This is a genomic window from Salipiger aestuarii, from assembly GCF_003259905.1.
Classification (GTDB): Bacteria; Pseudomonadota; Alphaproteobacteria; order Rhodobacterales; family Rhodobacteraceae; genus Salipiger; species Salipiger aestuarii.
On the sequence record NZ_QLMG01000003.1, the window covers coordinates 114168 to 169416 of the forward strand.

A 55249-nucleotide genomic window follows, 5' to 3' on the forward strand; every position below is an offset into this window, starting at 1 on the left:
CGGAAGATGTCGCCCATGTAAACGAATTCCAGCACCCTGGCCTTGAGCGTATGGGCCGTGTCGCCCAGCTCGGGGTTCACCTCGACACGCTCGGGGCGGATCGAGACCCGCGTCCGTTCGCCCGGTTGCGTCACGTTGACGGGCTTGGCGTCGATCACCTCGCCATTGGCAAGCTGTACGGTGCAGCGGTCGCCCTGGATTTGCTGGACGGTGCCTTCCAGCGTGTTGTTCTCGCCGATGAACTGGGCGACAAAGCTGTTCTGCGGCGCCTCGTACAGCTCATCGGGCGGCGCAAGCTGCTGGATGCGGCCGTCGTTGAACACCGCGACCCGGTCGGACATGGTCAGCGCCTCGGTCTGGTCGTGCGTGACATAGACCGTTGTGATGCCAAGGCTGTGCGCCAGGTTGGTGATCTCGAACTGCATCTTTTCGCGCAACTGCTTGTCGAGCGCGCCAAGCGGTTCGTCCATCAGCACCAGTTCGGGTTCGAACACCAGCGCGCGCGCCAGCGCGATCCGCTGCTGCTGCCCCCCTGAAAGCTGGCCGGGACGGCGTCCGCCGAAATCGCCCATCTCGACCATGTCGAGCGCGCGCTTCACCTTGGCCTCGCGGTCGGACTTGCCGATCTTTCGGACCTCAAGCGGAAAGGCAAGGTTTTCGGCCACGGTCATGTGGGGGAAAAGCGCATAGTTCTGAAAAACCATGCCGATGCCGCGCTTGTGGGGCGGAATGTTGTTGATGCTGACGCCATCCAGCTTGATTTCGCCGTGGGTGGCGGTTTCGAACCCCGCGAGCATCATCAGACAGGTGGTCTTGCCCGACCCGGACGGCCCGAGCATCGTGAGAAACTCGCCCTTGGGCAGGCTGAGATTCAGGTCCTTGACCACAAGGCTTTCGCCGTCATAGCTTTTCTGAACCCGTTCGAATGCGACGAAAGCGTCGCTTGCTCCGGTGTCTGGCAAATCCGGCTCCCCGTTGATGTCTCGCGAATTTTCTTCGCTGTCTTATTGCCAAACTAAACCGCTTTGGCCCCCGTGTTGCAACCGCATAGACGCGTCGCCGCCCGGCTTGGGCGAAACACGGGAAGTTCCCTGTCGAAAGCGACGCTTTACAGGCGAATACGCCATGAAATCCCCGTCATTCAGGCCATTCGACCAGCGGTGCCGTGCCCCCGGCGGGACCTGCACACAGCATCCACCGGCGCCTCAAGGCGCAGAATCGTTCGAATCCTTGCATTCGAAGGGCGCCGGGCGCACAATTTGTCAGCAGGTGAGACCTATTTGGACAGCCGGCCCCGCCTGCGCCCCTCAGCGACCCCCCATGTCGCTTTCAGACAGACCATATGGCTGGAAATTCGATAGCCCCCATCACAGCCCCCGACAATTGGCGCCTTGCCCGAGTCGCCCGCGCCCGTTTCGCCCGCATCACAGGACCCGCCATGCTAGACAAGACCGAGGCCATTCTCGCCGATCTGATCGCTTTTCCGACCGTGTCGACCGACAGCAATCTCGACATGATGCACTGGATGGCAGAGCGGCTGGAACATCTTGGTGCCAAGGTCGAACTGTTTGCCGACGACACCGGTGCCAAGGCCAACATGTTCGCGACGATCGGGCCGGACGTGCCCGGTGGCGTGGTGCTGTCGGGGCATTCCGACGTGGTGCCGGTGACTGACCAGGTCTGGCATTCCAACCCGTTCCAGATGACCGAAAAGAACGATCTGCTGCATGGCCGCGGCAGCTGCGACATGAAGGGGTTCATCGCGGCGACGCTCGCCATGGCCGAGCCGCTGTCGCAGGCCACGCTGAAGCGTCCGGTGCACCTGTGCTTTACCCATGACGAGGAAATCGGCTGCATGGGCGCGCGCGCGCTGGTGCCCGAGCTCAAACGCCTGGGCAAGGTCCCCCGCATGGCCATCGTCGGCGAGCCGACCGAGATGCGCATCATCGAGGGCCACAAGGGCTGTTGCGAATACACCTGCCGCTTTCACGGGCTGGAAGGGCACGGATCCGCTCCCGATCTTGGCGTCAACGCGGTGGAATACGCCGTACGCTACGTCACGCGCCTGATGGCTCTCGCCGAGGCGCTGAAATCCCGCGCGCCGGCGGGGTCGCGGTTCGATCCGGCCTGGACCACCGTCAACCTCGGGCGGCTCTACGGCGGTGTGGCGCATAACGTCATTCCGGGCTTTGCCGAGGTCGACTGGGAAATGCGCCCCGTGCAGCCGGGCGACGCGGAATTCGTCAAGGACGCGCTGAGCGCCTATGTCGAAACCGACCTGCTGCCGGCAATGCGACGGGTTTACCCGGACGCCCGCATCGACACCCAGGTCATTGGCGAGGTCGCCGGGCTGGAACCCCTTGCCGACAACGCCGCGCGCGATCTGGTGGCGCAGCTGACCGGCAACAACGCCTGCGACGTGGTGCCCTTTGGCACCGAAGCGGGGCTGTTTCAGGAAATGGGCATGTCGGTGGTGGTCTGCGGCCCCGGCTCGATCGCGCAGGCACACAAGCCTAACGAATTCGTCGCCCGCAGCGAGCTTGCCGCCTGCCTCGATATGCTGACCGGCATCGCCCGCAGCGTCGCGGCGTAGTCGCCGCGCCATACGATGCGGCGTAGTCGCCGCGCCATACGATGCGGCGCGGTCGCTGCGTCAGCCGCCGACCGCAAGCACCGTCCCGGGTACGGCCAGCGCCGCCACGGCGCGCAGGTGGTCACGGCGAAACGCGATGCAGCCCTCGGTCGGATAGCCGGGCCGCCGCCACTGGTGCAGAAAGATCGCGGACCCGCGCCCCGGCGTCGCCTCGGGCCAGTTCCAATCGGTCAGAAGCACGATGTCATACAGCGCATCCGCCCGGCGCATCGTCTCGTGACTGTGCGCATGAGGCGCCCGCACCAGGGTGTTGTAGGCCACATCGCGCTCATCGTCGGACCACAGATCGCCCGGCCGGATTGGCCGCGCCCAGGGCGCGGGCGGCGCCACCCGGTCGGGGCGGTACAAGGTGGCGACGATGCGGTGCACACCAGCCGGCGTCGCACCATCACCCTCGCGCTTGTCACCTCGCACGCCACCACGCCCGATCGAACACGGCCAAAGCCGTCCGGCAAACCGCACCCCCATCGGCGTCAGAACCATCACAGCAGATGCCCCGATTTGGCGGCCTTGGTGGCAAGATAGGCCTCGTTGAACGGGTTTTCCCCGACCCTCAGCGGCACACGTTCGGCCACCGAAATGCCACAGCGTTCCATCATCGCGATCTTGGCAGGGTTGTTGGTCAGCAGGCGCACCCCGCCAAAGCCCATCCTGCGCAGGATCTCGGCGCCCAGCCGGAAATCGCGCTCGTCATCCTCGAACCCCAGGCGGTGGTTGGCCTCGACCGTGTCGAACCCCTGATCCTGCAAGGCATAGGCCCGCATCTTGTTGGCAAGCCCGATGCCACGCCCCTCCTGGTTGAGATACAGCAGCACGCCGCTGCCCTCCTGCCCCATCTTCGCCAGCGCGGCGTTCAGCTGCGGGCCGCAATCGCATTTCAACGACCCCAGAAGATCGCCGGTGAAACAGGCCGAATGCAGCCGCGCCAGCACCGGCGCGCTACGGTCGGGGCGACCGATCTCGATGGCGTAATGCTCATCCGACCCGTCTTCGGGTCGAAAGATATGCAACCGGGCGTTTTCGGCGGCGCGCAGCGGCACACGGGCCGACACCACATGATCCAGCCGGGCCAGCGTCAGCAGGTAAGGCGCCGCCTCGATAGCGTCGATCCGCGTCAGCACCGACCGAAGCGCCACTCCGCGCGGATCGCTCACCGGCACCACCAGCGCGGCGGGCAGCAGCCGCGCCGATTTCGTCAGGGTGATGGCCAGCCGGTGCAACGTGGCATTGCCCTCGCGCCGCGTCGTCAAAGGCCCCTTCATCGGCTTTGTCAGGTCGTCCTTGGGATCGGCAAGCCCCTGTACCGCCGCCATGTCCGCACGCCTGGGCAGCACCACGCGCGCCACATCGCCATCGTAGGCCCGTGCCTTGAGCGTCTCGGCCCGACGCGCGGTCAGCACCAGATCGACCTCGCCTTCCCGGCGGAACCGTTGCAGCCGCGCCTGCGACCCCGTCTCGGCAGCCATCACCAGCACACCCTCGTCCCCGCCGGTCAGAACCACCGGCACCCCCATGCGCAGATCGGCGCGGGCGCGGGCAAGAAGTTCCATAAGGCTCGGGGCAAGGGACATGACGGATCTTTCGAGGCGGATCATTCGGGCGACCGTTTCGGGCCGACACTGAAACAAAGCAGCCCCGAACCTGTAACAAAAGCCCAACGGCAACACGAGGGCGTGAGTCAGGTGCAGCAAAACTTGCCCACACGCAACGGTGTTTCCATGTGAAGGTCAAACGAGACAAGGACACGACACATGCCCCAGATCAAAAACATCCTGCTGGTCGACGATGACGACGACCTGCGCGAGGCGCTCGCCGAGCAACTGATCATGACCGAAGATTTCGAGGTGTTCGAAGCCGAGAACGGCACCGCCGCCATGTCTCGCGTCAAGGAACAGAATTACGAACTGATCATCCTTGATGTCGGCCTGCCCGACACCGACGGGCGCGAGCTGTGCAAGCTGATGCGCAAGCAGGGCGTCAAGGCTCCGATCATCATGCTCACCGGCCACGACACCGATGCCGACACCATCCTTGGCCTCGATGCAGGCGCGAACGACTACGTCACCAAGCCGTTCAAATTCCCGGTCCTGCTGGCCCGAATCCGCGCCCAGCTGCGCCAGCACGAACAATCCGAAGATGCGGTGTTCACCGTCGGGCCCTACAGCTTCAAACCGGCGATGAAGCTTTTGATCACCGAGGACGACCGCAAGATCCGCCTGACGGAAAAGGAGACGAGCATCCTCAAGTTCCTGTACCGCTCGACCGAAGGCGTGGTGCCCCGCGACATCCTGCTGCACGAGGTCTGGGGCTATAACGCCGGCGTCACGACCCATACACTGGAAACCCACATCTATCGCCTGCGGCAAAAGATCGAACCCGATCCATCGAATGCGCGTATTCTGGTGACGGAATCCGGAGGGTACCGGTTGGTCTCCTGACCCGGAACGACCACCTGGCCGGTCGGTCCGGCCTGCCTCCGGCGGGAGTTTGGCGGGAGTTTAAGGGCAAGATGAAGACGCGGTGCGGCGCCCTGGCTTCATCTTGCCGGTTAAACTCCGGGGGGCCCGAAGGGCGGGGGCAGCGCCCCCTCCGGCACCAATCGAGAAAAGCAGCGCCTGGGCAAGAGCGCCCTTCATCGGTACCGCCCGGACACATGGCGGCGCGGCGCCGATCGGCCTGGCACCGAACCGCCCGTCCATTGAATCTGGCCGGGCCTGGGGGGAAACGGCCGCTTGCGGACTGCGCTTCAGACGTCAGGCGAGGAACAGATCAGTCGCGACCATGGCGCCCCCAGGCCATGGAAATATGCCCCAGCCCCGCGCGCCACCCCGGGTTCGGGACCGGGGCCAAAAACGTTTGGCGGCAGGCGGCGGCCCCGCGCGATCATCCGCCCGCGGGCGGCAAGCATTTATAGTGTCTGGTATATCGGACGGCATGGGTCGGAACGGATACGCGCGGCCCGGGGCATTCCCCCACGCCGACAGCATAGCCTTTGCGGTGAGACCCGATGCGCTGGCGGTCTTGGCCGTGTTCCCTTTCGTTACAGACACGAAACATATCCGTGGAATCAGCGACCGGCGAACTTCCGCTTCGAGCGAAATCACAAACGGATTGCAATGACGAGCATGGGGCTTAGATACGGGGTATCCCGTTGCATGTGCGGGTCCTCACATGCACCTCCCTGTTGGACCTGGCCGGGCTTCACGCCCGGCCTTTTTTGTCTCGGACAACCGACCTGCACCCGACCGCTCAAACCGGCGCCTACGGGGCATGGGCAGAGACCATCCCGAAAGCCGAAAAACAGGTCGGGCCCCGGAATCCCCCCGAGGCCCGTTGGCGGCGTTGGTCCGTGAGCGGCGCCGCCGTGTCACGTTTCATCAAAAATGTCATGGAAATGTTAAGAAATTGCAAACTTTAGAGATACCGTCCGCTTTTTTGGACTATCCAACGCCTGTGCCAAACCACACACGGGCTCGAAAAACACCGCATTTGCCACCGCTACGCTCACCGTTCATGACCGTAGATGACCGCGCTGACAACGGAGGAAGAGCGTCACGCGTTCCATCGCTGGCCGCTCCGCCGTCCTGAGTTCGAGGCTGCGGCAGATGGTATTGCGCACAGCTGCTGGCGGCGGGGTCCGGTACACCATCGCCGTGCCCGCGCCGGGGACGGCCGTGCCGAGCAGGCCCACCTACCCCCGGCGCGGGCTTCGGGGGGCGGCGGAGCCGAGGAACCGCGGCCGCACATGGCTGGCCGCCGGTCATTCGGGCCGCCGAAGTGCGACCCTCAAGCGCCTTCGGACGATGCCACCGTCGAAAACGCAAACACCTGTGCCGTCAGATCCGCGCCGCAGCCATGAACGCGCCGCCCCCGCGCGGGGGCGCCAGAGGCTGATCGTCTGCGGGTATGCCCCGGTGTCGCCCACGTCCGCCGAAGATCGCGAAGCGTGGACAGCCCCCGGCCATCGCGATTTGCGCTCTCCCCCCGGGCGGCACCATTGCAAAATCACGTCACCCTCACGCAACGAAAAACGCCCCGGCGTTGCGGCCGGGGCGTTCCATGTCCTCAAAACCCTTGGGTTTACTCGGCGTCTTCGGTCTTGCGCGCCTCGGGCGCGATCTCTTCGCCGGTTTCCTGATCGACCATCTTCATCGCCAGACGCACCTTGCCGCGATCATCGAAGCCAAGCAGCTTGACGTAGACTTCCTGGCCTTCCTTCAACACGTCCGACGGATGGTTCAGGCGGCGGTTTTCGATCTGGCTGACATGCACAAGGCCGTCACGCTTGCCGAAAAAGTTGACGAAGGCGCCGAAATCGACGATCTTCACGACCTTGCCCTTGTAGACCTTGTTTTCCTCGGGCTCGGCCACGATCGAATAGATCATGTCGTACGCCTTCTGGATGGCCTCGCCGTTGGCGGAGGCGATCTTGATCACGCCATCGTCGTTGATGTCGACCTTGGCGCCGGACATCTCGACGATCTCGCGGATGACCTTGCCGCCCGAACCGATCACTTCACGGATCTTGTCGGTGGGGATCTGCATGGTCTCGATGCGCGGCGCGTGGACGCTGAATTCGCCCGCTTCGGTCATCGCCTTGGACATTTCGGACAGGATGTGCAGCCGGCCAGCCTTGGCCTGCGACAACGCCTGCTTCATGATCTCGGGGGTGATGCCCGCGACCTTGATGTCCATCTGCAACGAAGTGATGCCGTTTTCGGTACCCGCAACCTTGAAGTCCATGTCGCCGAGGTGATCCTCGTCGCCAAGGATGTCGGTCAGAACGGCGTATTCGCCATCATCTTCCAGCACGAGGCCCATGGCCACACCGGCCACCGGCGCCTTGAGCGGAACGCCCGCGTCCATCATCGACAGCGAGCCGCCGCAGACCGACGCCATCGAGGACGAGCCGTTGGATTCGGTGATCTCGGACACGATGCGGATGGTGTAGGGGAAATCGGTCGGGGCCGGCAGAACCGCCTGAAGCGCGCGCCACGCCAGCTTGCCGTGGCCGATTTCGCGGCGACCGGGGCTGCCCACGCGGCCCACTTCGCCGACCGAATAGGGCGGGAAGTTATAATGCAGCATGAAGTTGGATTTGAAGTTGCCGTGCAGCGCGTCGATGAACTGTTCGTCGTCGCCGGTGCCCAACGTGGTCACGACCAGCGCCTGGGTTTCGCCACGGGTGAACAGCGACGACCCATGCGTGCGCGGCAGAACCTTGGTTTCCGACACGATGGGGCGCACCTGATCCAGCGCACGCCCGTCGATGCGGCGCTTGTTGCGGACCACATCGGCGCGCAGAACTGTCGATTCCAGCTTTTTCAGCGCCGAACCGAGGTTGGCATCGGCCAGCTGCTCTTCGGACAGCTGCGTCTTGATCTCGTCCTTGGCGGCCGACACGGCGGCTACGCGCGCCTGCTTGTCGGTGATCGCGTAGGCGGCGCGCATCTTGTCTTCGCCAATGCCTTTCACCACGCCGAACAGTTCGGAATAGTCGGGCGCCTGGAAGTTGAACGGCTCTTTCGCGGCGTCTTCGGCAAGGCTGATAATCAGGTCGATAACCGGCTGGATCTGCTCATGCGCGAATACGACGGCGCCGAGCATTTCCTCTTCGGTCAGCTCATAGGCTTCGGATTCGACCATCATCACGGCGTCCTTGGTGCCCGCGACAACCAGATCGAGACGCTGTTCGGGGTTGTTGCGCAGCCCCTGCATGTCGTCGACGGTCGGGTTCAGGATGTAATCGCCATCCTCGAAACCGACGCGGCAACCCGCGATCGGGCCCATGAAGGGCACGCCCGAAATGGTCAGTGCGGCCGAGGCGGCGATCATCGCGACGATATCGGGGTCGTTGACCAGATCGTGGCTCAGCACGGTGCACATCACCAGCACCTCGTGCTTGAAACCCGACACGAACAACGGGCGGATCGGACGGTCGATCAGGCGGGCGGTCAGCGTTTCCTTTTCGGTCGGCCGCGCCTCGCGCTTGAAAAAGCCGCCCGGCACTTTACCGGCGGCGTAATATTTTTCCTGATAATGGACGGTCAGCGGAAAGAAATCCTGACCCGGCTTGGGCTCCTTGGCAAAGGTCACGTTGGCCATGACCGAGGTTTCGCCCAAAGTGGCGATCACGGTGCCGTCGGCCTGACGGGCAACCTTGCCGGTTTCCAGAGTGAGGGTTTCTTCGCCCCACTGCATGGTTTTCTTGGAGATGTTGAACATTTTCGTATCCTGTAAGGGAGCACTCGCGGGCCTTCCCGCGTCTCCCGTTTTCATGGCGGCCCCATTGCCGCCTCCCCCTGATCCTCTTGCACGCGCCCGGGGGCTGGAAGCGTCACGTCTCAGATGTGGGGGCCATACAGCGTTTCGCGCTGGAAGAAAAGAAAAACCCTCGTGTTTCATGGCCCCGAACCCCCTGCGCCCGATCCCAAAGACCGGACTGACGCGGCGCGCGCCATCTGTCACGATAGCCGACGGAAAAGCTGCCCGCCGATGTTGCCGCGCCCGGGCTTGCCCTTTTCGCCCCGGCTGCCATGTGGAAACCCTGTACCCTCACCATGTCGGGATGTCACATGACCGTCTTTCAGATCGCTTCGCTGCTGATCGTCCTTGCGGGGGCCTTTGGCGCCATCAACCATTTCGTGTTTCGCCTGCCGTCGTCGATCGGCATCCTGCTGGTGTCGCTGTGCGCGTCCTTCGTGCTGCTGATCGTCGACCGGCTGTTCGCACTGGACCTGGCAGACCTGATCCGCAGCCAACTGCTGGAGATCGACTTTTCCGACACCCTGCTGGAAGGCGTGCTGGGGCTGCTGCTGTTTGCCGGGGCGCTGCACATCAAGCTGTCCGATCTGCGTACGGTCTGGGTGCCGGTGCTGCTGATGGCGACGCTGGGCGTGGTGCTGTCCACGGCGATCGTCGGGGTCGGGTTTTCCTGGCTGACGGGGGCACCGCTGGGAATCGCGCTGGTGTTCGGTGCGCTGATCTCGCCCACCGATCCGGTGGCGGTGCTGGGGGTGCTGGGCGGCTCGGGGCTGGACAAGACGCTGGAAACCCAGATCGCCGGGGAAAGCCTGTTCAACGATGGCGTCGGCTATGTCGTTTACCTGATTCTGGTGGGGCTGGCGTGGCCCGCCACGGCGCATGGCACCGGGGATACCGGGGTGATCGCCGCGCTGGAACTGTTCGTGCAGGAAGCTCTGGGAGGAGCGCTTCTGGGCGTCGTGCTGGGCTGGCTGGTGTTTCGCGTCATGCGCCACATCGACGATTATCCGCTGGAGGTTCTGCTGACGCTGGGGCTTGCCTTTGGCGGCTATGAACTGGCGCAGGCGCTGCATGTGTCAGGCCCCATCATGGCCGTGTGCGCCGGGCTGCTGATCGGCGATGTCGGCGCCCGCTACGGCATGAGCGAGGAAACCCGCAGATACGTCGATGCCTTCTGGGTGCTGGTGGATGAAATCCTGAACGCGCTGCTGTTCATGATGATCGGCTTCGAAGTGTTTGCCGTCACGCTGGAGACAGACGTGCTGCTGGCGGGGGCGGCGTCGGTGGCGCTGGCGCTGGGGGCGCGGCTGATCGCCGTGGCGCTTCCGGTGCTCGCGCTGCGCCCTTTTCGCAGCCAGGTCAGGGGCGTGATCCCGATCATGACATGGGGCGGGCTCAAGGGCGGGATTTCGGTGGCGCTGGCTCTCGCCCTGCCCGCTGGCGAGTGGAAGCCGGTGATCCTGACGGCGACCTATGTGATCGTGGTGTTTTCCATCGTCGTGCAGGGGCTGAGCGTCGGCAAACTGGCCCGCGCCTTCGCGCATAAGGGCTGAAACGCGAAACGCCCGCTTCGGAAAAGCGGGCGTTTGCGTAACCGGGTGTGGCGATGCGCCCCGGACGTTCAGCGGCGGATGCCGAGACGCTTGATCAGATCCTGATACCGGGCTTCTTCCTTGCCCTTGAGATAGTCCAGCAGCTTGCGGCGCTGTGCCACCATCATCAGAAGGCCACGACGCGAGTGGTTGTCCTTCTTGTGGGTCTTGAAGTGTTCGGTCAGCGTGGTGATACGGCTGGTAAGGATGGCCACCTGAACTTCGGGCGAGCCGGTGTCGCCTTCCTTGGTGGCGTATTCCTTCATCAGGCGGTTCTTTTCTTCGACGGTGATCGACATCGGGGTCTCCTTATGGGTTTGTGTGAATGGCGCAAGCCGGGATGTCGTCCAGCAGGGCCCGTGGAGAGATCCGTCACGGCATGCCGCAGCGAATGCGCGCGTATAGGGCGATTCCGCGCGGTTGGCAAAGGGAAACCGCCGGTCAGGCGGCCAGCGCAGATGCCGTGCTTTCGCGCAGCAAGGCGATGTGATCCAGCGACGGCACAGTGTCGTCGGGCAAAGTGGCGACAGGCACACCGTCCAGCAGGATGTCGGTCATCCCCGGCCTGTCCGAAAGGCGCAGGCCAAGCATCGGCGGCGCCCCCCTGTCGCTGTCGTCCCAGACCACGACAAGCCGGTCCCGTGCGGGATCAAACCCCGCCGCCCGGATCGGTTCCGGATCCGGCACGGCCGCATCTCCGCCCGGGGGCCGGTCCGGGCGCCCGTCAGAGGACCCGTCAGCGGCCCGGTCAGCGTGCCAATTCGGGGGCCAATTCGGGGGCAAGGCGGGCGCCGCAGACGCGCGCGGGCCGTTGGGATGGCCCAAGGCGAAAGGACCTCGCCCATCGCCGGCATTTCCCGCGCCCCGCATCCCGATCACTGCGACCGATCCCAGCACCATCATTCCCATCAGCCCGGCCAGCCAAAGCATGAGTTCCCCCGATACGCCACTGTCACGCCCCGACTCTGACACCCAAAGGTAAACATGCCCGCAACGGATCAGGGTGCTCTCCTGTGCCAGAGCGTAGGATCGACGTCATAGGCCACATAAAGGGGGTGTCGCGGGTGGCCGCCGCGTGTCAGCCCCAGCATGTGCACCGGCGCCGCAAGGTCGCCAGCGAGGCGTGGCCCCCGCCCCATGAACGCGCCGTGCACGCCCCATCCGGCAACTGTCATGGCGGCCTCCTCGTGCCACTGGTGCACCAGCGCGTCATTCTCTGCGCCGATCGGGGCGTCGGCGCGCCGCAGATCGGCGGGACGCGTCGCGCGAAAGGCGAACAGGTTGGCGATGCGCATCGCCCCGAACCCCATGCGCCGTGCGCGCCGCTGGCACCGCTCGATCGTCGGATCGTTGCGCCGTTCGTCCGCAGTCGACGGGTTGAGCATGATCCACAGCAGCGTCCCGCCCGTTCCCCAGCGCCGTTCCAGCCCGAAGCGATAGCGCTCGCAGGGGGAATAGAGCGCGCGCGAAGTGACGCCCGCCTCGGTGTGATGTCTTTCGATCATGGTGCCGCCTCATGCCTGTGCGCGCTGCCGGGCGCAACCGATTGACACCCCCCCGAGGTGGGCGCAGGTTCCGCCGACCCCATCACAAAGGACTCCGCGCCATGGATATTGCCCGCATCGAAGCCGCCGCACAGCGTCTCGCCGGTCACGCCCGCCGGACGCCGCTGCTTGGCTCGCCGTTTCTCGACGAAATCGCCAGACGGCGGGTGCTGGTCAAGGCGGAATGCCTGCAACATACCGGCAGTTTCAAGTTTCGCGGCGCCTGGTCGGCGATTTCGGCCTTGCCGCCCGAGACCCGGGCCCGTGGCATCATCGCGTTTTCATCCGGCAACCATGCGCAAGGCATTGCGGCGGCGGCAAAACTGCACGGCGTGCCTGCGGTGATCATCATGCCGTCCGACGCTCCGGCCGCCAAGGTGACAGGAACGCGGGGCCTTGGGGCCGAGGTTGTGCCCTATGACCGCGCCACCGAAGACCGCGACGCGCTGGGGGCGCGACTGGCACAGGAACGCGGCCTGGCGCTGGTGAAACCCTTCGATGACCCCGAGGTGATCGCGGGACAGGGAAGCTGCGGGCTGGAGATCGCCGAACAGGCCGCCGAGGCGGGAGTCACGCGCGCCGACGTGCTGGTGTGCTGCGGCGGCGGAGGGCTGACCTCGGGCATCGCGCTGGCGCTTGAGGCGCGCGCACCGGGGCTGCGCGTGCGCCCTGCGGAACCCGAAGGGTTCGACGACGTGCGCCGCTCGCTGGCGTCGGGCCGGATCGAACGCAACGCGGCGCTGTCGGGCAATATCTGCGACGCCATCGTCACGCCGCAACCGGGCAACCTGACCTTTCCGATCATGAAGCGTCTGTGCGGACCGGGCCTTGCAGTCACCGAAGACGAGGCATTGAGCGCCATGGCCCTTGCGTTCCGCCACCTGAAAATTGTCGCCGAACCGGGCGGCGCGGTGGCGCTGGCGGCGGCGCTGTTCCGGGGCGATGAACTGGAAGGCGATGCCGTGATCTGTACCGTGTCGGGCGGCAATGTCGATGCGGGCGTGTTCGCGCGCGCGCTCGTCCTTTTGTAGGCGGCGCATCAGACGTCGGTGTCGATCCAGATCGTCACCGGCCCGTCGTTGACCAGCGATACCTGCATGTCGGCACCGAACCGCCCCGTGGCGACCGGAACCCCCAGCCCTTGCAGATGGGCGGCGAACCGCTCGTAAAGCTGCTGGCCGTCTTCGGGCGCGGCGGCCGCGGAAAAGCCGGGACGATTGCCGCCGCGCGTGTCGGCGGCCAGCGTGAACTGGCTGACCACCAGCGCAGCCCCGCCCACATCCAGCAGCGACCGGTTCATCCGGTCCCGATCGTCGCGAAAAACCCGCAGCTTCGAAACCCTGGCGGCAAGTTTTTCAGCCTCGGTGCCGGTGTCCCCGCGCATGGCGCAGACAAGGATCATCAGACCCGGCCCGATGTCACCCAGCACGGCCCCGGCAACGCTGACCCGCGCCTGGGTGACGCGCTGAACAAGCGCTCTCATATGCCGTCGATCTCGGCATCCCAGGGCGGGTTGGCCCCGGCGCGCGACACGGTAACCGCCGCCGCCGCCGCCCCCAGCATCACCGCCGGGCCCAGATCGTCCAGCCTGGCCGCGCGCACTGCGGCGCGCGACAACAGCCCCGCCCGCCACAGCCCGGCAAGCAGCCCCGCGTTGAACGTGTCGCCCGCCCCAACGGTATCGACCACCTCGACCTTGCGCGCGGGAACCAGCAGTTCGCCCCGTGCCGAAACCGCCGAAATGCCTTCGGCCCCGCGCGTTTCCAGCACCAGCGCGGCGCCCGCGTCGATCAGCGCGGCGGGGGTGGTGCCCAGCCACTGCATGTCTTCGTCGGAAATCTTGACGATGTCGGCGCGTGCCAGCATGGCCCACAGGCGGGCGCGGTAGCGGGCCTCGTCCGTGACAAAGCCGGGGCGGATGTTGGGGTCGATCATCACAAGGCGCTCGCCCGCGTCGGCGCACAGCGATGCGTAGGTCTCGGCACCCGGTTCGGACACAAGGCTGATACCGCCGAAAAACAGCGCCGCCACGTCATCGGGAAGCACCGGCAGATCCGCCCCGGTCAGCATCCGACCGGCGGTGTTTTCATCGTAGAACGCATATTGCGCATGTCCGTCCGTGAGTGTCACGAAGGCCAGCGTCGTGGGGCGGTCGCTGCGCGGCGCCAGCGCGGCATCGACCCGGCTTGCCGTCAGCGCGCCGGACAACACCTGCCCGAACAGATCCGTGGACAGCCCGCCGAAATACCCCGCCGGCGCGCCAAGCCGGCCCAGCGCGATCGCGGTATTGAACACCGACCCGCCGGCCACGGGCACGAACGCCTGTTCGCCTGCGGTGGTGGCGCGCGGCAACATGTCGATCAGCGATTCTCCGCAACACAGGATCATGGCCGGACCTCCTTTGAATGTTAGCGCCGCAATCTGCCCCGATCGGGGGCGCAGGGCAAGCGCAGAAAACCGCCGCGGTCGCTTCGGACTTGAGCGAGATCATGGCGCGTTGCGCCGCGCCGGCCTAACATCGGGGCGTGAAAGGAGAGGTTGCGCAGGTACACCGGTACCGTGGCGCGCTTTGGCACTGGCAGGATACGCCGCTCTTCGGGGCCTTACGGTACGCGCAAGGTTCGCCCACCGGCGCCCACGACATGCGGCGGGTCGCACAGAGGGCTAGGCCACCCGCAAGACCGCTTCTTCACGCAGGAGGAGCGCGACGATCATCCTTCCGGGAACACCGGGGTCCGCATGAGAGGTGCCGCGCAAGCGCGCCCGAGGAGCAAGCGGACCCAAGGTTCACGGAGGCGGTGGGAAAGGGCAACGAAAGGCGATGATCCCCGTCTCGTCTTCCCCGCGTTCCTTTTCCGGGTCGTCGTGTATGGGGTGGGCAGCAATGCCCACCCCTGTCCGTTCCGGCGTACCGGCGCGTCCGCCTTACTGACTGATCGCAAACACATACCCAACCGCCCCCGCGACGATCAGCCCGGCAATCACCGCCAGCGTGATTTTCCACGCCGACCAGGGCCGTTCCCCCTGCACCCGCCCGGTGGTGCCGTTGACGACAAAGCGAAACGTCTCGCCCTTGTACTTGTAGGCGGCCAGCCACACCGGCAGCAGCACATGTTTGAAGGTCACGGCGGACACCTGCGTATCCAGCGCGCGGATGCGCTGCCGGTCGCCGCCGATGTCGAATTTCACGTCCCGTTCGATCTGACGATCCATGACGGCGCGCGCCTCGCGGTAGCCTTCGTCCAGATCGACCTGATAAACTTCGGCCCGGAAGCCGGCAAGAAATTCGGGGCGATAGGGTTCCATCCGCGTCAGGTCCCACGGCTGCAGCGCATCGGTGTATTTCTTCGGCAGGCTGCGCGAGGCCAGCACCAGCACATCGTCGAAAAACCGCGACACCCGCCCCGCCACCGACCGCCATCGCACCTTGGCGACGCTGATCGTCTGTGTCTTGCCGTTGCGCACCACTTGTCGACGTTCGTGATAGACCGTACCGCGTTCGCCCCGGTAGGCGGTGGTGGACTGCGCATCGAACGTCCAGAACGGCACATAGATGCCCTGCATCTTGCGGCCCTTGCGGGCGTAATCCTGCAAGCCACCGGGCGCGAACCACAACCCGCCCAGCCAGTCGGTCATCGCCTGACGCGCCGTCGCCTCGTCCAGCGCAAAGGGCAACAGCCCGCGCGGCTTGATCTGGCGATGGGTGCCCGTGTCCGCCACCACCGGCGTCGCGCAGAACGGGCATTCCGAGGCATGGGTGTCGTGGTCGAATTCCACCTCTGCGCCGCAGTTGGAACATTGCGTGACACGCAGATCCTCCATTTCCTGCAGGGGCAGAAGGTTGTCGAGCGCCGCACGGAAATCGAGTTCGCGGATCGACCCGCCCCAGGGGCCGGCGTCTTCGACCGGCTTGACGTGACCGCAGTGGTCGCAGTGCAGCTCGCCCCTGGCGGGATCGAAACGGTAATCCGCCCCGCATTGTTCGCAGGGAAAGCGGTGGTCGTTGTTCATGCTGGCCCCTTCCGGATGCTCGGCTGATCTGCGCGCGCGGTCTGAACGGCGCGAGCCTAGGCGCGATAAAGCGCCAAGGAAACCCGGTTTTCCTGCCCAGCGCCACGGGTTAGGCTAGGGATGACAACACAGGGAACCGGCGACGTGTCAAGATGGGCAGGCGCGGCAATCATCGCCGCAGTTTTTGCGTCGGGCATCCCGGCGGCAGCGACCGATGTGTCCTACAGCTTTGTCTGGCAGGGCGGGAACGGGCACGAAATGCGCGGGGCGATGTCCTTTGACAGCGCATTGATGACCGCCCCCGAAGTGTACGCCCGCGACCTGAGCTGTTTCGTCATCGAAGGCACACACAACGGAACGCCGATCGGACGCTGGGCGCTTGGGATGCTGAATGAACAGACCACATGGGCGCTGACGTTTCTGCCCCAGGATGCCGCGTTTGCGGTGTTCGGTCCCCGGCACATGATGCCACAGGCCTGGAACATGGATGGTTTCGGCACTGATTGCGGCGCAAGCGGTTTCGGATTCAACATCGGAAATGCGGCGCAGGATCTGTGCGTGGACGGACGGCTGGTCCTGGGTTCGCAAGTCGCCCCCGACCAACCCTTTCCGGCGACGCCCGACCCCTCGGTCCGGTTCCCCGCCGACGCCTGCCCGAGGCCGGACTTGATCGGGGCGCTGGATTTCAGGGCGCTCCGGGGGGCGGGGGCGGCATCACGGTGAAAAGCTGCGCCAGTTCGGCCACGTCTTCGGCCCGCTTCCAGCCGTCCTGACCCTGGGTCCACACGAAGGTGTCGCGCGACAGCCCGCCCTCGGACACCATGCGGCCCAGCCGCGCCTTGCTGAACGGGCCGGTGGTCTGACCGTTTGCGGCAAGATGCCAGACGTGTTCGACCGGCGGCGGCGGAGGGGGCGGCGGCGACGGGCGCGCGCCCCACGGCCCGGCCTGCGCCTGACCGGTCATCTGGGCGCCCATCGCCATGCCAAGTCCCGCCCCCAGGCCGGTGCCCATGGCGTTTCCGGCAGCGGACCCGACCTGCCCCAGCGCCTCGGCGGCCTGAAATTTCGTGTAGGCATCGAGATTGCCGATCACCCCCATCGAGGTCCGCCTGTCCATCGCCTTTTCCACCGCATCGGGCAGCGAGATGTTTTCGATGTACAATTCGGGCAGTTCCAACCCGTATTCCGCAATCGTCGACGAAATCCCCGTCGCCAGCATCTTGCCCAGATCCTGCGTGTTCGCGGCCATATCAAGCACCGGAATCCCCGACCCCGCGATCAGGCGCGAAAATTCCTGCACGATGATGTTGCGGATCTGAAAGCTGATCTCATCGCTGGTAAATTCACCGTCGGTGCCGACGATTTCCGACAAGAAGCGGGCCGGATCGGCCACCCGCACCGAATAGGTGCCAAAAGCCCGCAGCCGCACCGGCCCGAATTCCGGATCGCGGCACATGATCGGGTTCTTCGTGCCCCATTTCAAACCGGGCATGCGCGTCGTGTTGACGAAATACACCTCGGATTTGAAAGGCGAGCGGAAGCCGTGATCCCAGTGCTGCAGCGACGTCATCACCGGCATGTTGTTGGTTTCAAGCATGTAAAGGCCGGGGGTGAACACATCGGCAAGCTGGCCCTCGTGCACAAAGACCGCCGCCTGCCCTTCGCGTACGGTCAGCTTGGCGCCGTACTTGATTTCGTGCCCGTACCGCTCAAATCGCCAGACCATTGTGTCGCGGCTGTCATCCACCCAGTGGATCACGTCAATGAACTGGCCCGAAAGGAAATCAAGAATGCCCATTACGGCCCCCGGTCAAAAATGCTGTCAGCGACCAACTTAACCACGCGCCGGCCGGGTACAAGCATTGCGCGTGCCAAATGCACGCTATCGGGCCGCCGCAATCAGGCCGAGCGCGCCAGGGTCGCGGCGCGATCCCGCGCGCCAGAGACCATCAGGTCGCTGACGTAATCCAAAAGCTGGCCCCAGGCGTCGGCGTCCGCCACGTTCCAGTCGGCGACATGCTCTGCCAGCGTTTCGATCAGCGCGGCCTTGACCTGATCGTATTGCGCTTCGGTCACGCCGTATTCCGCATGCCGCGCGCCCATCACCTCGATTTCGGCCACGAGCATCTGCAAGTGGTCCAACGACTGGACAAGCACCAAAATCATGTCGAACAGCTTTTCCGACTGGCGCAGCATTCCGTCAGGTCCTTTGGGGAACATCCTGCGCGTTTCCGGCGCAAGCCGGAACAGGCGCGCATAGAAATCCATTGTCAGCCCGCTGTTCGCCATGCGCAGTCGCCCGACAGTGGACAGGATCTGCTGTTTTACCGCATCTTCGAACATACGCTTCCCTCCTGCCGCAACTCCCGACGGGGATAGCGGCAAAACATGAAAGTCGCTTTAATCCAGTCGGGTCATGTTCCGCCCAAAAGCTCGGCGGCGCGCTGGCGCACGATGGGGCGCACCTGGTCCGCAGTCATCCCGGCGACGACGGCAGGGTCGTAAAGCAGCCGCAGCAGCATCTCGTCCTGCGTGGTCAGCAGCGCGAATTCGTCGTCATCGTTGAAGATCGAGGGCCGCGCGTTGGGGGAATCGTTGCCCAGCCCCAGCCCCTGCGCGATTTCCTCATGAACGCAGGACTGGCGCAGAAGATCGGGATGCTCGGACCGGATCACGGCGATGGCATCGCCGTAGGCATAGCCGCCGCGCTGTTCGGAAAACGCGATGACCAGGCAGTGGATCGAGCGCGGCAGGTCGTCGAAAATCTCCAGCGCGGAGGGGTTCACATCCGGCACCAGCGCCCGGATCCGGGGAGCAAGCGTGTCCTTGTCGTCCTCGGACATGAACAGCACATGAAAATTGGCGCCCCCGCCGGTGACCGAAATCGGATGCCCCGTCACGCGCGCAAGCCGGTTGATATACTGTATCACCATGTTGCTGTCGGTGGTGCGCTGATCGTCGGGCACATGATCGCCGAATTCGATGGTCACGCGAACGGGCTGTTCCCATTTCTTGATCTTCCCCAGCTTGCCGTCGGACGGGCGCAGCCCGGCGCCGCGCTCATATTCCTCAGCCAGGGCGATGCGTTCGAAATTGCGCAGCAGCATGGTGTCGGTGAACGGCGTGTCGGGGCCGCCGCCATCGGTGCGCAACAACCCCTGCGCCAGCAGGTCGGCCTGCACCCGCGCATAATAGGTTTCAAGGTCGCGGCTGGCCAGCGACTGGCTGCGCGGCTCGGGGGCGGGGGCCGGCGGCTCGGGCTCGGTCGGGCCGGGCCGCGCATGTGGCGGCACGGTGGTTTCGCGCGGGGCAAGGCTGGAAGTCTCGCAGGCCGCAAGGCCCGCAAGCGCAAGCGCGCACAGCGCGATATGGCGCAGCCCCGCGCGCATGGGTCAGGCGGCTCCGGGCACGGCGGTGCCCGCAGTGTCGCCCACCCCGTCCTGCCGCGCCTTGGCCGAGGCGAGCGTATCGCGCAGATCGTGTTCCATCTTTTTCAGGTCATCTTCGGCCCTGGCACGGCGGGCCTTGCCCTCATCCGCGATGGCCAGGCTTTCCTGAATGGTGGCGATCAGGTCGGCATTGGCCTGTTTGACGGCCTCGATGTCGAACACGCCGCGTTCCATTTCGGTGCGGATCGCGGTGTTGCTTTCGCGCAGATTGGCTGCGTTGGACGTCAACAAATCGTTGGTCAGGTCGTTCGCCTCGCGCACCGCGGCAGCCGCTTCCGAGCTGCGCTGAACGGTGACAGCCTGGGCCAGTTGGGTTTCCCACAGCGGCACCGTGTTCACCAGGGTCGAGTTGATCTTGGTCACCAGCGACTTGTCGTTTTCCTGAACCAGCCGGATCGACGGCAGCGACTGCATTGTCACCTGCCGCGTCAGTTTCAGATCGTGCACCCGACGTTCCAGATCGTCGCGGGCGGCGCGCAGATCGCGCAGTTCCTGCGCCTTCATGACCTGGTCGTTTTCCGGCGCGGCATGCACCTCGGCGTCCTTTGCGGGAATGTCGACGGCATCCAGTTCGGCCAGCTTGGCCTCGCCCGCCGCGATATACAGCGCCAGTTCGTCGTAAAACGACAGCGTCTTGTCATACAGCATGTCGAGCGACCTGATGTCCTTGAGCAGCACATGTTCGTGCTTCAGCAGATTGTCGGTGATACGGTCGATCTGGCTCTGCACCTCTTCGTAGCGCGCGGTGAACCTGGCGAAGGGCGCGGCCTTGCCCAGCAGCTTTTCCCACCAGCTTCGCTTGCGCCGCACGTCCAGTTCGTTGACCGAAAAGCCCCGGATCGAGGTCACCATGTCGCGCAGGGAATCCCCCGCCGGGCCGACATCCTTGTTGCGCACGCCATCCAGCATCGCCTTCGAGATTTCCTGAAGCTCGGCCTGCGCGTGCGACCCGAAGGAGACGATGGAATTGGTGTCGTCCATGTCGATCTCGGCCATCCGCGACCGGATTTCCTCGCCCGCTTCGGGGCTGGCGTCGGCCAGCGGCACCACGGCCTGCGCATCGCCGGGTTCCGGCAGGATGACTGCGGTCACCTCATCGACCATCGCCACCGACTGCGCAGCGCTGGCCCTTACGTTCTCGGACATCCGTTTTTCTCCCGACTGTATCTCTGTGGGGCCTTCACGCCTAACGCGGGCGCAGACCGTCCCGTTGCAAGCGTTCCCGCAAAACGTCGATTTCGACCGTCAGATCGGCGTTGCTGTCCAGCAGGAGCTTTTCGTTCTTCTTCCCGAAGCTGTCTTCAAGATCGGTCAGCAGCGTCATGAAATCGCTCCGCGCGCCCCGATCCTGCGCGCGGCAGTAAAGATCGGCGAATTTAACGGCCGCGTCGCGCGCGCCCATCAGGTAGACCCCGAGATATTTGCGCGCCGCCGTCAGGTCGCGCGGATCTTCTTCGACGGTGCGGATCAGTTGCGACACCTTCAGGTGGAACCGTTCCACCCGCGCCTCGACCTCGCGATCCCCGGCGCGACCCACCGCGTCTTCCATTTCGGTCAGATAGGTTTCGGCCTCGTCCACGACGCGGGCCACGCGGTCCTGCTGGAATGCATCGACGCCTTCCATGCCCTTGCTTTTCATCGGGTCGATCCCGAAGGCGGCAAGGTGCAGCGCGGTCGCGCAGACCCCGTAAAGCGGGGCCGCCAGCAGGTTGCCGTCGCCGCGCAGCGCCGCCACCGTGACGCCGATGCCGGTGGCCACCGCCGCCAGAATCTTGCGCGGGATCGCGGGCTTGCGTGCCACACGGCGCTCATCGAACGCGGCGTGCGCGCGCAGCCCGTCGCGCAGCAGCCAGGCCCCCAGCAGCAGTATGCCCGCCCCGGCCAGCCCGGCGGCCAGCCCGATGGCACCGTCGTTCAGCGACGTCGCCGCCAGCACGATCGGCGGCGCGAACAGCACGTTGGACCGCGCGCCCACCGGATCGACCCGCGCCCCCTTGTAATGACCGGGGCGAATCGGATCGTTGGCGGTGGGTTCGGGCGCATCGGGGCTAAAGGCGCCCCCGTAGCGTTTCGCCATGGTCAGAGCCCCCCGAGCCAGCCCGAAGTCACCCCGAATAGCAGGACGATCAGCAGCACATAGGCCGCTTTTTGCAGGGCGCTGCCGGACATATGGCCTCCTGTCTTGCCGCTGTACACGGCAAACCTAGGCACAATCCGGGCAAGTTGCTAGGGGGGAATACCCGGCCGTTTCGCATCCGCAGAACCGCAGGTCAGGCCACCCGGTCGCGCGGCATCCGGTTCCACAGCACGTCGGCCTGCAATTCGAACGCATCGCGGCCGGTTTTCGCGCCGGATTTGCGCGCGCAGACCTCGAACGCCTCGCCGATGGCGGTCAGATGGGCCAGATACCGGCGCCGCGCCCGAAACCGGTCCCCGGTGCTCCACGCGACCTGCAACGAGGCGTTCTCGCGCCGGATCATCTCGACAAGGGTGGTGACGGGCTTGCGCAGGCGGCGCATTCCGGCACCGTCCTCGCCAAGCGCCCGGATAAGCCCCATGACGCCCATGTGCAGCGCCTCGAAACGGCGGGTGACCTCGGCATCCCCAAGGTTGGCAATTTCGGTGGCCAGCTCTTCGAATTTGGCATCAATCCGCATCAGCGTCTCGGAGGTGCTGGGCTGAAGCCGGTGCAGATCGACCGGATCGTCCGTCGCGCGCAGCGCCCCCGGCTCTCCCTTGTCCTTGCGCGGGTCCATACCGAAGGCGGCGATCCCCAGCGCGGTGGCCAGCAGGCCCAGCAACGCCGGCGCATACAGCGCATCGAAATGGTGCCCTGCCAGCAGCGCCACCATCAGCCCGATCAACGCCGCCCCCACAGCCTTGCGCGGCACCTTCGGGGCGCGCGCGGACCCGGCCCGATCATAGGCGTTGCAGATCTGCTGACCGCGATGGATCAGCCGAAGCGCCACGAGGAACAGCGCCAGAAGCAGGATCGCGGTAAAGACGGCGACTCCCCTGCCCTGAAACAGCAGCAGAAAGACCGGAAAGGAGGCAAGGAACAGAACGCCCAGCGCGGAATCCAGCGGGCCCAACGAGTCGTCGTTGGGCGCCATCCGTGCCCTGGACATACCTTTGGCCACATCCCACGCCATGTCTGTCGCAAGGCCGGTGGTCATACCCTTGCTCGACTTGTTCGCCGGGGTCTTCGTCATGCCCAGGTTTCCCTTACTTGCCGCGACACAGACAGGTCACAGGCGGGTCACAAGAAATAGCTCAACGCGAAGATCATCACCCACAGCGCCGCAAAGCACAGTGTCGCGGCGGGCTTGCCGGTGTGGCGCATGCGATTTGCCGCGCCATTCAGCGCGACATAGGTATCACGGGCAACCGTTCGCAGGCTCCCCAGGACAAGCGCCGTGGTGGCGGTCAGAATCGCAAAGGCCAGGATCGTCGTCATCATGCAACCGATGCTGAGGTCGAATCCGGGCGAAAAAGCGGCGCCGCCCGGGAAATTCCGCGAAATCTTCATCAAGGTTACCAAACCGTTAAGATCTACGGCTCAGCGTCACGGCGCTTTCGCGGGCGGCTTGCGGCGGCGCGTCGGGGTCGGACGGTCGGGCCTGGCGCCTTCCAGCCCAAGCTGGTCGCGCAGAACCTTGCCGCGGATTTCCTGCACCTCGCCTGCTTTCAACTGCCCCAGCTGGAATGGCCCGTAGGACACGCGGATCAGCCGGTTCACCGTCAGGCCGATGTCGGTCATGGCGCGGCGGATTTCGCGGTTCTTGCCCTCGCGCAGGCCGACGGTCAGCCAGGCATTCGCGCCCTGCTGGCGGTCGATCACCACCTGCATGGGCTGGAACGACTGCCCGTCCACGGTGATTCCGGCGCGCAGCGGGGCGAAGGTGTCGTCGGTGGGCCGGCCGTTGACGCGCACGCGATAGCGGCGCAGCCAGCCGGTCGAGGGCAGTTCGAGCCGCCGCTTGATGCCGCCGTCGTTGGTCAGCAGCAACAGCCCCTCGGAATTGAGGTCAAGCCGCCCGACGGTCACCACGCGGGGCAGATCTTCGGGAAGCCTGTCAAAGATCGTCTCGCGCCCCTGTTCGTCGCGGGTGGTCGTCACAAGGCCGACGGGCTTGTAATACAGCCACAGGCGGGCGTCTTCCGGGTCTGCCACGGGCTTGCCGTCGACGGTGATGTCATCGCTCGGCAGCACGTTCAGGGCTGCGCGCTCGATCTTGATCCCGTTCACGGTGACGCGCCCGTCTTCGATCATCTTTTCGGCGTCGCGGCGGCTGGCGATCCCGGCCCTCGCGAGCACCTTGGCGATGCGCTCGGGCACGGCGGGCGCATCGCTGCCGGGCTGTGAAGCGGGTTGTACGCCGGGCCGGGGTGCGGTTTTGGGGCCCGCCTTTGCGCCGGGCTTGAAGGCCGGTCTGGCACCTGCCTTTGCGCCGGTGTGACCGGGCTTCTGGCCGGACTTGAACCCTGGCTTGCCTCCTGGGCTGGCAGCCGGTTTCAGGCCGGATTTGGGACCGGATTTGGGGCCAGTCTTCGGGCCAGTCTTCGGGCCGAAGTTGCGGCCGCTTCCGACGCGGGCCGAGGGCGGGCCGGAGCGGCCGCTGCGAGGGGGCTTGGGTGTCATGATCGCCCCATACATCAAGCGCCCCGCGCTGGGAAGCGTCTCGCCAAGCGCGGCGCGCTCGGATATGCGAAAGGGCATGACTTTTCGCAGCCATATGGACGCGGCCCTTGAACAGGCCCGCGCCGCCGCCGCCCGCGGCGAGGTGCCGGTGGGGGCCGTGGTCGTCTCGCCCGGCGGGGCGATCATCGCCGCCGCGGGGAACCGCACCCGCGAGCTGAGCGACCCCACCGCCCACGCCGAAATCCTTGCGCTGCGCACCGCCTGTGCCGCTGCCGGGTCCGAACGGTTGCCCGGACACGCGCTGTATGTGACGCTCGAACCCTGCCCGATGTGCGCCGCGGCCATCTCTTTCGCCAGGATCGCGCGGCTTTGCTACGGCGCGGCAGATCCCAAATCGGGCGGTATCGCGCAGGGGCCGCGCGTTTTCAGCCATCCGCAATGCCATCACGTCCCAGACGTGTACGACGGCATCGGCGCCGCACCCGCCGAGGCGCTGTTGCGTGATTTCTTCAGGGACAGACGGACATGCTGATTCTGCTGAACAAACCTTTCGGCGTGCTGTCGCAGTTCACCGACAAGGGCAACGCGGGCAGCCCGCGCCCCACGCTGTCGGATCATGTGACTCTGCCGGGGGTCTATCCTGCCGGGCGGCTGGACCGGGACAGCGAGGGGCTGTTGCTGCTGACCGACGACGGGCGGCTTCAGGCCCGCATCGCCCATCCGAAATTCCGCAAACCCAAGACCTATCTCGTGCAGGTCGAGGGTGACCCGACGGAGGCGGATCTAAAGCCGCTGCGCGAGGGCGTCACCCTCAGGGACGGGCCGACGCGCCCCGCCACGCTGCGGCGCATCCCGACCCCCGATCTGTGGGCGCGCGTGCCCCCGGTGCGGTTTCGCAAATCCGTGCCCGATTGCTGGATCGAGATCACCCTCACCGAGGGGCGCAATCGGCAGGTGCGGCGCATGACGGCCCATATCGGGCTGCCCTGCCTGCGGCTGGTGCGCTGGTCGATCGGCGACTGGACGCTGGACGGGCTGGCGCCGGGGCGGTGGCGCGCGCTCTGATCCGACACCGGCGCCGGGTGGCACGGGCCGGCCTGCCTCCGGCGGGAGTTTGCCTGGCGAGATGAATGGGGGCGACGCGCCTAGGCCCGGTCGTCCTTGGGCGAGCCCATCACCACATAGGATGTGATGGCGTTCACCTGGGGCAGCGTGCCGAGCACTTCGGTGTGAAAGTGCTTGTAGGCGGCAAGATCCGCCGCTTCGATCCGCAGCAGGTATTCCACGTTGCCGGTGATGTTGTGACACTCGCGCACTTCGGGCGCGCGGGCGATGGCACGTTCAAACGCCTCTTGCGCGGTTTTGGTATGGGCCGACAGACCCACCGTCACATAGGCGACAAAGCCCACGCCGGTCTTTTCCGGCGACAGCACCGCGCGATAGCCCCGGATCACGCCCGATTTCTCAAGATTCGCCATGCGGCGCAGACAGGCCGAGGGGGACAGGCCCACCCGATCGGCCAGGGCAAGATTGCTGATGCGCCCCTCCCGCTGAAGGGTGCGCAATATCCTGCTGTCTGTTTCATCCAAGGCGCTCATAAATTGTGTAATAGCACAAATCCAGGCGCATTTCGCAAGGTTCATTCGAAAAATCCGAGGCATTAATTGCGCCATGACACCTGATCTTCTTGTTGGCCTTGCCGCCTTTACATTTGTCACCGTCATCACGCCGGGGCCAAACAACCTGATGCTGCTGGCGTCGGGAGCCAACTACGGCGTGCGGCGCAGCCTGCCCCACATGGCCGGGGTCGCGCTGGGCTTTCCGGGGATGGTTTTGCTGGTCGGTGTCGGCGTCAGCCGGGTCTTTGACCACTTTCCGCTGCTGGGGGACGTGCTGCTGGTGGTGTCCGGCGTCTATATGCTGTGGCTCGCCTGGAAGATCGCCCATGCCGCGCCGCCTGCGCGGAGCACGGAGTCCGCCGGGCGCCCGCTGACCTTTTTGCAGGCCGCCGCGTTCCAGTGGGTCAACCCCAAGGCGTGGTCGATGGCGCTTGCGTCCATCGCGTTATATGCCGCCAGCAGGGAGCTGCCTGCCATCCTGTGGATTGTCGCGGCCTATGTGCTTTCGGGGATCGTGTCGACCACCACATGGGCGGTGCTGGGGCGGCAGTTGCGCCGCTTTCTGTCCAACCCGCGGCGCTTGCGCGTGTTCAACTGGACCATGGCCGTGCTTCTTGTGGCGTCGCTCATCCCCGCGCTTGTCGCCTGAGCCGTGTTGCATCCCGCCCTGCCAGACGCCATATAGGCCGCGCGAAACAGGGGTTCCCACGGCATGACGCAATATCTCGACTTCGAAAAACCGCTCGCCGAAATCGAAGGCAAGGCGCAAGAGCTGCGCAACATGGCGCGCGCCAACGAAGAGATGCATATCGAGGATGAGGCCGCCGCGCTGGATCGCAAGGCACGGGATCTGCTCAAGGATCTGTACAAAAAGCTGTCGCCCTGGCGCAAATGCCAGGTGGCGCGGCACCCCGACCGGCCCCATTGCAAGGATTACATCGAGGCGCTGTTCACCGAATACACCCCCCTTGCCGGGGATCGCGGGTTTTCCGACGATCACGCGGTGATGGGCGGGCTGGCGCGGTTCAACGACCGCCCTGTCATGGTGATCGGCCACGAAAAGGGCAACAACACCCAGACCCGCATCGCGCGCAACTTCGGAATGGCGCGCCCCGAGGGGTATCGCAAGGCGATCCGCCTGATGGACATGGCGGACCGCTTTGGCCTGCCGGTGATCACGCTGGTGGACACGCCCGGCGCCTACCCCGGCAAAGGTGCCGAAGAGCGCGGCCAGTCCGAGGCGATTGCCCGTTCGACCGAGAAATGTCTGCAGATCGGCGTGCCTTTGGTGTCGGTCATCATCGGCGAGGGCGGATCGGGTGGCGCTGTTGCCTTCGCCACGGCCAACCGGCTCGCCATGCTGGAACATTCGGTCTATTCGGTGATCTCGCCCGAGGGCTGCGCGTCGATCCTGTGGAAGGATTCCGACAAGATGCGCGAAGCCGCCGAATCGCTGCGTCTGACGGCGCAGGATCTGCTCAAGCTGGGCGTGACGGACCGGGTGATCCCGGAACCGCTGGGCGGCGCGCACCGCGACCGCGCCACCACCATCGAGGCGGTGGGCAAGGCGATCACCGCGATGCTGACCGAGATGGACGACCTGAAGCCCAGGGCGCTGGTCAAGGCGCGGCGTGACAAGTTTCTGACCATCGGGGAAAAGGGGCTCGCGGCGTAACCCGCCCGGCCCTGTTTTTGGCCCGGTTCCGACCCCGATGTCAGCCCGGCTCGCGGGTCAGCGAATCTCGTCCGTCCAGACCACGAACTCCCTGAGCTCATTCGCTCCGAAGGAATGCAGCAAGGGCACATCCGCCGCATCGCGCCCCTGCGCGACCAGCACGCGCCCGATCCGGGGGGTATTGTTGCGTGCGTCAAACGTCCACCAGCGGTGCCCCAGCCAAACCTCCATCCAGGCCGCGAAATCCCCCGGCGGATAGGGCGGCGTCGTTCCGACATCGCCCAGATAGCCGGTGCAGTACCGCGCCGGAATATTCATGCAGCGGCACAGCGCGATGGCCAGATGGGCGAAATCGCGGCAAACGCCTTCGCCCGCGGCATGGGCGCCTGCGGCCCCGCGCGTCGCATCCGCCTTGAGATAGTCGAACCGGATGTGGTTGTGCACATAGTCGCAGATCGCCTGCACCCGCGCGGCCCCCGACGGCACGGAGCCGAACAACGACCAGGCGATGTCGGACAGCAGGTCGGTTTCGCAATAGCGGCTGCCCAGCAGGTACACCAGCGTGTTGTCGGGCAGGTATTCCACCGGCACCTGCGGCGCCTCGCCCGGATGCGCATCGACCGCGCCGCTGACGCGGATGATCGCGTCGGTGGACAGCGTCAGGTCTCCGGCGGGCGCGACGAAGCGCGTGCACCAGTTGCCGAACCCATCGCGATAGGCTGTCAGCGGCACGCCGGGCGCCGTTACCACATGGTCGGGCTTTTCCAGATCGCTGATTTGCGAAAAATGCACGTTGAGCAACGCGATCATGGGGGTCGGTTGGGGCAGTTCCAGGCGGAACCGGCAGCCGAGTCTCAGCCTGATGTCAGGGGGCGTCACGAAATACCTCGGGTCGGGGAATGGGATGCGGCGGGCCGGTTGGTCGGCAATCAGTCCTTGTCCTTGCGGGTGTGGCGGGACCACGGCTTGCGCGTCTCGGCGCCGACCGGCCCATAGGAATCGTCAAAGATCGACCGCTTGGCGCCGGGTTCACGGGACGACCCCGTCGGTTTCAGCTTGCTCTCTCGAACGGGGGCCTTGGCGGCATCTGTGGGGGTGTCGGGGGTGTCGGGGGTTTTCATCTTTCGTCTCCTGTTGGTGGTCGCCATGCGGTCGGGGTCACGCATGGGCTTTGCAAACGAAAGTCCCCGCAGCGGTCGGGAGCCCGGGTCGGACCGGGTGACGTGGCCGAGGTCTGGCCCTGTCTTCTGGCCTTTTCTTCTGGTCCTGTTTTCCGGTCCGGTATCTTGGCTGGCGCCATTCCGGTCACCCGGCGGGTCGCTACGGGCGGTGGACTGGAAAAACGAGCGTGCGCGCGGCAGGCCCCTTTCGGTGAACTGCGCAGACGATTGCGCGGATGGCTGCCGTGACCAGCCCCATCTATGCGCCCATTTGCCGTCAATAGCGAGTCCGCACGTCAAAGAAAGACCAGTGGTCGCTTCGCAGGCGCGTGGTTTGGCATCATGGTATCCCGCGCATTAAGCACAACGGATCCTTAATGACGATATGGCATCCCTTGACCATTCACAAGGGAGCCAGAATGGAACCGCAAAACAGAGTGGGCGTGGCCCAGTTGACGAACCTCGCGCTGCAAGGCGTGGATTTGAACCCGCTGCGATGCCAGTTGTTGCGCAAATGCATCGAAGGCGAAGACCACGCCGCCGCGCTGATGGATCTGTCGGTCATAGATCAGCTGTACGGAGACCTTGAAAGAGGTCTGGCCTGGCAGGCACGCGCGTTTGAAACCTGCACGCTGTTTCGCACGGATCGCGGCCGTACAGGGGTAAAGACGCTGCTTGTCTTCGCCCTGCCTGTCGACATCGGCAGCAACACGCCCATCGAGTTTCTTGTCACCAGTGACGAATTCGAGATCGTTACCTGCTATCTCAACCACGACTCCGCGGGCGGGGCGACGGCCGCGCTGCCCGATCATGACGTGGCCTTTTGCGCCGCCCCGGCCGATGCCGAAGACGCGCTGCGGTTCTCGCAGACCATCCGGCGGGCGCTGGCGGGCTCGGGCACCAAAGTGCTGAACCTTCATGACCCATCGGTCGACATCAGCAGGCTGTCATTGCAACATCAGCTGCCCCGGATGGACGGGCTTAGGCTGCCCGCGGCGGTATCATGCGATCGCCCGACGCTGACGCAGCTCGGCCCGCGACCGTGGCACGGTACACCCTTGCAGCCGCTTGGCGACTACCCTGTCGTCATCCGCCCGGTCGGATCGCACGCCGGGCGCGGCCTTGAAAAGCTCGACAACGCCGATGACATGGCGTCGTATCTGGCGCGGCAGGACGACGCAGAATTCCATCTGGGTCAGTTCATCGACTACGCGTCCCCCCATGATGGCCGGTTCCGCAAATGCAGAATCGCGTTCATCGACGGGGTTCCCTACCCTTGCCACCTGGCAATCGCCGAACGCTGGGACGTCTGGTACACCAACGCCCGCATGGAAGAGTCCGCCGAAAAACGGGCCGAGGAATCCGCCTTTCTCGATGCGTTCGACCATGATTTCGCACGGCGACACGCCGCCGGTCTGGATGCCATCGCCGACAGCATCGGGATGGATTACTTCGGCATCGACTGTGCCGAGGACAGGCATGGCAATCTCGTCGTGTTCGAGGCGGACAATTCGCTCATCGTGCACGACCTGGAATGCAAGACCACGTTTCCCTACAAGGGAAAACACATGCAGCGGGTTTTTTCCGCTTTCGAAGACATGCTGAGGCGGGCCTGCAAACCCAGCTGACGACGACGGGCCGGCATTCTCCGCAGCGCGAGCAACGCCGGCCCGACCCGCCGAAACGACCCGGTCTGCCCACTTGACCGTTCAGTGCCCGCGCGGTCGACGCGACGATCGGCTGCGCACCACGGCACGGGGCCAGCCGTCCGGGCGCAAAGGGCGCGGGCCGGCCGTCATGACCGGCTATACTGCGCCTGCACGCCCGGTCCCAAAGGTCGTGAGACGCGTCGTCATGGGCTCAGCCCCCTGATGCGTTCCGGCCGCGCCCGGCGTCGGCTCTGATCATCTGCCCGGTGATCCACGATGCCTTGCCCGACAGAAGGAACGCGGGCGAAATCGTCTGCCGTGACGTCGGCGACCGGGGCGCCGGCCCCCAAGTTCGACCCCCAGTTCCGCCCCCAGTTCCGCCAGCCGCGCGGCGTCGCGGCCCGCCGGATGCGGTGCGCCACCGTCGGCGTGCAAGGCGCAGACGGTGGCGGACCCGATACCTCCCCAGCTCGGAATCCTGGACCTGATAGTCACGGTGTCTTGGAAAAATCCCGGCGGGGGTGCAACTTTGGGCGCGCCGGGATCGTCTCTTGAGCAAACAGCGGAGACATCCCATGCAGCTTTTCACTCTTTATGCCGCCACGATCGTCATTTTTCTGGTGATCGATATGGTGGGCATCAGCACGATCATCAAACCGATCTTTCAGCGCCACGTCGGCGACATGATGGCCGACCCGCTGAGGCTCGGGCCTGCGGCGGCATTCTATCTGTTCTATGTCGTCGGACTGTTGTGGTTCGTCTCGGTGCCCGCCATGGCCGAAAACAAGCCGGTGCAGGCGCTGTTGGGCGGCGCGTTGCTGGGGTTGATGTGCTATGGCACCTATGAATTCACCAACCTTGCCACTCTGCGCGGCTGGTCGTGGAACCAGGTCATCGTCGACAGCCTCTGGGGGGCGGCGCTGACGGGTGGCTCGGCCTGGGCCGGGCTGATGGTGACGCGCTGGATTCATGGCTGAGGCGGGGGCAGGCGGGGGCGCGTTCGGGGACGCAGCAGGGGCACCGCCGCCAGCATCAAAAGCGCCGCGGCGCACAGCGCGATGACGGGGACGTTGGCGATGTCCAGATTGGCGATCAGCACCCCGGCATAGGCCCACCCGACCCCCAGACCGAACGCCGTCGCCCGGGGGCGGTACCACAGCACCGCCCCCGCGAGTCCCGCCAGAAACGTCAGAAGCAGCAGGGCCGCGCCTTGCGTGTTGATCACGCCGTAACCGCCAAGCACCACAGCCACAGCGATGCAGGCGACCGAGGTCACCCATCCCGCGTACAGCCCCACCGGCCACAGCGCGGCAGGCTGGCGTGGCGCGCGCAACAGCGCCTCGATGGCGGCGGCGGCCATGAAGACGATCATCACCGCGGCCATCAGCGGTTGCAGCCCTGCAACGGCGATCCACGGCGTACCGATACCGGCGCTTAGCATCAATGGCAGGCGCATCGGCTGCCAGAGCGGGTCATCCGCGGGGCGCAACACCCCCCGGATGGCGCTTGCGACCAGCAACGCGAACACCGGCCCCCAGATGGAAAACGCCCAGCCCACCGGCAGCACCGGCCAGCGCGATTGAACCAGCGGAAACTGCGTCGGAACGAACCCGGCAAAACCTCCGGTAAGGAGGGGCGAGGCCGCGAAACTGGTGCACAGCACCAGCGTCAGGGGCGCGCGCCAACCGGTCATGCCGCCAGGCGTTTCAGCAGCGGCAGCGACAGAGCGTAGGGCAGTTTGCGCAACAGCTTCAGCACCAGGGTCAGCCGGCGGGGAAAATGCACCTCGAACCGCGTGCCGTCCAGCCCCTTGACGATACGCGCCGCGGCGTCGGCCGGCTGCATCAGGCCGGGCATCCTGAAATCGTTCTTTTCGGTCAGGCGCGTGTCGACAAAGCCGGGGCTTATCATGCGCACGCGGATGCGCGGCGCCAGTTCGTTACGCAACGTCTCGCACAGGTTGATGACGCCTGCCTTGGATGCGGAATACATCTGCCCCTGAGGCAGGCCGACATACCCCGCCACGGATCCTGTCAACACGAGCTGTCCGCCGTCGCGCAACAGCGGCGCGGCGGCGCGCGCGAACAGGAAGCTGCCGGTCAGGTTCACCGTGACGAGGTGCGCCGCCGTGTCGGGGTCGATGTCCAGCACCTTGCCCGGATCGTAAAGCGCGGCAAGGCTGATGGCCCGGTCCAGCGGGCCACCGGCAGCGATCTGCTCGCTTGCGGCGTCAAGACTGGCCCGATCGGCGGTATCGACCGCGATCACCTCGGCCCCGCCGATTTCCGCCGCCAATTCGATCAGCGGCTGTTCCGAACGCGCCGAGAGCACAAGCCTCGCGCCGCGCCTGGCATAGGCGCGGGCCAGGTCGGCGCCGATGCCGGTCGATGCGCCGACGATCCAGATCCGTTCGCCCGGCGTCCCGTCAGACATGGGCAAGCCGGTACTGATATACATCCGTGCGGCCGACATCGAAGGCGGCGATGCAGGCGGCAAGATAGAACCGCCAGACCCGGATGAAGCTTTCGTCAAAGCCCAGCGCGCGCACGTCGCTCAGGCGCGATTCGAACCGGGTCAGCCAGACGCGCAGCGTTTCGGCGTAGTCCTGACCAAAGCGATGCGCGTCCTCGACCCGAAGCCCGGCGCGGTTGGCCTGCGCGCCAAATGCGGTATGCGTCGGCAGCATGCCGCCGGGAAAGATGAAGCTGCGGATCATGTCGCCCCCCTGACGGTAGCGATCGAAATGCGGCTCGCCCACGGTGATGGTCTGGATCATCGCGCGCCCCTTGTCCGACAGCACCTCGCGCAGCTTTCCGAAATAGGTCGGCCAGTAGCGCTCGCCCACCGCTTCGAACATCTCGATCGACACGACGCTGTCATAGCGGCCCTGTTCATCGCGATAATCCTGCAAGGCGATCTCGGCCCCCTGCCCCAGACGGGTGCGGGCGAATGCGGCCTGTTCGTGGCTGAGCGTCAGCCCCTTTGGCGCGAAATCTCCGCGGTCCAGCGCCCGCTCGGCGAAACCGCCCCAACCGCAGCCGATTTCCAGAACCCGGCCCGACCCAGCGCCCAGCCCATCCAGAATACGGTCGTATTTGCGTTGCTGCGCCGACACCAGCGGGTCTGCCGCCATGGCATCCTCGGGGGCGTAAAGCGCCGAGGAATAGGTCATCGTATCGTCCAGCCACAGCTGGTAGAATGCATTGCCCAGATCGTAATGCGCCTGGATGTTGCGGCGCGATCCCCGGCGGGTGTTGGCGTTGACCATGTAAAGCGCCCGGATCATCAGCGCCTGGACCGGATGACCGTAGAGAAACGGCTCGACGGCTTCTTCGTTGCGCAACCCGAAGGCGAGGAACGCGGCCAGGTCGCTGCTGTCGCACCACCCGTCGCGGTAGGCTTCGGTCAGGCCGATGTCGCCCCTGGCGGCCGTCGCCACCACGGCGCGCCAGTCGGTGACGGTCATGTCGGCGTCGGGGCCGGGCTGGGCGCCCTCAAAAACATGCGTCTTGCCGTCTGGCAACGTCAGCGTGATCCGGCCGTGGCTGATACGGTCCATGCAGCCCAGAAGCTTGCGTTCCATCTTGCGTTCAAACATCGCGTTCTACCCTGTCGGTGGCCTCGGAACTCCTTTGGTCCATCTGCCTGGGTCTGGATCTAAACTTCGCGCCGCGCAGGGCAAGTTTCGCGGCCTGCCAATGGATCAGTGCCATGATCTTTTGCGCCTGAAACGGGTGTTTTTGCGCGGCCCGCGACAACACGCGCGGTGTCAGACGCCGGGCCGGCCCCGCCAGAGAGGTCTGAAGCCCAGTCTGCCCGTCCGCGCCAACCCAGTCGACCCAGGCGCCGAACCGGCCCGGACCGGAATCGAAGCGAAACACATAATGTCCGTCGCGCGGCAGAAAGGGCGAGACGTGAAAGACCTTGCGCCCGGAGATCCGGTCGGAGCGGTCGATGGGGCGGTTGTCGGGATGGTGGCAGAGGTAAAAATGATGTTCGCCAAAGGTGCTGGACACCTCGGCCAACACCGCGCGCAGGCCGGACCCATCGCGCGCCAGCCAGAAGCTGACCGGGTTGAACCCGTAGAACGGGCTGCGCGGCATGGTGACCAGCGTGCCCTCGCAATGCGCCAGCCCCAGCGGCGCCAGCACCTTGCGCAGAAAGGCGCTGGGGGCGCTGCCGTCGCGGGCGCCGTGATCGCGCAGCCGCACGGACCAGATGCCCGCGCCGTCCGGCGTGATCGGCAGGTGGCCTTCTTCGAACCCGTTCAGAGGCAGCGCAAGGTAGCACGCGTCATAGCGAAACTGCCGTCCGACGCGACCCGACCGGGCGTGCCAGACATGCGCGTCGATCAGCGCCCCGTGCCACAGACTGGTCATTCGGCGGCCTCGCGAAACGGGTCCATGCGTTCACTGGCCCAAGGGTCGGCACCAAGCGGCCAGTCGATGCCCATGGCCTGCGCCACGCGCAGGGCCGACAGCACGCCGTCTTCGTGAAAGCCATAGCGTGTCCAGGCTCCGGCGAAATACACACCCCCGCGCCCCTGAATGCTTCCCAGCCGGGACTGGGCGCGAACGGCGGCCGCGTCGAACTGCGGGTGGTGCAGGGTCGCCTCGTCATGGATCTGATCCGGCTCGTGTTCGGGGTTGAGCGTCACGATCAGCGGCCTGTCGGTGCCCAGCGGTTGCAGCCGGTTCATCCAGTAGCTCAGGCTGATCGGCGCTTCCTTCAGCATCTGATCGTGCCGGGTGACATAGTTCCACGATGACCAGATCGACCGGGTGCGCGGCAGGAACGAGACATCCGAATGCAGCACCATCCGGTTGGGTTCGGCGCGAAAGGCCGACAGGATGCCGCTCTCTTCGGCGTCCGCGTCGCGCAGCAGGGCCAGCGCCTGGGGCGCATGGGTGGCCAGCACGACGCGGTCAAAGCAATCATCCCCCGCGCCGCTGGTCACGACGATGCCGTCCAGACCGCGTTTCACGGCAAGCACCGGGCTGTTCAGCTTCACCTCGGCCCGCGTGGCGTCCAGAAGCGCCGCCACATAGCGCGCCGAACCGCCGCGCACCGTCATCCACTCGGGCTGATCGTCAACCGTCAGAAGCCCGTGGTTTTCGAAGAACCGCACAAAGGCCGTGGCGGGAAAATCCAGCATGTCGCGCGTCGGCATCGACCAGATCGCCCCCGAGATCGGCATCAGGAACCGATCGCGGAAATCCGCGCCCAGCCCGAGGCGCGACAGCATATCCCCGATGCTTTCGCCGTCGCGCACCTGGGATGTCGCCTGTCGGAAGAACCGCAGCGTGTCGCGGATCATCCGCCAATGCGACAGATCCAGCAGTCGCCGCTTCTGGGCGAACATGTCCAGCGGGCCGGTGGTGCCGTATTCCAGCGCGCCATCATCGAAACTGGCCGCAAAGCTCATGTCGCTGGGCGCAAGATCGACCCCGAGATGCTCCAGCAGCGGAATGAACAGCGGATAGGTACGCCGGTTGCAGACGATGAACCCGGTGTCCACGGCCACGCCATCCACCTGCCGCGTGCGGGCATGACCGCCGGGCATGGACGCGGCCTCGAACACGGTCACATCCTGATGCGGCGCCAGCAGCCAGGCGCTCGCCAGCCCCGAAATACCGCTTCCGATCACGGCCGTCCTGATACGCTTGGTTGTCACCCTTGCCTCGCTCTGCCAATGTCATGATGAAAGAGACGAGAGCCGCGCGGATAAAGTTTCAGCTTTTTCGCAATCGCGACGCAAACCGACAGGCAGAGAGCGCCGACCCGTGCCCGAAATCCCCACCGAAGACCTGTCGAATCTGCTGGCCCGGATCGCCCTGCGCGACCGGGCGGCGTTCAGGGCGCTTTACGATGCCACCGCGCCGAAACTGTTCGCCATCTGTCTGCGCCTGCTGCGCGACCGGCGCGAGGCCGAAGACGCCCTTCAGGAGGTGTTCGTCAAGATCTGGCACCGGGCAGACCGGTTCGCATCCGGCGTGTCGCGACCGTCCGCCTGGCTGAACGCCGTGGCGCGCAACCACGCCATCGACCGGCTGCGCCAGATCCGCTCGCCCCATACGGATCTCGACATCGCTCATGGCTTCGCCGATCCGTCTTCCGGCCCCGAAGCGCTGGCGATCAACAGCGACGACGGGCGGCGCATCGACGATTGCATGGGCCGTCTTGCGCCCGAACGGGCCGAGGCGATCCGCCTTGCCTATGTCGAGGGCGAAAGCTATCTGGACCTGTCCGAACGCTATCAGGTTCCGCTGAACACGCTGCGCACCTGGCTCCGGCGGGGCCTCTTGCAATTGCGCGACTGCCTCGGGCCAGCGTCGTGATGCCGGTGTCCGACGACGACAGCGCCCTTGCGGCCGAATACGTTCTGGGCGCGCTCGATCGGTCCGAACGCCGCGACGCACAAAACCGTATCGCGACAGACCCCGCCTTTGCCGCCGAAGTCGCCGCGTGGGAAGCCCGGCTTGACCCGCTTCTGGATCGGGTCGCCCCGCAAACGCCCCCCGCCCATGGCTGGGCCGCGCTGGAAACCCGGCTGTTTGCCCCACCTGACGATCCGCGCCCGCGATCCGCCTGGGCATGGCTGGGCATCGCATCGGGGCTGTCGACCGCGCTGCTGGCGGCGGTGCTCTGGCTGGGCGAGCCGATGCAACGGGCGCAGGGGCCGCTGTGGATCTCGGATCTCGTATCCGACGACGGCAGCGTGCGGCTGGCGGCGCTGTACGATGCGGCACGGGGCGAGATGCGCGTCTCGGTCGGCGGCGACGCGCCCGCGCCGGACCGCGATTTCGAACTGTGGATGATCGCGGGGGGCGGCGCTCCGGTGTCGCTCGGGGTGATGCCGCACACGGGTTCTGCCGCCATGGCCATCCCCGAGGATCTGCGCGCCGAGATGGTCGGTGCCACCCTTGCGATCACCGAAGAACCCGCGGGCGGCGCCCCCGGCGGACAGGCCACCGGGCCGGTGGTCGCGACCGCCCTTTTGCGCCGGATCTGACGCACCCGCGCCCGTAGGCAATTTTACGCAGGCAATCACACGAATGTTTCTGGGGCCTGTCCTGTGCCATCCTTTCCATCGTTGCAGTGGACGATGCAAAGATGTCCCGTCATAGCGCCTTTCCCCGCAACACTGGTATTTTTGTCAGTAATTTCCTGGCGCTAGTGAGTGGGCGCCGATAGCTTTGAATTTTGAAACAAATGCCGGCGCCTGGTATCCCCACTCGGCGTCGGCTCTTTTTGTCCGGGGCGGCGCAGAACATCCGCGCTTTTGACCGGGCGATGCCCGAGGCCTCTGGTCATTCGCGGCAACCGGGGTCAAAGCTCGACCGATGGATTTGTGGATCGCCGTCACCCTCGCCGCTGCCTTGTTCCAGACCTTGCGCTTCATGCTGCACAAGGTGCTCAGCATGGGCACGCTGACCTCGACCGGGTCGACCTTTGCGCGATTCGCCTATGCCATGCCGCCCGCGCTTGCGTTCACCGCAACCTGGATGCTGGCCACTGGACAGCACTGGCCCGCGCTGAATGCCACCTTCTGGGCCTATGCGCTGGTCGGCGCGCTGGGGCAGATCCTTGCCACCATCTGCGTCGTCGCGCTGTTCCGGCAACGCAATTTCGCAGTCGGCATCACCTTCAAGAAGACCGAAGTCGTCCAGACCGCGATTCTGGGCCTGGTCTTGCTCGGCGAGACGATCACGCCGCCTGGCTGGGGCGCCATCCTGATCGGTCTGATGGGCGTGCTGCTGCTGTCCGACACGCCGGGCCTGACGGGATCGTTCCTGCGCCGCATCGCCGGCCGGGCGGTGGCGCTGGGGCTGGCCTCGGGACTGTTCTTTGCGGTTTCGGCAGTGGGCTACCGGGGCGCATCGTTGCAGATCGCCGCCGACGACCCGGTGATGCGCGCCGCCGTGACCTATACCTGCGTCGTCGTCAGCCAGGTCATCGCCATGGCCCTGTGGCTGCGCCTGCGCGAGCCGAGACAGATCGCGGCCGTATGGTCCGCGCGCCGGGTCGCGGTCTGGCTTGGGCTGACCTCGATGCTGGGCAGCTTGTCGTGGTTCACCGCCTTCACGCTGCAAACCGCCGCCTATGTGCAGGCGCTGGGGCAGGTCGAGCTGATCTTTTCGCTCGCCGCTTCGGTGTTGTTCTTTCGCGAACGGATCACGCGTCGCGAACTGACCGGCATCGGCTTTCTGGCGCTGTCGATCCTGGTACTGGTTCTGGTGCTCTGACAACTTGCACACCGCCCCCGCGGATGCGATGACCCCGCAACCAGCAGGAGACCGCAATGCCCTTCACCCTTGCCACCTGGAACATCAACTCGGTCCGCCTGCGCGAGCCGCTGGTGTGCCAGCTTCTGGAACAGGAGTCGCCTGACGTCCTGTGCCTTCAGGAATGCAAAAGCCCGGTCGACAAGATCCCGCTGGAGGCATTCCGCGCGCTTGGCTATACCCACATCGTCGCCCGCGGGCAAAAGGGATACAACGGCGTTGCCATCCTGTCGAAACAGCCCATCCGGGACATGGGCGATCAGGATTTCGCCACGCTCGGCCATGCCCGCCACGTCGCGGCGGAACTGGAAAACGGCGTTACGATTCATAACTTCTACGTTCCCGCCGGGGGCGATGTGCCCGACCGCGCCGTGAACGAGAAATTCGGGCAAAAGCTGGATTACCTGTCGGACATGCGCGACTGGTTCCGGGCCGAGCCGCCGCGCAAGGCGATCCTGGTGGGCGATCTGAATATCGCCCCGCGTGAAGACGACGTGTGGTCCCACAAGGCGCTGCTCAAGGTGGTTTCCCACACCCCGATCGAGGTCGAGGCGCTGGCCGAGACCCAATCCGCCGGCGCCTGGGTCGACATCACCCGGCAGGACATCCCCGAGGGGCAGCTTTACAGCTGGTGGTCCTATCGCGCCCGCGACTGGGATGCCGCCGACAAGGGCCGCCGCCTGGATCACGTCTGGGCCACGCCCGACATTTCATCCGCCGCGCACGGCAGCCGGGTTCTGCGCGCGGCGCGCGGATGGGAAAAACCGTCGGATCACGCACCGGTCTTTGCGACCTTCGATCTGTAGCTTGCGCGGGCGCGCGGGCTCTGCCAGACAGGGCGGGGCGTGGTATTGACGCGCGCCCCGATCGTGCGGATGCGGCGCATCCATGGCGCGGTCGGAACCCGCAGCCCGCTGACTTCGTTGATCCCGGCCCCAACGAAAGCCCTCCATGCTCCCTGACCTGCGCATCCTGTGGTCCGTGGCCATCGCCATCCTGCTGCCGCTCGGGGTCGCCGTCGCCATCTGGCGGGTGCTTGCCAATGCGCGCACCCCGCAGGGGTCGGTCGCCTGGGTGACCTTTCTGCTCGCGGCGCCATGGTTCGCCCTGCCGGCCTATCTGTTCTTTGGTCATCACAAGCTGCACGGCTACAAGAAACGCCGCCGCATCAGCCATCAGGTCATGAAGAAATTCGGCGGCTACGCGCGCAAGGTGGAACCCAGGGAAGCGTTGCCCGAACATGCCGCCTTTGCGCGGCTGGCAGAGATGCCGGTGACCGGATGCAACAGCCTGCGCCTGCTGGTGGACGGCGACGAAACCTTTGGCGCCATTCATGCCGCCATCGACCGCGCCCAAAGCTATGTGCTTGTGCAGTATTACACGATTGTCGCGGACAGCACCGGCGATGCGCTTGCCGACAGGCTGATCGCTGCCGCGGCGCGCGATGTCGATGTCCGGCTGATCTATGACGGGGTGGGCAGCTACGGGCTTGACCACCGCTACATCGACCGGCTGCGAAAGGCGGGCGTCGTGGTGGTGGATCCGCGCGGCGCGCGCGGGCCGACCTCGCGGTTTCAGCTCAACTTTCGCAACCACCGCAAGACGGTGATCGTTGACGGCGTCGAAGGTTTTACCGGCGGGCTGAACATGTCCGACACCTATCGCGGCCTGAACGCCAAATCCGGGCCGTGGCGCGACACGCATCTGCATCTGCAAGGCCCCGCCGTGGCGCAGTTGCAGCTGTCCTATGTCGAAGACTGGCACTGGGCGACGGACGAGGCGCTGGGAACCCGGCTGAACTGGATGCCCGACCCCGAAGAGGGCGGCGCCGATGCGGTCGTCGTGCCGATGGGTCCGGTGGACGAGCTGGACACAGGGTCGCTGTACTACGTCACCGCCATCGCGCAGGCCCGACGCCGGGTGTGGATCGCGACCCCCTATCTGGTGCCCGACGGCGAAGTGCTTGCCGCGCTGAAATCGGCGGCACTTCGAGGCTGCGACGTGCGTATCCTGCTGCCCGAGGGGCGCGATCACTGGTCGACCTGGCTGGCGGCCTTTTCCTATTTCGACGAGCTGCGCCTTGCCGGGGTGGCGATCTGGCGGTTTCAGGCGGGGTTCATGCATCAGAAGGTCATTCTGGTGGATAACGCACTTGCGGGTGTCGGGACGGCAAACCTGGACAACCGCTCGTTCCGGCTGAATTTCGAAACCATGGTGACGGTGTTCGATGACGGGTTCTGCCAGCGTGTCGCGGCCATGCTGGACAAGGATTTCGCCAGCGCCACGAATCTTGTCACATCGCTTGACGACCAGCCGTTGTGGCTGCGCGTCGGCGCGCGGGCGGCGCGTCTGCTGGCCCCTGTCCTGTAGGAGAGCGCATGAAGATCGCAAGCTACAACATTCGCAAGGCACTGGGAACCGACCGGCGGCGCGATCCGGCGCGGGTGCTGTCGGTGCTGAACGGGATCGGGGCGGATGTGGTGCTGCTGCAAGAGGCCGACCTGCGGCTTGGCCCGCGGCCCACCGCCCTGCCGCGGTTTCTGATTTCGCAGGAAACCGATTACAAGGTCGCGGATGTGGCCATCAACGATGTCAGCCTGGGCTGGCACGGCAACGCGGTGCTGGTGCGAAAGGGGCTGGCCTGCCCGCGCACCGAACGCCTGCCCCTGCCCGGCCTTGAACCGCGCGGCGCCGTGCTGGTCGAGGTCGACGGGCTGACGTTCGTGGGCGCGCATCTGGGACTCATGCGGCGCTACAGGCTGTTGCAGATGACAAAGATCCGCGAGCACCTCAGGGGGCGCGAGGCGCTGGCGCTGATCGCCGGGGATTTCAACGAATGGTCGGACGTGCGCGGCTATGAGCCGTGGGAGGGGCATTTCAACCTGTGCCTTCCGGGACGCAGCTATCACGCGCGCCGCCCGGTCGCGGCGCTGGACGGCATCGCGCACGGTACGGGGCTGGACATCACCGCGATGGGGGTCGATACCGGGCCGCTGGCGCGCACGGCGTCGGATCACCTGCCGATCTGGGCCGATCTGGAACGGGTCGCGACCGAGCACCGCTCTTGCAACCCGCCTCCGCATGCGCCATCTGTCAATCCGATATGACCGCAAGCAGCCGAGGGATATGACATGCTCGAACTGGGTGGACAGGCGCCGGCGCCTGCAAAAGACCTCATCAAGGACGTGACCGAAGCCGATTTCATGGCCGAAGTGGTGGACCGCTCGCAAGAGGTCCCTGTCATCGTCGATTTCTGGGCCCCCTGGTGCGGCCCGTGCAAGACACTGGGCCCGGCGCTGGAACAGGTCGTGACCGAGGCACGCGGCGCGGTGGTCATGGCCAAGGTCAACGTCGATGAAAGCCAGATGATCGCAAGCCAGCTGCGCGTCCAGTCGATCCCGACTGTCTATGCGTTCTACAAGGGTCAGCCGATTGATGCCTTTCAGGGCGCGTTGCCCGCGTCCGAGCTGAAGGCTTTTGTCGACAAGGTGATCGCCGCTGCGGGCGGGGATGCCTCGGGCGGGCTGGACGCCGCCATCGAGGCCGCCGAGGAAATGCTGGATCAGGGCGCCGCCTCCGATTCCGCGCAGACCTTTGCCGCCATCCTAGAAGAAGACCCGGCCAATGCCCGTGCGTACGGCGGTTTCGTGCGCGCCTATATCGCGCTGGACGATCTGGACCAGGCCGAGGCGATCCTGAACGGCGCCCCCGCCGACATCAGCACCGCCCCCGAACTCGATGCCGCCCACGCCGCGCTGGAGCTGGCCAAACAGGCCGCCAATGCCGGTCCCGTGGCCGAGCTGAGCGCTGCCGTCGATGCCGATCCCGCGAATCTGTCGGCCCGGTTCGACCTGGCGCAGGCGCTTTATGCCCATGGCGACGCGCAGGGCGCGGTCGATCAGTTGCTCGACATTTTCCGCCGCGATCGCGAATGGAACGACGGCGCCGCCAAGACGCAGCTTTTCACCATTTTCGACGCGCTCAAGCCCAACGATCCGGTGGTGCTGAACGGGCGTCGGAAACTCAGCTCGTTGATATTTGCCTGACGGGCGCGGCGGGCTAGCTGGCACCCCATGTCGAGACGTTTTCACCTGCCGGACGTGATCCCGGTGTTCCCTCTGCCCGGCGCGCTTTTGCTCCCGCGCGCCCGGTTGCCCTTGCATGTGTTCGAACCGCGCTATCTGGCGATGCTCGACGACGCGCTGAAAACAGAAACCCGGCTGATCGGCATGATCCAGCCCGACCGCATGTCCGAAAAGGCCGGCGGAACGGGGTTGCATCGCATCGGCTGCGCCGGGCGCATCACGCAGTTTTCGGAAACCGAGGACGGGCGCTACATGGTCACGCTCAGCGGTCTGTCGCGGTATCGCATCCTGGAAGAAATCGAAGGCTTTACCCCCTACCGGCGCTGCAAGGTCAGCTGGGAGGGGTTTGACCGCGATCTGGCGGGCAGCGAACACGACCCCGATTTCGACCGCGATGCCTTTACCGGAACGCTTGAACGATATTTCGTGTCTTGCGGGCTTGATGCCGACTGGGCGTCGCTGAAGGATGCGGATGACGAGTTGCTGATAAACTCGCTGTCGATGCTGCTGGAATTCGCCCCCGAAGACAAGCAGGCGCTGCTGGAGGCGCCCTCGCTCAGCACCCGCCGCGAAACGCTGGTGACCCTGATAGAATTCGCGCTGCGGGGCGGCGGCAGAGCAGAGGACAAGATGCAATGAACGACGCCGAGTTGCCCCCTTCGGAAACACGCCCGGTCAGCTTCGACCGGCGCATGCTTGAATCGCTGGTCTGCCCGTTGACGCAGGGCACGCTGGATTACGACGCCGCCCGGTGCGAGCTGGTCAGCCGGGGCGCCGGGCTGGCCTATCCGATCCGCGACGGGATTCCCTTGATGCTGGTCGACGAGGCACGCCGGATCGAAGACTGACGGCCCGGTCCGGCGACGCGGCCTCAGACCGGGTTCGGCACGTCCTCGCCCGCGAAAAACGCGCGCAGGTTTTCCACCGCCATGCGGCCCATGTCTTCGCGCGCTTCCAGCGAGGCGGTGCCGAGGTGGGGCAGCAGCGTAACGGTGTCGAGCGCGCGCAGCGCCTGCGGCACGTCGGGCTCGTGTTCATAGACATCCAGCCCCGCCCCCGCGATACGCTGCGACACCAGCGCGCCGGTCAGCGCCGCCTCGTCCACGATGTCGCCGCGCGAGACGTTCACCAGATGCGCGTGCGGCTTCATCGCGCCGATCACCTCCGCATCGACCGTATGATGCGTCTCCGGGCTGGCGGCCAGTGTCACGAACAGCACATCGACCTCGGCGGCCAGGGCGCGCGCATCGTCGCAGCGTGTGGCCGGAAACTCCAGATCCTTGTCCGACCGCGAGGTATAGAACACCTCCATCCCGAACCCGAAATGGCAACGCCGCGCGATGGCGCGCCCGATGTTGCCCATCCCCAGAATGCCGATCCGCTTGCCGGTGACATGCATCCCCAGCATCTGCACCGGGTGCCACCCCTGCCAGCCGCCCGAACGCACCAGACGGTCGCCTTCGGCGGCACGGCGGCAGCTCATCAGCATAAGGGTCATTGCAATATCGGCGGTGGGGTCGGTCACGGCTCCCGGCGTGTTGGTGACGGTGACCCCCGCGCTGCGCGCCACCTCGACATCAATGTGATTGAAACCCATGCCGAAATTGGCCAGGATCCTGGCGCGCGGCACCCCGGCGTCGGCAAAGACCCGAGCGTCGAACCGGTCCCCCAGCGTTACCAGCGCACCGTCGTATTCCGCAAGCGCGGCGCGCAGCTCGGTGGCGTCCAGCGGGTGGGGGCGGTCGCGGTAATCCACATCGAACAGCGCGCGGGCCTGGGCCACGACGCTGGGTGGCAGATTGCGGGCGATCAGAACGCGCGGGGTCAATGCAGCCTTGCCCCGAGGGGCACCTCCCTGTCGGGAGCGCCCAGCACCACGGCGCCGCTGTCGTCCATGACCCCGAGCACGAGGCATTCAGACACGAACGGTCCGATCTGGCGCGGGGGGAAATTGGTCACCGCCATGACCATGCGGCCCGGCAGGTCATCGGGCGCGTAATGCACGGTGATCTGCGCCGAGGATTTCTTTTCCCCGACTTCGGGGCCAAAGTCGATCCACAGCTTGATGGCGGGTTTGCGGGCCTCGGGGAAAGGTTCGGCCCGGATCACGCGCCCGACGCGGATGTCGATCCTTGCGAAATCGTCATAGGTGATTTCAGCCATTGGCAAGCTCCCTTGACCGGTCGGCGGCGGCCGCGACGGTGTCGCGCATCAGCGGCGGCAGACCGGTATCTTCGTTCATCAGCACCTCAAGCCCAGCCTGTGTGGTGCCGTTGGGGGATGTCACGTTGCGGCGCAGCTGCGCGGGATCTTCGCCCGCCTGCATGGCCAGCGCCCCGGCCCCGGCGACGGTGGCCTTGGCCAGCCGCAGGGCAAGGTCGGGCGCAAGGCCGCGCGCCTGCCCGGCGGCGGCGAGACATTCGATCATGTGGAACACATAGGCCGGACCCGAGCCGCTGACACCGGTGACCGCATCCATCTGCGACTCGTCCTCCAGCCGGACGACATCGCCCACCGCGCGCAGCAGATCCTCGGCCTGGTCCATCTGCATCGCGCTGGCGTGCGCGTTGCCGACGATCGCGGTGATCCCCTGGCCGACCGCGGCGGGCGTGTTGGGCATGGCGCGGATCACCGGGGTGTCTTCGCCCAGCGATTTTTCGTAGGCCGCGATGGTCACCCCCGCGGCCACCGACAGGAACAGGGTCGAGCCATTGCCATAGGGAATGAGCGATGGCAGCGCCGAGGCCATCATCTGCGGCTTGACCGCGATCAGCGCAATGGCCGGATCTTCGGGAAGATCCTCATTCAGCACGACGCCTTGCGCCTTCAGCCAATCCGACGGGTGTGGGTCCATCACGAACACCGACGCGGCGGGCAGCCCGCGCGCCAGCCAGCCCTCCAGCATCGCGGACCCCATCTTGCCGCAGCCCAGCAGCATCAGGCCCCGTTGCGCGATTTCACCATTTTTCATGCCGTGATGTCTCCCTGACACTGGGGCCAATCTGGCTTGCCAGACGCGGGGTTGCAAGGTCGCGCCTTGCGACGGCGGTCATTTGCCGGTGCGCACAGGCAAAGACGGCCGCAGCGGCGGGGGGGACGCTGCGGCGGTTGGATCATCTGGCAAAAGGCGGCGTCACGCGCGCCCGTAGGCCTTGGCGATGGCGATCTTGATCGCCTCATGCGCAGGCTTTCCCGCCCATGAGATCAACTGAAAGGCCGGGTAATAGCGTTCCGACGCGGCCACGGCCGTCGCGATCACGGTGTCGATCTGTTCGGGGCTGGCCACCTGCCCGCCCGTCAGCACAAGGCCATAGCGGTAGACCATCAGCTTGGGTTCAACCCAGTAGCTGAACGCCCCCGCCCAGCATTGATCGTTGGCAAGGTTCAGCCCGGCGTAAAGTTCGGGCAGTGCGGCGTCGGGCGGGTCCATTTCGAACGAGCAGATCATCCGCAGCGTTTCGTCATAGGCCGACCAGGCGAGCGTAATGGAATAGGTGCGCCACTGACCTTCGACCGCCATGGCGATCTGATCCTCGCCCAGCCGGTCAAAATCCCAGTCGTGGTGTTCGGCCAGAGTTTCGACGATGTCGATGGGGTGAAGCTCGTCACCCAGATACTCTTCGGTCAGTGCCATGCGCCACCTCTTTGTTCTCTTGCAGCCGTGGACGTGGCAGCGCCCCATGGCTTGCTTGCTGCTCTAGGGGCTGGGCCTGGTTACCCTCCCCTTACCACATATCGTGCCTGTGGCAGGGCGTTTGTGTAAAGCGAAATATTTGTGGACAACGCAATAAGTTGTGGATGCCTCGCGCCAATACGCAAGTCACACCTGTGTATATGTGGAAAACTTTTAGTGAACAAGAAGTGAACAAACCTAGGAAACGAAATCCTGCCCGTAGCACACCGACAGCACGGCGGGGGCGGCCAGTTCGGAAACCACATCGAAATGCTGCTCCATCAGGCGGCGACCATCCGCCTCGATCGCCATCGACCAGGCGCCGGGGCGCATCTCGAACGGGAAGTCAAAGGTGAACAGGTTCAGGCTGCTTCCGTTTTCCTGGATCAGCGCGCCCCAGGTTTCGCGTGTCATCGCGGCATCGCCCATCGGTGGGTGCGTGACGATCACCGTGACCGGCAGATCGCCGGTGCCGGGGACGACGGTGAACTTGACGCCAAAGCTGATGCCAGCCTTGGCGGGCACCACGCGGGTGGTCACGTCCATGTCGCGGGTCTGGTCGATCAGGTTGATTTCGCCCAGCAGGGTTTCCGGCGCCGGACGGCTGCCGCTGGAAGCCACCTGGCAGATCACCCCATAATCGATCAACACCACGGGATCGTTCGCAAAGGACTCCGCCGGGGCAGCCACGGCGGGCGTCGAGGCAAGGACGAGCAAAGCAGCACGGGCAAACATGGGCACCTCCGGGTCGCGGGATAGGCCGCAGCCTTAACGCAGCCGGGCCCAAAGGAAAACGCCCGCCGGCCCCATGGGAAAACGCCCGCCGGGCGAGGCGGACGTTTCCGGTGATTCATCGGCGAGGCTCAGCCGATCGCGGCAGCTTTCACGTCTTCGTCGATGTAGGGCACGTATTGTTCGAAGTTGTCGGCGAACATCTTGACCAGTTTCCGGGCCTGGGCGTCGAACGCTTCCTTGTCCGACCAGGTGCGGCGCGGATCCAGCAGCAGCTCGGGCACGCCTTCGACCGCGACGGGAACCTCAAAGCCGAAGTTGGCGTCCTTGCGGAATTCTACCTTGGACAGCGACCCGTTCAGCGCCGAATGCAGCAGCGCGCGGGTGGCCTTGATCGGCATGCGGTGGCCGGTGCCATAGGCGCCCCCGGTCCAGCCGGTGTTCACCAGCCAGCAGGTTGCACCGTGCTTGGCGATCTTGTCGCGCAGCAGATTGCCATAGACCTCGGGGCGCAGCGGCATGAACGGCGCGCCAAAGCAGGTCGAGAAGGTCGGCTGCGGTTCGGTCACGCCCCGCTCGGTGCCCGCCACCTTGGACGTAAAGCCCGACAGGAAGTGGTACATCGCCTGGGCTGGGGTCAGCCGGGCAATCGGAGGCAGCACGCCGAACGCATCGCAGGTCAGCATGATGATGTTCTTGGGATGCCCGCCCATCGCGGTGGACGACGCGTTGGAGATGTATTCCAGCGGATAGGCGCAGCGCATGTTGGCGGTCAGGCTGTCGTCTTCGAAGTCCAGCTCGAAGGTTTCGGGATCGAAGACCATGTTCTCGATCACGGTGCCGAATTTCGAGGTGGTCGCGTAGATTTCCGGCTCGGCCTTGGGCGACAGGCTGATGGTCTTGGCATAGCAACCGCCTTCGAAATTGAAGGTGCCGCGGTCGGACCAGCCGTGTTCGTCATCGCCGATCAGCACGCGCTCGGGGTCAGCGGACAGCGTGGTCTTGCCGGTCCCGGACAGCCCAAAGAACACGGCGGTGTCGACCGGGTTGTTCGGCGCGTGGTTGGCCGAGCAGTGCATCGCCATGATGCCCTTGAGCGGCAGGATGAAGTTCAGCAGCGTGAACACGGATTTCTTGTTTTCGCCGGCGTATTCGGTGCCGCCGATCAGAACGGTCTTCTTGTCGAGGTTCAGCGCGATGACCGTATCGCTGCGGCAGTTGTGCCGTTCGGGGTCGGCCTTGAAGGTCGGGCAGTTGATGATTGTGTATTCGGCAAGGAAATCGTCCAGCGCGTCGCGGTCGGGACGGCGCAGCATGTGGCGGATGAACAGCCCGTGCCAGGCCAGTTCGGTGACCATGCGCACCTTGATCGAATAGGCCGGATCGGCGCCACCGATCAGGTCCTGAACGTAGTAATCCTTGCCCTTCATATGTTCGAGCATGTCGGCGTACAGGGCGTCGAAACCCTCTTCGGACATCTCGCGGTTGTTGTCCCACCAGATGTTGTCGACCGCCGAGGGGCTTTTGACCACATGCTTGTCCTGCGGCGAGCGGCCGGTGAACTTGCCTGTGGTGACGTAGAACGCGCCGCCCTTGCCAAGAGTGCCCTCGCCCTTCTTGAGGGCGGCCTCGATCAGCGCCGGCTCGGTAAGGTTGTAGTGGACATCGCCGAGCCCGTCGATCCCTTGATCTTCAAGCCGGAATTCCGGGTTCACCCGTCCAAATGTCATCTGCCAAGCTCCTGTAGCGGCGGCCTGCGCCGCGTCGTTGTTCAGAACGGCAAAGAACGTCCGTTCACCGACAGCTTCCACTGTCGGCACGACTGCTTTAGCACAGCAATTTCAGTCGGGAACAGGATACAGGTCAAAGTTAGCGCAACCAAGTTTCGTTTAGCGTTAGCATTCCTCGCGATTGATTGTGCACATGGCCGAGCTGAGACATTTTAGCCATTCCTTACGAACTTTCGGTTCCAATATGGTCTGAGCCGGGCCTGATTCGCTGTTAAACATTGTCGGAAAGCGCGAAATCCCGCATAGTGGCAAAAAAATCAGGCAAGAAGAGCAGCTAAAGGAAACATCCAATGTCGAAGATCGCCCTTGTGGACGATGACAGGAATATTCTGACATCCGTCTCGATGACTCTGGAGGCAGAGGGCTTTGAAGTCGAAACCTACAACGACGGGCAGGCCGCCCTGGACGCGTTCAACAAGAAGATGCCCGACATGGCCGTCTTTGACATCAAGATGCCGCGCATGGACGGCATGGACCTGTTGCAGCGCGTGCGCCAGAAATCCAAGATGCCGGTGATCTTCCTGACATCCAAGGACGATGAAATCGACGAGGTGCTCGGCCTGCGCATGGGCGCCGACGACTACGTCAAGAAACCGTTCAGCCAGCGCCTTCTGGTGGAACGCATCCGTGCCCTGCTGCGCCGTCAGGAAGCGGTCGCCGGCGACATGGTGGGCGATACCGAAGAAACCAAGCTGATGACCCGCGGCTCGCTGACCATGGACCCGCTGCGCCACGCGGTCAGCTGGAAAGGCGCGGACGTGTCGCTGACCGTCACCGAATTTCTGCTGCTTCAGGCGCTGGCGCAGCGCCCCGGCTTTGTCAAGTCGCGCGATCAGCTGATGGACGTGGCTTATGACGATCAGGTCTATGTCGACGACCGCACGATCGACAGCCATATCAAGCGCCTGCGCAAGAAGATGCGGACCGTCGATGCGGATTTCTCCGCCATCGAAACCCTGTACGGGATCGGTTACCGTTACAACGAAGAGTGACGCATGGCGCTTGCCGAAGGGATCTTGATGCGCGACGAACAGTCCGGGGGCCGGCAGGACGCTGATGTGATGCTGGGCGATGACTGGGTCGCGCCCGACAGCACCGTGGAAAAGGAACTGCGCGACAGCCGCGCGCGCAGAAGCCTGTTCTCGCTCAACCGTTCGCCGCTGACCCGCAAGATCATCACGTTCAACCTGATCGCGCTGAATGTGCTGGTGGCGGGGATCCTGTGGCTCAACTCGTCGCGCGACACTCTGGTGCTGCAACGCGGCAACGCGCTTGGCTCGGAAGTCGAACTGATCGCCGACGCGCTTGAACTGCGCCTGCCCGCCGGGGCACCGGTGCCGATCGGCACCGCGCCGGGCATCGACATCCCGGCCACGCTGGCCGGGCTCGACCTGCGCCAGGGGGTGGAGCTTCTGGTATTCGACGCGGGCAATTTCCTGGTTGGCGAGACGGTCGGCACCCAGCCCGAGCTGCACACCTCTGACCCCAGGGGGCAGAACCATCCGACATTGATCTCGGATTTCCTTGACACCGTCTGGCGCGGCATCGCCGGCATGTTCGCCTATTTCGAGGACACTCCGGATCTTGCGCTCGAAGACCGCCTGCGCCGGATGATCGAAACCGGCGATCCGGCGCAAACCCGCGTCGTACCCGGCAAGGGACCGACCGGCGCCACGCTGTTCACCGCCTTGTCGCCGATCCGCCAGGGGGACGCCATCGTCGGCACCGTGGCCATGGTCTCGGCGGCGGCGGAAATCGACGCCGCCGTCAGCGCGGAACGCGAACGGGTGCTGCAAATGTTCGTCATCGCCACGCTGGTGTCGATCGGGCTGAGCCTCGTTCTTGCGTCGACCATCGCGAACCCGATCTCCGATCTGGCGGATGCCGCCGAGATCGGTCGCGACCGCAACAACAAGGCCAAGGGCGGCACGTCGCGCCGCATCCGTATTCCCGACCTGACCGCCCGCCCGGACGAGATCGGCCGCCTTTCGGGCGCGCTGCGCGGCATGGTCGCAGCCCTTTACGACCGGATCGACAGCAATGAACAGTTCGCCGCCGATGTCGCGCATGAGATCAAGAACCCGCTGGCCAGCCTGCGCTCTGCCATCGGGTCGCTGAGGATCGTCAAGAAAGACGAGCACCGGGCAAAACTGCTGAACGTCATCGAACATGACGTACGCCGTCTGGATCGGCTGGTCAGCGACATTTCGAATGCCTCCCGGCTGGATTCCGAACTGGTCAAGGAAGAAGAGCAGGAATTTAACCTACTGGAAATGCTTGGAAATCTTGCGCAGTTCCTTGGCGAGGACGCGCGGCGCAAGGGCGTGGAATTCATCACGGACCTGCCGCCGCAGCCGATCCGCATCAACGGGCTGGAACCCCGGCTGGCGCAGGTTTTCGTCAATCTCATCACCAACGCGGTGTCGTTCTGCGAAGACGGCGACGCGATCCGCGTCTGGGCGCGGCGCCGCGACAACCGCGTGCTGGTCGTGGTCGAGGACACCGGACCCGGCATCCCCGAAGAGGCGCTTCAGAAGATATTCAAGCGGTTCTACTCGCATCGTCCCGAAAATGACTTTGGCAACAACTCGGGACTTGGCCTTGCGATCTCCAAGCAAATCGTCGAGGCGCATGACGGCGTGATCTGGGCCGAAAACATTCGCCCCACCGAAGCCGATGTCACCTCCGAACCGCTCGGGGCGCGCTTCGTGGTCGGCCTGCCGATCTGATCGCATGATCCCGCCAGGCGCCTCGGTCCATCATGCCACCGCGGTTGCGGTCGATGGCAGGGGCCTGATGATCCGCGGTGCATCCGGACGCGGCAAGTCTGGACTGGCGCTTGAAATGATGGCGCGCGGCGCGGTTCTGGTCGCTGACGACCGGGTGATCGTCGAGCGGCGCGGCGCGCATCTGTGGCTATCCTGCCCCGCCCCGCTGCGCGGCATGATAGAAGCGCGCGGCATCGGGCTGCTGCGCACCACGCCTGGACACCCGGTACGGTTGTGCGCGGTACTCGACCTCGACAATGTCGAAACGGCCCGCATGCCGCAGCGCCGCGAAATCGTGCTGCACGGGCAAAGAATCCCCTTGCTTCACCACGCAGGCACCCCCACCTTCCCGGCAGCGCTTGTGCAATATCTCCGCAGTGGACGAAGGAATTCCCCCTTGATCACGGACCAGCAGGCACGAACCCAGCGCGTGGTTCTGGTCACCGGCCCATCGGGCGCCGGACGGTCCACCGCGATCAATGCGCTTGAGGATTTCGGCTATGAGGCCATCGACAACATCCCGCTCAGACTCATCCCGCGGCTGCTCGAAGGCGGTGCGCTGGCGCGTCCCGTGGCGCTTGGCGTAGACATCCGCAACCGGGATTTTTCCGTGCAGCGGCTGATTGACCTGTATCGCGACTTTGGGCAGGATCCGCGCCTGGACGCGCAACTGCTGTATCTGGACTGCACACCCGAGGTGCTGGCGCGACGGTATTCCGAGACCCGCCGCCGGCACCCGCTGGCCCCCGATGAAAGCTATACGTCAGGCATCGCGCGCGAAATCGCGTTGCTTGAGGTGGCGCGCGGCGTTGCTGACATTCTTGTCGACACAAGCGAGCTGTCGCCGCACGATCTGCGCACCAGGATGGAAAATCTGTTTGCCGATGCCACCGGGCAACAGCTTGCGGTGTCGGTGCAATCCTTTTCCTACAAGCGCGGCCTGCCGCAGGGGCTGGACTGGGTGTTCGATTGCCGGTTTCTGGACAACCCGCACTGGGACCCGGACCTGCGCGGGCTGACCGGGCTGGATGCCGCGGTTCAGGCGCATGTCCGGCGCGACGCGCGCTTCGCGCCGTTTGTCGATCAGCTTTGCGCGCTGGCGCTTTTCGTGCTGCCGGCCTGCAAAGAGGAGGGCAAGGCCCATCTTGCCTTTGGTCTTGGGTGCACCGGAGGCCAGCACCGTTCCGTTACCGTCGCCGAAACACTCGCCCGCAGCCTTGCAGAGCAAGACTGGCAGGTGTCATGTAGGCATCGCGAACTTGAACGCCGGGGACTGGCCGCAGTTGCGTCCCAACCCGGTGACGTCGGAGGAAGGCAGGGGTGATCGGCATCGTGATCGTTGCCCACGGAGGGCTGGCGCGGGAATATCTCGCGGCGGTCGAACATGTGGTCGGCGTCCAGCCCGGCGTCGTTGCCGTCGCGATCGAACCCGACCACGACCGCAACCGCAAACAGGCCGAGATCTGCGTCGCCGCCGACGAGGTCGACACCGGCGGCGGCGTCGTTGTGGTCACCGATCTGTTCGGGGGCTCGCCGTCGAACCTGTCGCTGCTGGCCTGCCAGCCGGAAAACCGGCGCATCGTTTATGGCATGAACCTGCCGATGCTGATCAAGCTGGCCAAGAGCCGCCAGATGGATGTGCCAGACGCGGTAAAGGGCGCGCTGGAGGCCGGGCGGAAATATATTGACAGCGTGAACGTCAGGCCCGATCCCCATTGACGAGCCTGAGGGCGTCGCGCAGGGAAGACAAGATGACCGAGACGGTGCAGCGCAAGCTGAAGATCGTGAATGAAAAAGGGCTGCACGCCCGAGCTTCGGCCAAACTGGTGGAAGTGGTGGAAGGCTTCGATGCAAGGGCCGAGGTTTCGAAGGACGGTCTGAGCGCCGGTGGCGACAGCATCATGGGTCTTTTGATGTTGGCAGCGTCCAGGGGAAGCTTTATTGAGGTTGAAACCTCCGGTCCGGACGCGACCGCGCTTGCCGATGCTCTGGAAGCCCTGGTCGCCAACCGCTTCGGGGAAGAGAATTAGGCGACGGGGCTCTGCCCGTGCGCACCTTGACAGCCCCGGGGCGGGAACCGGGGAGCAGACCAGGAAACTGGCCAGGAGACGGATCGAAGCGGGCGCATGGTGGACAGTTTTCAGGCTTCGGATCGGCAAGGCAAGGTGACGCCGATAATCGATCCGCCCTATGACAAGCGCAAGCTCAGTTACGCCAATACCTTCACCAATCCCTGGAAGGCGAACACCATCCGCGCGATGGAATGGGCGACCGGCAAGATCCCTCTGATCCGCCTTGTCCGACGGGTCGAACGCGATGGCGTGCGTAACGGCCAAGCCTTCTGGCCGCACGCCCTGCATCACATGCGCATCCCGCTTCTGACTCCGGAGGAACAGATCCGCCGGATCCCGGCAAAGGGACCTGTCGTCGTGGTTGCGAACCACCCGCACGGGCTTGTGGACGGGATGATCCTGGCCGACCTGATCGGGCGCATCCGCACCGATTACAAGATCCTCACGCGCGCGCTGCTGACCGGCGTGAAAGAAATCGAGGAGTTCATGATCCCGGTCCCCTTCCCGCACGAGGCCGGTGCTCGGGAACAAAGCCTTGCGATGCGGGCAAATGCCATGGATCACCTGCGCAAGGGCGGGGTGATAGCGCTGTTTCCATCGGGTGTGGTGGCCGCGTCAAGGACGATTTTTGGCCCGGCGGTCGAGGGGACCTGGAATCCGTTCACCGCGAAGATGATTCAGCGGTCGGGCGCCACGGTGGTGCCGATCTATTTCCCCGGACAAAACAGCCGCGCCTACCAGATCGCCAACCGGCTGTCGCCGACCCTGCGCCAGGGGCTGTTGATCCACGAAGTTCTGCACGCCTGCGGACGGCCGCAGAAACCTGTCGTCGGCGCGCCGATCTGTCCGGAAGAAATGCGGAGGTGGAACGGCAAGCAGCGAGAGTTCATTGCCTGGCTGCGCGAACGCACCATCGGTCTTGTGAACGGCGCTTGAGACAAAGAAATTTCGTACGAAATTTCTTGTGCTCAGGCCGTCCGGAATCGCCAAGATTTTTCGTACGAAAAATCTTGGCTGCAGACGCTGCGTCAGCGCGTGGGAACCGGTTCCTCTCCACGGTAGTCGTAGAAACCGCGCTTGGTTTTCCGACCGAGCCAACCCGCTTCGACGTATTTGGTCAGCAGCGGGCAGGGCCGATATTTCGTATCCGCCAGCCCCTCGTGCAGCACGTTCATGATCGCAAGGCAGGTGTCGAGTCCGATGAAATCCGCAAGCTCCAGCGGTCCCATCGGATGGTTCGCCCCAAGCTTCATTGCCATGTCAATGGACTTGACGTTACCGACGCCTTCGTAAAGCGTATAGACCGCTTCGTTGATCATCGGCACCAAAATCCGGTTGACGATGAAGGCCGGAAAGTCTTCGGCACTGGCGGCGGTTTTACCCAGTCTTTCAACCACTTTGAGACAGGTTTCGTAGGTCTCTCGATCGGTGGCGATTCCACGAATCAGTTCGACGAGCTGCATCAGCGGAACGGGGTTCATGAAGTGAAACCCAAGGAATTTTTCCGGTCGGTCGGTCCGCGAGGCAAGACGTGTGATCGAAATCGACGAGGTGTTTGACGTTAGGATCGTGTGCGGCAGAAGATG

Annotated in this window: 59 protein-coding genes (2 of these 59 only partly in view); 26 read left to right on the top strand and 33 right to left on the bottom strand. The window is 65.1% G+C overall.

Annotated elements, in window-relative coordinates:
* Window positions 1-962 carry the 5' portion of an ABC transporter ATP-binding protein gene (locus tag ATI53_RS03010; protein ID WP_009507014.1) on the bottom strand. 139 nt of this gene lie to the left of the window's left edge, so only the first 962 of its 1101 coding nucleotides appear in the window; its start codon is at window positions 960-962; the stop codon falls past the left edge of the window.
* A 476-nt stretch (window positions 963-1438) separates the two neighbouring features.
* Between ATI53_RS03010 and argE the strand changes: the two genes are divergently transcribed.
* Window positions 1439-2593: an acetylornithine deacetylase gene (gene argE / locus ATI53_RS03015; RefSeq protein WP_111549697.1), complete on the top strand. Its 1155-nt coding sequence runs from the start codon at window positions 1439-1441 to the stop codon at window positions 2591-2593.
* Between the two features lie 60 nt (window positions 2594-2653).
* Here the strand turns inward: argE and ATI53_RS03020 are convergent, their stop codons facing one another.
* Both ATI53_RS03020 and ribA read right to left on the bottom strand, forming a co-directional pair.
* Window positions 2654-3136, bottom strand: coding sequence for a L,D-transpeptidase family protein (locus tag ATI53_RS03020; protein ID WP_009507012.1), 483 nt, complete (start codon window positions 3134-3136; stop codon window positions 2654-2656).
* On the bottom strand, window positions 3136-4224 hold the full coding sequence (gene ribA / locus ATI53_RS03025; RefSeq protein WP_111549698.1) for a GTP cyclohydrolase II: 1089 nt from the start codon (window positions 4222-4224) through the stop codon (window positions 3136-3138). The genes ATI53_RS03020 and ribA overlap by 1 nt, the downstream gene beginning before the upstream one ends.
* Before the next feature lie 180 nt (window positions 4225-4404).
* On the opposite strand from ribA, the gene ATI53_RS03030 reads away from it, so the two are divergent.
* A complete protein-coding gene (locus ATI53_RS03030; RefSeq protein ID WP_009507010.1) occupies window positions 4405-5091 on the top strand; it encodes a response regulator transcription factor in 687 nt (228 codons plus the stop codon).
* A 1642-nt stretch (window positions 5092-6733) separates the two neighbouring features.
* On the opposite strand, the gene pnp is transcribed toward ATI53_RS03030, so the two are convergent.
* Entirely contained in the window at window positions 6734-8878 is a 2145-nt protein-coding gene (pnp, locus tag ATI53_RS03035) for a polyribonucleotide nucleotidyltransferase (protein ID WP_009507009.1), read from the bottom strand.
* A gap of 350 nt (window positions 8879-9228) precedes the next feature.
* Between pnp and ATI53_RS03040 the strand changes: the two genes are divergently transcribed.
* On the top strand, window positions 9229-10470 hold the full coding sequence (locus ATI53_RS03040) for a cation:proton antiporter (RefSeq protein ID WP_111549699.1): 1242 nt from the start codon (window positions 9229-9231) through the stop codon (window positions 10468-10470).
* A 68-nt stretch (window positions 10471-10538) separates the two neighbouring features.
* Here ATI53_RS03040 and rpsO read toward each other — a convergent pair whose 3' ends face one another.
* The 3 genes from rpsO to ATI53_RS03055 form a co-directional block, all read right to left on the bottom strand.
* On the bottom strand, window positions 10539-10808 hold the full coding sequence (gene rpsO, locus ATI53_RS03045; RefSeq protein ID WP_009507007.1) for a 30S ribosomal protein S15: 270 nt from the start codon (window positions 10806-10808) through the stop codon (window positions 10539-10541).
* Between the two features lie 142 nt (window positions 10809-10950).
* Entirely contained in the window at window positions 10951-11196 is a 246-nt protein-coding gene (locus tag ATI53_RS23160; protein ID WP_170134516.1) for a hypothetical protein, read from the bottom strand.
* Between the two features lie 311 nt (window positions 11197-11507).
* A complete protein-coding gene (locus ATI53_RS03055; RefSeq protein ID WP_009507005.1) occupies window positions 11508-12014 on the bottom strand; it encodes a DUF1643 domain-containing protein in 507 nt (168 codons plus the stop codon).
* Between the two features lie 101 nt (window positions 12015-12115).
* On the opposite strand from ATI53_RS03055, the gene ATI53_RS03060 reads away from it, so the two are divergent.
* Window positions 12116-13084 (top strand): threonine ammonia-lyase, encoded by a 969-nt coding sequence (locus ATI53_RS03060; protein WP_111549701.1) that lies wholly within the window; start codon window positions 12116-12118, stop codon window positions 13082-13084.
* Between the two features lie 8 nt (window positions 13085-13092).
* Here ATI53_RS03060 and dtd read toward each other — a convergent pair whose 3' ends face one another.
* The 3 genes from dtd to ATI53_RS03075 form a co-directional block, all read right to left on the bottom strand.
* Entirely contained in the window at window positions 13093-13536 is a 444-nt protein-coding gene (gene dtd / locus ATI53_RS03065; RefSeq protein WP_111549702.1) for a D-aminoacyl-tRNA deacylase, read from the bottom strand.
* A complete protein-coding gene (locus ATI53_RS03070; RefSeq protein WP_009507002.1) occupies window positions 13533-14441 on the bottom strand; it encodes a carbohydrate kinase family protein in 909 nt (302 codons plus the stop codon). The genes dtd and ATI53_RS03070 overlap by 4 nt, the downstream gene beginning before the upstream one ends.
* A 537-nt stretch (window positions 14442-14978) precedes the next feature.
* Window positions 14979-16064, bottom strand: a complete 1086-nt coding sequence (locus ATI53_RS03075; RefSeq protein ID WP_009507000.1) for a TFIIB-type zinc ribbon-containing protein — start codon at window positions 16062-16064, stop codon at window positions 14979-14981.
* 144 nt (window positions 16065-16208) lie between these two features.
* On the opposite strand from ATI53_RS03075, the gene ATI53_RS03080 reads away from it, so the two are divergent.
* Window positions 16209-16787 carry a hypothetical protein gene (locus tag ATI53_RS03080; RefSeq protein ID WP_240778535.1) on the top strand — a complete coding sequence of 193 codons (579 nt, stop codon included), beginning with the start codon at window positions 16209-16211 and terminating at the stop codon, window positions 16785-16787.
* Here the strand turns inward: ATI53_RS03080 and ATI53_RS03085 are convergent.
* From ATI53_RS03085 to ATI53_RS03120, 8 genes are all read right to left on the bottom strand, one after another.
* Window positions 16750-17862: an SPFH domain-containing protein gene (locus ATI53_RS03085; RefSeq protein WP_111549704.1), complete on the bottom strand. Its 1113-nt coding sequence runs from the start codon at window positions 17860-17862 to the stop codon at window positions 16750-16752. The two genes, ATI53_RS03080 and ATI53_RS03085, sit on opposite strands and share 38 nt — an antisense overlap.
* 101 nt (window positions 17863-17963) lie before the next feature.
* Window positions 17964-18407 carry a globin domain-containing protein gene (locus ATI53_RS03090; RefSeq protein ID WP_009506997.1) on the bottom strand — a complete coding sequence of 148 codons (444 nt, stop codon included), beginning with the start codon at window positions 18405-18407 and terminating at the stop codon, window positions 17964-17966.
* 71 nt (window positions 18408-18478) lie between these two features.
* Window positions 18479-19453, bottom strand: coding sequence for a DUF2927 domain-containing protein (locus ATI53_RS03095; RefSeq protein ID WP_009506996.1), 975 nt, complete (start codon window positions 19451-19453; stop codon window positions 18479-18481).
* A 3-nt stretch (window positions 19454-19456) separates the two neighbouring features.
* Window positions 19457-20659: a toxic anion resistance protein gene (locus ATI53_RS03100; RefSeq protein WP_009506995.1), complete on the bottom strand. Its 1203-nt coding sequence runs from the start codon at window positions 20657-20659 to the stop codon at window positions 19457-19459.
* A 40-nt stretch (window positions 20660-20699) separates the two neighbouring features.
* The gene (locus ATI53_RS03105; RefSeq protein ID WP_009506994.1) at window positions 20700-21590 is read right to left on the bottom strand and encodes a 5-bromo-4-chloroindolyl phosphate hydrolysis family protein; all 891 of its coding nucleotides are present in this window, start codon (window positions 21588-21590) and stop codon (window positions 20700-20702) included.
* A 193-nt stretch (window positions 21591-21783) separates the two neighbouring features.
* Window positions 21784-22725, bottom strand: a complete 942-nt coding sequence (locus tag ATI53_RS03110) for a hypothetical protein (protein ID WP_111549705.1) — start codon at window positions 22723-22725, stop codon at window positions 21784-21786.
* A 47-nt stretch (window positions 22726-22772) separates the two neighbouring features.
* On the bottom strand, window positions 22773-22973 hold the full coding sequence (locus tag ATI53_RS03115) for a hypothetical protein (protein ID WP_034453626.1): 201 nt from the start codon (window positions 22971-22973) through the stop codon (window positions 22773-22775).
* Between the two features lie 105 nt (window positions 22974-23078).
* On the bottom strand, window positions 23079-23852 hold the full coding sequence (locus tag ATI53_RS03120; RefSeq protein WP_051989544.1) for a pseudouridine synthase: 774 nt from the start codon (window positions 23850-23852) through the stop codon (window positions 23079-23081).
* Between the two features lie 379 nt (window positions 23853-24231).
* Here ATI53_RS03120 and ATI53_RS03125 point away from each other — a divergent pair, with 379 nt between their 5' ends.
* Window positions 24232-24687 carry a nucleoside deaminase gene (locus ATI53_RS03125; RefSeq protein ID WP_034453595.1) on the top strand — a complete coding sequence of 152 codons (456 nt, stop codon included), beginning with the start codon at window positions 24232-24234 and terminating at the stop codon, window positions 24685-24687.
* Window positions 24681-25220 carry a pseudouridine synthase gene (locus tag ATI53_RS03130; protein ID WP_009506989.1) on the top strand — a complete coding sequence of 180 codons (540 nt, stop codon included), beginning with the start codon at window positions 24681-24683 and terminating at the stop codon, window positions 25218-25220. The genes ATI53_RS03125 and ATI53_RS03130 overlap by 7 nt, the downstream gene beginning before the upstream one ends.
* Before the next feature lie 80 nt (window positions 25221-25300).
* On the opposite strand, the gene ATI53_RS03135 is transcribed toward ATI53_RS03130, so the two are convergent.
* Complete coding sequence (locus tag ATI53_RS03135) at window positions 25301-25753, bottom strand: Lrp/AsnC family transcriptional regulator (RefSeq protein ID WP_034453594.1); 453 nt, start codon at window positions 25751-25753, stop codon at window positions 25301-25303.
* A 73-nt stretch (window positions 25754-25826) separates the two neighbouring features.
* Here ATI53_RS03135 and ATI53_RS03140 point away from each other — a divergent pair, with 73 nt between their 5' ends.
* Window positions 25827-26423, top strand: a complete 597-nt coding sequence (locus tag ATI53_RS03140; RefSeq protein WP_009506987.1) for a LysE family translocator — start codon at window positions 25827-25829, stop codon at window positions 26421-26423.
* Window positions 26424-26486: 63 nt separating this feature from the next.
* Window positions 26487-27449, top strand: a complete 963-nt coding sequence (locus ATI53_RS03145; protein ID WP_111549706.1) for an acetyl-CoA carboxylase carboxyltransferase subunit alpha — start codon at window positions 26487-26489, stop codon at window positions 27447-27449.
* A 57-nt stretch (window positions 27450-27506) separates the two neighbouring features.
* Here ATI53_RS03145 and ATI53_RS03150 read toward each other — a convergent pair whose 3' ends face one another.
* Window positions 27507-28259 (bottom strand): transglutaminase-like domain-containing protein, encoded by a 753-nt coding sequence (locus ATI53_RS03150; RefSeq protein ID WP_009506985.1) that lies wholly within the window; start codon window positions 28257-28259, stop codon window positions 27507-27509.
* A gap of 119 nt (window positions 28260-28378) precedes the next feature.
* Window positions 28379-28570, bottom strand: coding sequence for a hypothetical protein (locus ATI53_RS03155; protein ID WP_111549707.1), 192 nt, complete (start codon window positions 28568-28570; stop codon window positions 28379-28381).
* 458 nt (window positions 28571-29028) lie between these two features.
* On the opposite strand from ATI53_RS03155, the gene ATI53_RS03160 reads away from it, so the two are divergent.
* A complete protein-coding gene (locus ATI53_RS03160; protein WP_111549708.1) occupies window positions 29029-30237 on the top strand; it encodes an ATP-grasp domain-containing protein in 1209 nt (402 codons plus the stop codon).
* Window positions 30238-30833: 596 nt separating this feature from the next.
* Window positions 30834-31235, top strand: coding sequence for a DUF2177 family protein (locus tag ATI53_RS03165; RefSeq protein ID WP_009506982.1), 402 nt, complete (start codon window positions 30834-30836; stop codon window positions 31233-31235).
* On the opposite strand, the gene ATI53_RS03170 is transcribed toward ATI53_RS03165, so the two are convergent.
* From ATI53_RS03170 to ATI53_RS03190, 5 genes are read right to left on the bottom strand one after another with little or no spacing between them, the layout of a single operon-like run.
* Window positions 31226-31951, bottom strand: a complete 726-nt coding sequence (locus ATI53_RS03170) for a TspO-related membrane protein (RefSeq protein ID WP_111549709.1) — start codon at window positions 31949-31951, stop codon at window positions 31226-31228. The genes ATI53_RS03165 and ATI53_RS03170 overlap by 10 nt on opposite strands.
* The gene (locus ATI53_RS03175) at window positions 31948-32691 is read right to left on the bottom strand and encodes an SDR family NAD(P)-dependent oxidoreductase (RefSeq protein ID WP_009506980.1); all 744 of its coding nucleotides are present in this window, start codon (window positions 32689-32691) and stop codon (window positions 31948-31950) included. The genes ATI53_RS03170 and ATI53_RS03175 overlap by 4 nt, the downstream gene beginning before the upstream one ends.
* The gene (locus ATI53_RS03180) at window positions 32684-33856 is read right to left on the bottom strand and encodes an SAM-dependent methyltransferase (protein ID WP_111549710.1); all 1173 of its coding nucleotides are present in this window, start codon (window positions 33854-33856) and stop codon (window positions 32684-32686) included. The genes ATI53_RS03175 and ATI53_RS03180 overlap by 8 nt, the downstream gene beginning before the upstream one ends.
* Entirely contained in the window at window positions 33849-34637 is a 789-nt protein-coding gene (locus tag ATI53_RS03185; RefSeq protein WP_111549711.1) for a DUF1365 domain-containing protein, read from the bottom strand. Before ATI53_RS03185 ends, ATI53_RS03180 begins: the two co-directional genes overlap by 8 nt.
* Window positions 34634-35905, bottom strand: coding sequence for an NAD(P)/FAD-dependent oxidoreductase (locus ATI53_RS03190; RefSeq protein WP_111549712.1), 1272 nt, complete (start codon window positions 35903-35905; stop codon window positions 34634-34636). Before ATI53_RS03190 ends, ATI53_RS03185 begins: the two co-directional genes overlap by 4 nt.
* Before the next feature lie 136 nt (window positions 35906-36041).
* Here ATI53_RS03190 and ATI53_RS03195 point away from each other — a divergent pair, with 136 nt between their 5' ends.
* From ATI53_RS03195 to ATI53_RS03235, 9 genes are all read left to right on the top strand, one after another.
* The gene (locus tag ATI53_RS03195) at window positions 36042-36596 is read left to right on the top strand and encodes a sigma-70 family RNA polymerase sigma factor (RefSeq protein ID WP_111549713.1); all 555 of its coding nucleotides are present in this window, start codon (window positions 36042-36044) and stop codon (window positions 36594-36596) included.
* Window positions 36596-37270 carry an anti-sigma factor gene (locus tag ATI53_RS03200; RefSeq protein ID WP_111549714.1) on the top strand — a complete coding sequence of 225 codons (675 nt, stop codon included), beginning with the start codon at window positions 36596-36598 and terminating at the stop codon, window positions 37268-37270. The genes ATI53_RS03195 and ATI53_RS03200 overlap by 1 nt, the downstream gene beginning before the upstream one ends.
* Window positions 37271-37601: 331 nt before the next feature.
* Window positions 37602-38504, top strand: coding sequence for an EamA family transporter (locus ATI53_RS03205; RefSeq protein ID WP_009506974.1), 903 nt, complete (start codon window positions 37602-37604; stop codon window positions 38502-38504).
* Window positions 38505-38560: 56 nt separating this feature from the next.
* Window positions 38561-39349 (top strand): exodeoxyribonuclease III, encoded by a 789-nt coding sequence (locus ATI53_RS03210; protein ID WP_009506973.1) that lies wholly within the window; start codon window positions 38561-38563, stop codon window positions 39347-39349.
* A gap of 145 nt (window positions 39350-39494) precedes the next feature.
* Entirely contained in the window at window positions 39495-40913 is a 1419-nt protein-coding gene (gene cls / locus ATI53_RS03215) for a cardiolipin synthase (protein WP_009506972.1), read from the top strand.
* 8 nt (window positions 40914-40921) lie between these two features.
* Entirely contained in the window at window positions 40922-41650 is a 729-nt protein-coding gene (locus ATI53_RS03220) for an endonuclease/exonuclease/phosphatase family protein (RefSeq protein WP_009506971.1), read from the top strand.
* Between the two features lie 24 nt (window positions 41651-41674).
* Window positions 41675-42589 carry a thioredoxin gene (gene trxA / locus ATI53_RS03225; RefSeq protein ID WP_111549715.1) on the top strand — a complete coding sequence of 305 codons (915 nt, stop codon included), beginning with the start codon at window positions 41675-41677 and terminating at the stop codon, window positions 42587-42589.
* Window positions 42590-42616: 27 nt separating this feature from the next.
* The gene (locus ATI53_RS03230) at window positions 42617-43267 is read left to right on the top strand and encodes an LON peptidase substrate-binding domain-containing protein (protein WP_009506969.1); all 651 of its coding nucleotides are present in this window, start codon (window positions 42617-42619) and stop codon (window positions 43265-43267) included.
* Window positions 43264-43476 (top strand): Trm112 family protein, encoded by a 213-nt coding sequence (locus tag ATI53_RS03235; RefSeq protein WP_009506968.1) that lies wholly within the window; start codon window positions 43264-43266, stop codon window positions 43474-43476. The genes ATI53_RS03230 and ATI53_RS03235 overlap by 4 nt, the downstream gene beginning before the upstream one ends.
* A 23-nt stretch (window positions 43477-43499) precedes the next feature.
* Here the strand turns inward: ATI53_RS03235 and ATI53_RS03240 are convergent, their stop codons facing one another.
* The 6 genes from ATI53_RS03240 to ATI53_RS03265 form a co-directional block, all read right to left on the bottom strand.
* Window positions 43500-44456: a 2-hydroxyacid dehydrogenase gene (locus ATI53_RS03240; protein WP_009506967.1), complete on the bottom strand. Its 957-nt coding sequence runs from the start codon at window positions 44454-44456 to the stop codon at window positions 43500-43502.
* Window positions 44453-44791, bottom strand: coding sequence for a tRNA-binding protein (locus ATI53_RS03245; protein ID WP_009506966.1), 339 nt, complete (start codon window positions 44789-44791; stop codon window positions 44453-44455). Before ATI53_RS03245 ends, ATI53_RS03240 begins: the two co-directional genes overlap by 4 nt.
* Window positions 44784-45599, bottom strand: coding sequence for a pyrroline-5-carboxylate reductase (gene proC, locus ATI53_RS03250; protein WP_009506965.1), 816 nt, complete (start codon window positions 45597-45599; stop codon window positions 44784-44786). The genes ATI53_RS03245 and proC overlap by 8 nt, the downstream gene beginning before the upstream one ends.
* A 162-nt stretch (window positions 45600-45761) precedes the next feature.
* Window positions 45762-46262: a type III secretion system chaperone family protein gene (locus tag ATI53_RS03255; RefSeq protein ID WP_009506964.1), complete on the bottom strand. Its 501-nt coding sequence runs from the start codon at window positions 46260-46262 to the stop codon at window positions 45762-45764.
* Window positions 46263-46499: 237 nt separating this feature from the next.
* Window positions 46500-47036, bottom strand: a complete 537-nt coding sequence (locus tag ATI53_RS03260; RefSeq protein WP_111549716.1) for a DUF3859 domain-containing protein — start codon at window positions 47034-47036, stop codon at window positions 46500-46502.
* A gap of 128 nt (window positions 47037-47164) precedes the next feature.
* Window positions 47165-48763: a phosphoenolpyruvate carboxykinase gene (locus tag ATI53_RS03265; RefSeq protein WP_111549717.1), complete on the bottom strand. Its 1599-nt coding sequence runs from the start codon at window positions 48761-48763 to the stop codon at window positions 47165-47167.
* A 350-nt stretch (window positions 48764-49113) separates the two neighbouring features.
* Here ATI53_RS03265 and ATI53_RS03270 point away from each other — a divergent pair, with 350 nt between their 5' ends.
* The 6 genes from ATI53_RS03270 (at window position 49114) to ATI53_RS03295 (ending at window position 54599) form a co-directional block, all read left to right on the top strand.
* Window positions 49114-49815 (top strand): response regulator transcription factor, encoded by a 702-nt coding sequence (locus tag ATI53_RS03270; protein ID WP_009506961.1) that lies wholly within the window; start codon window positions 49114-49116, stop codon window positions 49813-49815.
* 3 nt (window positions 49816-49818) lie between these two features.
* Window positions 49819-51552, top strand: a complete 1734-nt coding sequence (locus ATI53_RS03275) for a sensor histidine kinase (RefSeq protein WP_009506960.1) — start codon at window positions 49819-49821, stop codon at window positions 51550-51552.
* 4 nt (window positions 51553-51556) lie between these two features.
* Window positions 51557-52915, top strand: coding sequence for an RNase adapter RapZ (gene rapZ, locus ATI53_RS03280; RefSeq protein ID WP_111549718.1), 1359 nt, complete (start codon window positions 51557-51559; stop codon window positions 52913-52915).
* Window positions 52912-53310 (top strand): PTS sugar transporter subunit IIA, encoded by a 399-nt coding sequence (locus ATI53_RS03285; RefSeq protein WP_009506958.1) that lies wholly within the window; start codon window positions 52912-52914, stop codon window positions 53308-53310. Before rapZ ends, ATI53_RS03285 begins: the two co-directional genes overlap by 4 nt.
* Before the next feature lie 32 nt (window positions 53311-53342).
* Window positions 53343-53621: an HPr family phosphocarrier protein gene (locus ATI53_RS03290; RefSeq protein ID WP_111549719.1), complete on the top strand. Its 279-nt coding sequence runs from the start codon at window positions 53343-53345 to the stop codon at window positions 53619-53621.
* Window positions 53622-53717: 96 nt separating this feature from the next.
* Window positions 53718-54599 (top strand): lysophospholipid acyltransferase family protein, encoded by an 882-nt coding sequence (locus ATI53_RS03295; protein ID WP_111549720.1) that lies wholly within the window; start codon window positions 53718-53720, stop codon window positions 54597-54599.
* Window positions 54600-54691: 92 nt separating this feature from the next.
* Here the strand turns inward: ATI53_RS03295 and ATI53_RS03300 are convergent, their stop codons facing one another.
* Window positions 54692-55249, bottom strand: partial view of a 3-hydroxybutyryl-CoA dehydrogenase gene (locus ATI53_RS03300; RefSeq protein ID WP_009506955.1) — the 3' portion only. 318 nt of this gene lie beyond the right edge of the window; 558 of the gene's 876 nt are visible here — the last part of the coding sequence; its start codon lies beyond the right edge, outside the window; its stop codon occupies window positions 54692-54694.

Bases quoted from the DNA above. Each gene is read 5' to 3' on its own strand.
- argE (WP_111549697.1), top strand. From the start codon at position 1,439: ATGCTAGACAAGACCGAGGCCATTCTCGCCGATCTGATCGCTTTTCCG.
- ATI53_RS03020 (WP_009507012.1), bottom strand. From the start codon at position 3,136: ATGGTTCTGACGCCGATGGGGGTGCGGTTTGCCGGACGGCTTTGGCCG.
- ribA (WP_111549698.1), bottom strand. From the start codon at position 4,224: ATGTCCCTTGCCCCGAGCCTTATGGAACTTCTTGCCCGCGCCCGCGCC.
- ATI53_RS03030 (WP_009507010.1), top strand. From the start codon at position 4,405: ATGCCCCAGATCAAAAACATCCTGCTGGTCGACGATGACGACGACCTG.
- pnp (WP_009507009.1), bottom strand. From the start codon at position 8,878: ATGTTCAACATCTCCAAGAAAACCATGCAGTGGGGCGAAGAAACCCTC.
- ATI53_RS03040 (WP_111549699.1), top strand. From the start codon at position 9,229: ATGACCGTCTTTCAGATCGCTTCGCTGCTGATCGTCCTTGCGGGGGCC.
- rpsO (WP_009507007.1), bottom strand. From the start codon at position 10,808: ATGTCGATCACCGTCGAAGAAAAGAACCGCCTGATGAAGGAATACGCC.
- ATI53_RS03055 (WP_009507005.1), bottom strand. From the start codon at position 12,014: ATGATCGAAAGACATCACACCGAGGCGGGCGTCACTTCGCGCGCGCTC.
- ATI53_RS03060 (WP_111549701.1), top strand. From the start codon at position 12,116: ATGGATATTGCCCGCATCGAAGCCGCCGCACAGCGTCTCGCCGGTCAC.
- dtd (WP_111549702.1), bottom strand. From the start codon at position 13,536: ATGAGAGCGCTTGTTCAGCGCGTCACCCAGGCGCGGGTCAGCGTTGCC.
- ATI53_RS03070 (WP_009507002.1), bottom strand. From the start codon at position 14,441: ATGATCCTGTGTTGCGGAGAATCGCTGATCGACATGTTGCCGCGCGCC.
- ATI53_RS03075 (WP_009507000.1), bottom strand. From the start codon at position 16,064: ATGAACAACGACCACCGCTTTCCCTGCGAACAATGCGGGGCGGATTAC.
- ATI53_RS03085 (WP_111549704.1), bottom strand. From the start codon at position 17,862: ATGGGCATTCTTGATTTCCTTTCGGGCCAGTTCATTGACGTGATCCAC.
- ATI53_RS03090 (WP_009506997.1), bottom strand. From the start codon at position 18,407: ATGTTCGAAGATGCGGTAAAACAGCAGATCCTGTCCACTGTCGGGCGA.
- ATI53_RS03095 (WP_009506996.1), bottom strand. From the start codon at position 19,453: ATGCGCGCGGGGCTGCGCCATATCGCGCTGTGCGCGCTTGCGCTTGCG.
- ATI53_RS03100 (WP_009506995.1), bottom strand. From the start codon at position 20,659: ATGTCCGAGAACGTAAGGGCCAGCGCTGCGCAGTCGGTGGCGATGGTC.
- ATI53_RS03105 (WP_009506994.1), bottom strand. From the start codon at position 21,590: ATGGCGAAACGCTACGGGGGCGCCTTTAGCCCCGATGCGCCCGAACCC.
- ATI53_RS03110 (WP_111549705.1), bottom strand. From the start codon at position 22,725: ATGACGAAGACCCCGGCGAACAAGTCGAGCAAGGGTATGACCACCGGC.
- ATI53_RS03115 (WP_034453626.1), bottom strand. From the start codon at position 22,973: ATGATGACGACGATCCTGGCCTTTGCGATTCTGACCGCCACCACGGCG.
- ATI53_RS03125 (WP_034453595.1), top strand. From the start codon at position 24,232: ATGACTTTTCGCAGCCATATGGACGCGGCCCTTGAACAGGCCCGCGCC.
- ATI53_RS03130 (WP_009506989.1), top strand. From the start codon at position 24,681: ATGCTGATTCTGCTGAACAAACCTTTCGGCGTGCTGTCGCAGTTCACC.
- ATI53_RS03135 (WP_034453594.1), bottom strand. From the start codon at position 25,753: ATGAGCGCCTTGGATGAAACAGACAGCAGGATATTGCGCACCCTTCAG.
- ATI53_RS03140 (WP_009506987.1), top strand. From the start codon at position 25,827: ATGACACCTGATCTTCTTGTTGGCCTTGCCGCCTTTACATTTGTCACC.
- ATI53_RS03145 (WP_111549706.1), top strand. From the start codon at position 26,487: ATGACGCAATATCTCGACTTCGAAAAACCGCTCGCCGAAATCGAAGGC.
- ATI53_RS03150 (WP_009506985.1), bottom strand. From the start codon at position 28,259: ATGATCGCGTTGCTCAACGTGCATTTTTCGCAAATCAGCGATCTGGAA.
- ATI53_RS03155 (WP_111549707.1), bottom strand. From the start codon at position 28,570: ATGAAAACCCCCGACACCCCCGACACCCCCACAGATGCCGCCAAGGCC.
- ATI53_RS03160 (WP_111549708.1), top strand. From the start codon at position 29,029: ATGGAACCGCAAAACAGAGTGGGCGTGGCCCAGTTGACGAACCTCGCG.
- ATI53_RS03165 (WP_009506982.1), top strand. From the start codon at position 30,834: ATGCAGCTTTTCACTCTTTATGCCGCCACGATCGTCATTTTTCTGGTG.
- ATI53_RS03170 (WP_111549709.1), bottom strand. From the start codon at position 31,951: ATGACCGGTTGGCGCGCGCCCCTGACGCTGGTGCTGTGCACCAGTTTC.
- ATI53_RS03175 (WP_009506980.1), bottom strand. From the start codon at position 32,691: ATGTCTGACGGGACGCCGGGCGAACGGATCTGGATCGTCGGCGCATCG.
- ATI53_RS03180 (WP_111549710.1), bottom strand. From the start codon at position 33,856: ATGTTTGAACGCAAGATGGAACGCAAGCTTCTGGGCTGCATGGACCGT.
- ATI53_RS03185 (WP_111549711.1), bottom strand. From the start codon at position 34,637: ATGACCAGTCTGTGGCACGGGGCGCTGATCGACGCGCATGTCTGGCAC.
- ATI53_RS03200 (WP_111549714.1), top strand. From the start codon at position 36,596: ATGCCGGTGTCCGACGACGACAGCGCCCTTGCGGCCGAATACGTTCTG.
- ATI53_RS03205 (WP_009506974.1), top strand. From the start codon at position 37,602: ATGGATTTGTGGATCGCCGTCACCCTCGCCGCTGCCTTGTTCCAGACC.
- ATI53_RS03210 (WP_009506973.1), top strand. From the start codon at position 38,561: ATGCCCTTCACCCTTGCCACCTGGAACATCAACTCGGTCCGCCTGCGC.
- cls (WP_009506972.1), top strand. From the start codon at position 39,495: ATGCTCCCTGACCTGCGCATCCTGTGGTCCGTGGCCATCGCCATCCTG.
- ATI53_RS03220 (WP_009506971.1), top strand. From the start codon at position 40,922: ATGAAGATCGCAAGCTACAACATTCGCAAGGCACTGGGAACCGACCGG.
- trxA (WP_111549715.1), top strand. From the start codon at position 41,675: ATGCTCGAACTGGGTGGACAGGCGCCGGCGCCTGCAAAAGACCTCATC.
- ATI53_RS03230 (WP_009506969.1), top strand. From the start codon at position 42,617: ATGTCGAGACGTTTTCACCTGCCGGACGTGATCCCGGTGTTCCCTCTG.
- ATI53_RS03235 (WP_009506968.1), top strand. From the start codon at position 43,264: ATGAACGACGCCGAGTTGCCCCCTTCGGAAACACGCCCGGTCAGCTTC.
- ATI53_RS03245 (WP_009506966.1), bottom strand. From the start codon at position 44,791: ATGGCTGAAATCACCTATGACGATTTCGCAAGGATCGACATCCGCGTC.
- proC (WP_009506965.1), bottom strand. From the start codon at position 45,599: ATGAAAAATGGTGAAATCGCGCAACGGGGCCTGATGCTGCTGGGCTGC.
- ATI53_RS03255 (WP_009506964.1), bottom strand. From the start codon at position 46,262: ATGGCACTGACCGAAGAGTATCTGGGTGACGAGCTTCACCCCATCGAC.
- ATI53_RS03260 (WP_111549716.1), bottom strand. From the start codon at position 47,036: ATGTTTGCCCGTGCTGCTTTGCTCGTCCTTGCCTCGACGCCCGCCGTG.
- ATI53_RS03265 (WP_111549717.1), bottom strand. From the start codon at position 48,763: ATGACATTTGGACGGGTGAACCCGGAATTCCGGCTTGAAGATCAAGGG.
- ATI53_RS03270 (WP_009506961.1), top strand. From the start codon at position 49,114: ATGTCGAAGATCGCCCTTGTGGACGATGACAGGAATATTCTGACATCC.
- ATI53_RS03275 (WP_009506960.1), top strand. From the start codon at position 49,819: ATGGCGCTTGCCGAAGGGATCTTGATGCGCGACGAACAGTCCGGGGGC.
- rapZ (WP_111549718.1), top strand. From the start codon at position 51,557: ATGATCCCGCCAGGCGCCTCGGTCCATCATGCCACCGCGGTTGCGGTC.
- ATI53_RS03290 (WP_111549719.1), top strand. From the start codon at position 53,343: ATGACCGAGACGGTGCAGCGCAAGCTGAAGATCGTGAATGAAAAAGGG.
- ATI53_RS03295 (WP_111549720.1), top strand. From the start codon at position 53,718: ATGGTGGACAGTTTTCAGGCTTCGGATCGGCAAGGCAAGGTGACGCCG.